49 protein-coding genes, 4 pseudogenes and 1 CRISPR repeat array (2 of these 54 cut by a window edge) are annotated in these 55860 nt (G+C 70.6%); of the genes and pseudogenes, 23 read left to right on the top strand and 30 right to left on the bottom strand.

All coding sequences use genetic code 11. The features are described from left to right. Positions 1–957, top strand: the 3' portion of a protein-coding gene (locus ACSHWO_RS37330; protein WP_438319709.1) for an FkbM family methyltransferase. Its footprint begins 39 nt before the window's first position; 957 of the gene's 996 nt are visible here — the last part of the coding sequence; its start codon lies off the left edge, out of view; the stop codon is at positions 955–957. A gap of 35 nt (positions 958–992) precedes the next feature. Here ACSHWO_RS37330 and ACSHWO_RS37335 read toward each other — a convergent pair whose 3' ends face one another. Both ACSHWO_RS37335 and ACSHWO_RS37340 read right to left on the bottom strand, forming a co-directional pair. Beyond that, positions 993–2333, bottom strand: a complete 1341-nt coding sequence (locus ACSHWO_RS37335; RefSeq protein ID WP_438319710.1) for a lipopolysaccharide biosynthesis protein — start codon at positions 2331–2333, stop codon at positions 993–995. A gap of 311 nt (positions 2334–2644) precedes the next feature. Continuing rightward, positions 2645–4114 carry an O-antigen ligase family protein gene (locus ACSHWO_RS37340; protein ID WP_438319711.1) on the bottom strand — a complete coding sequence of 490 codons (1470 nt, stop codon included), beginning with the start codon at positions 4112–4114 and terminating at the stop codon, positions 2645–2647. Between the two features lie 223 nt (positions 4115–4337). Between ACSHWO_RS37340 and ACSHWO_RS37345 the strand changes: the two genes are divergently transcribed. From ACSHWO_RS37345 to ACSHWO_RS37355, 3 genes are all read left to right on the top strand, one after another. Then, positions 4338–5495 carry a glycosyltransferase family 4 protein gene (locus ACSHWO_RS37345; RefSeq protein ID WP_438319712.1) on the top strand — a complete coding sequence of 386 codons (1158 nt, stop codon included), beginning with the start codon at positions 4338–4340 and terminating at the stop codon, positions 5493–5495. A gap of 101 nt (positions 5496–5596) precedes the next feature. Beyond that, entirely contained in the window at positions 5597–6334 is a 738-nt protein-coding gene (locus ACSHWO_RS37350) for a WecB/TagA/CpsF family glycosyltransferase (protein ID WP_438319713.1), read from the top strand. 601 nt (positions 6335–6935) lie between these two features. Next, positions 6936–7700 (top strand): maleylpyruvate isomerase family mycothiol-dependent enzyme, encoded by a 765-nt coding sequence (locus ACSHWO_RS37355; RefSeq protein WP_438319714.1) that lies wholly within the window; start codon positions 6936–6938, stop codon positions 7698–7700. A gap of 18 nt (positions 7701–7718) precedes the next feature. Here the strand turns inward: ACSHWO_RS37355 and ACSHWO_RS37360 are convergent. Continuing rightward, positions 7719–7908: pseudogene (locus ACSHWO_RS37360) on the bottom strand (IS5/IS1182 family transposase); the annotation flags it as partial. Between the two features lie 193 nt (positions 7909–8101). Here ACSHWO_RS37360 and ACSHWO_RS37365 point away from each other — a divergent pair. Beyond that, complete coding sequence (locus ACSHWO_RS37365; protein WP_385848684.1) at positions 8102–8284, top strand: SDR family oxidoreductase; 183 nt, start codon at positions 8102–8104, stop codon at positions 8282–8284. Here the strand turns inward: ACSHWO_RS37365 and ACSHWO_RS37370 are convergent. Together ACSHWO_RS37370 and ACSHWO_RS37375 are read right to left on the bottom strand one after the other, a co-directional pair. Next, entirely contained in the window at positions 8251–8847 is a 597-nt protein-coding gene (locus ACSHWO_RS37370) for a hypothetical protein (protein ID WP_385848685.1), read from the bottom strand. The two genes, ACSHWO_RS37365 and ACSHWO_RS37370, sit on opposite strands and share 34 nt — an antisense overlap. Further along, on the bottom strand, positions 8844–9128 hold the full coding sequence (locus tag ACSHWO_RS37375) for a hypothetical protein (protein WP_438319715.1): 285 nt from the start codon (positions 9126–9128) through the stop codon (positions 8844–8846). The genes ACSHWO_RS37370 and ACSHWO_RS37375 overlap by 4 nt, the downstream gene beginning before the upstream one ends. 316 nt (positions 9129–9444) lie before the next feature. Here ACSHWO_RS37375 and ACSHWO_RS37380 point away from each other — a divergent pair, with 316 nt between their 5' ends. After that, the gene (locus ACSHWO_RS37380) at positions 9445–10017 is read left to right on the top strand and encodes a hypothetical protein (protein WP_438319716.1); all 573 of its coding nucleotides are present in this window, start codon (positions 9445–9447) and stop codon (positions 10015–10017) included. 318 nt (positions 10018–10335) lie between these two features. Here ACSHWO_RS37380 and ACSHWO_RS37385 read toward each other — a convergent pair whose 3' ends face one another. The 5 genes from ACSHWO_RS37385 to ACSHWO_RS37405 form a co-directional block, all read right to left on the bottom strand. After that, complete coding sequence (locus ACSHWO_RS37385; protein ID WP_361096224.1) at positions 10336–10641, bottom strand: hypothetical protein; 306 nt, start codon at positions 10639–10641, stop codon at positions 10336–10338. A 207-nt stretch (positions 10642–10848) separates the two neighbouring features. After that, the gene (locus ACSHWO_RS37390) at positions 10849–12213 is read right to left on the bottom strand and encodes an alkaline phosphatase (protein WP_438319717.1); all 1365 of its coding nucleotides are present in this window, start codon (positions 12211–12213) and stop codon (positions 10849–10851) included. A gap of 267 nt (positions 12214–12480) precedes the next feature. Next, positions 12481–12621: a hypothetical protein gene (locus ACSHWO_RS37395; protein WP_385848689.1), complete on the bottom strand. Its 141-nt coding sequence runs from the start codon at positions 12619–12621 to the stop codon at positions 12481–12483. Positions 12622–12870: 249 nt separating this feature from the next. Next, positions 12871–13038: a hypothetical protein gene (locus ACSHWO_RS37400; protein ID WP_438319718.1), complete on the bottom strand. Its 168-nt coding sequence runs from the start codon at positions 13036–13038 to the stop codon at positions 12871–12873. Positions 13039–13417: 379 nt separating this feature from the next. Next, entirely contained in the window at positions 13418–14167 is a 750-nt protein-coding gene (locus ACSHWO_RS37405) for a hypothetical protein (RefSeq protein WP_438319719.1), read from the bottom strand. 635 nt (positions 14168–14802) lie between these two features. Between ACSHWO_RS37405 and ACSHWO_RS37410 the strand changes: the two genes are divergently transcribed. Together ACSHWO_RS37410 and ACSHWO_RS37415 are read left to right on the top strand one after the other, a co-directional pair. Then, positions 14803–15240: a hypothetical protein gene (locus ACSHWO_RS37410; RefSeq protein WP_438319720.1), complete on the top strand. Its 438-nt coding sequence runs from the start codon at positions 14803–14805 to the stop codon at positions 15238–15240. Positions 15241–15583: 343 nt separating this feature from the next. Continuing rightward, positions 15584–15979, top strand: coding sequence for a hypothetical protein (locus ACSHWO_RS37415; RefSeq protein ID WP_438319721.1), 396 nt, complete (start codon positions 15584–15586; stop codon positions 15977–15979). A gap of 166 nt (positions 15980–16145) precedes the next feature. On the opposite strand, the gene ACSHWO_RS37420 is transcribed toward ACSHWO_RS37415, so the two are convergent. Further along, a complete protein-coding gene (locus tag ACSHWO_RS37420; protein WP_438319722.1) occupies positions 16146–16571 on the bottom strand; it encodes a winged helix-turn-helix transcriptional regulator in 426 nt (141 codons plus the stop codon). On the opposite strand from ACSHWO_RS37420, the gene ACSHWO_RS37425 reads away from it, so the two are divergent. Further along, the gene (locus tag ACSHWO_RS37425; protein WP_438319723.1) at positions 16478–17338 is read left to right on the top strand and encodes an NADPH-dependent F420 reductase; all 861 of its coding nucleotides are present in this window, start codon (positions 16478–16480) and stop codon (positions 17336–17338) included. The genes ACSHWO_RS37420 and ACSHWO_RS37425 overlap by 94 nt on opposite strands. 174 nt (positions 17339–17512) lie before the next feature. Here ACSHWO_RS37425 and ACSHWO_RS37430 read toward each other — a convergent pair whose 3' ends face one another. Next, on the bottom strand, positions 17513–17656 hold the full coding sequence (locus ACSHWO_RS37430; RefSeq protein WP_438319724.1) for a hypothetical protein: 144 nt from the start codon (positions 17654–17656) through the stop codon (positions 17513–17515). Positions 17657–17714: 58 nt separating this feature from the next. Here ACSHWO_RS37430 and ACSHWO_RS37435 point away from each other — a divergent pair, with 58 nt between their 5' ends. Then, positions 17715–18101: a hypothetical protein gene (locus tag ACSHWO_RS37435; protein ID WP_438319725.1), complete on the top strand. Its 387-nt coding sequence runs from the start codon at positions 17715–17717 to the stop codon at positions 18099–18101. Positions 18102–18184: 83 nt separating this feature from the next. On the opposite strand, the gene ACSHWO_RS37440 is transcribed toward ACSHWO_RS37435, so the two are convergent. Further along, complete coding sequence (locus ACSHWO_RS37440) at positions 18185–18484, bottom strand: hypothetical protein (protein ID WP_404240497.1); 300 nt, start codon at positions 18482–18484, stop codon at positions 18185–18187. A gap of 305 nt (positions 18485–18789) precedes the next feature. Here ACSHWO_RS37440 and ACSHWO_RS37445 point away from each other — a divergent pair, with 305 nt between their 5' ends. Continuing rightward, a complete protein-coding gene (locus ACSHWO_RS37445; RefSeq protein ID WP_438319726.1) occupies positions 18790–20049 on the top strand; it encodes a low temperature requirement protein A in 1260 nt (419 codons plus the stop codon). 124 nt (positions 20050–20173) lie between these two features. On the opposite strand, the gene ACSHWO_RS37450 is transcribed toward ACSHWO_RS37445, so the two are convergent. After that, positions 20174–21130, bottom strand: coding sequence for an ArsR/SmtB family transcription factor (locus tag ACSHWO_RS37450; protein ID WP_438319839.1), 957 nt, complete (start codon positions 21128–21130; stop codon positions 20174–20176). A gap of 85 nt (positions 21131–21215) precedes the next feature. On the opposite strand from ACSHWO_RS37450, the gene ACSHWO_RS37455 reads away from it, so the two are divergent. Next, positions 21216–22289, top strand: a complete 1074-nt coding sequence (locus ACSHWO_RS37455) for an alpha/beta hydrolase family protein (protein WP_438319727.1) — start codon at positions 21216–21218, stop codon at positions 22287–22289. Between the two features lie 104 nt (positions 22290–22393). Here the strand turns inward: ACSHWO_RS37455 and ACSHWO_RS37460 are convergent, their stop codons facing one another. After that, on the bottom strand, positions 22394–23275 hold the full coding sequence (locus ACSHWO_RS37460) for an AraC family transcriptional regulator (RefSeq protein WP_361096445.1): 882 nt from the start codon (positions 23273–23275) through the stop codon (positions 22394–22396). A 365-nt stretch (positions 23276–23640) separates the two neighbouring features. Here ACSHWO_RS37460 and ACSHWO_RS37465 point away from each other — a divergent pair, with 365 nt between their 5' ends. Next, positions 23641–24756 carry a serine hydrolase domain-containing protein gene (locus tag ACSHWO_RS37465; protein WP_438319728.1) on the top strand — a complete coding sequence of 372 codons (1116 nt, stop codon included), beginning with the start codon at positions 23641–23643 and terminating at the stop codon, positions 24754–24756. 42 nt (positions 24757–24798) lie between these two features. Here the strand turns inward: ACSHWO_RS37465 and ACSHWO_RS37470 are convergent, their stop codons facing one another. From ACSHWO_RS37470 to ACSHWO_RS37480, 3 genes are all read right to left on the bottom strand, one after another. Continuing rightward, entirely contained in the window at positions 24799–25551 is a 753-nt protein-coding gene (locus ACSHWO_RS37470) for a hypothetical protein (protein WP_438319729.1), read from the bottom strand. Positions 25552–25623: 72 nt separating this feature from the next. Next, on the bottom strand, positions 25624–27594 hold the full coding sequence (locus ACSHWO_RS37475; RefSeq protein WP_438319730.1) for a WD40 repeat domain-containing protein: 1971 nt from the start codon (positions 27592–27594) through the stop codon (positions 25624–25626). A gap of 232 nt (positions 27595–27826) precedes the next feature. Continuing rightward, positions 27827–28207 carry a hypothetical protein gene (locus ACSHWO_RS37480; RefSeq protein WP_438319731.1) on the bottom strand — a complete coding sequence of 127 codons (381 nt, stop codon included), beginning with the start codon at positions 28205–28207 and terminating at the stop codon, positions 27827–27829. Between the two features lie 138 nt (positions 28208–28345). Between ACSHWO_RS37480 and ACSHWO_RS37485 the strand changes: the two genes are divergently transcribed. Further along, positions 28346–29044: a hypothetical protein gene (locus ACSHWO_RS37485; protein WP_438319732.1), complete on the top strand. Its 699-nt coding sequence runs from the start codon at positions 28346–28348 to the stop codon at positions 29042–29044. A gap of 927 nt (positions 29045–29971) precedes the next feature. On the opposite strand, the gene ACSHWO_RS37490 is transcribed toward ACSHWO_RS37485, so the two are convergent. Then, entirely contained in the window at positions 29972–30931 is a 960-nt protein-coding gene (locus tag ACSHWO_RS37490; RefSeq protein ID WP_438319733.1) for an alpha/beta hydrolase family protein, read from the bottom strand. 159 nt (positions 30932–31090) lie between these two features. On the opposite strand from ACSHWO_RS37490, the gene ACSHWO_RS37495 reads away from it, so the two are divergent. After that, positions 31091–31678 (top strand): TetR/AcrR family transcriptional regulator, encoded by a 588-nt coding sequence (locus tag ACSHWO_RS37495; protein ID WP_438319734.1) that lies wholly within the window; start codon positions 31091–31093, stop codon positions 31676–31678. A gap of 567 nt (positions 31679–32245) precedes the next feature. After that, entirely contained in the window at positions 32246–32653 is a 408-nt protein-coding gene (locus tag ACSHWO_RS37500; protein WP_385843667.1) for an ATP-binding protein, read from the top strand. A 142-nt stretch (positions 32654–32795) separates the two neighbouring features. Here ACSHWO_RS37500 and ACSHWO_RS37505 read toward each other — a convergent pair whose 3' ends face one another. Further along, a complete protein-coding gene (locus ACSHWO_RS37505) occupies positions 32796–33443 on the bottom strand; it encodes an NADPH-dependent F420 reductase (RefSeq protein ID WP_438319735.1) in 648 nt (215 codons plus the stop codon). 57 nt (positions 33444–33500) lie between these two features. After that, complete coding sequence (locus ACSHWO_RS37510) at positions 33501–34313, bottom strand: inositol monophosphatase family protein (RefSeq protein ID WP_438319736.1); 813 nt, start codon at positions 34311–34313, stop codon at positions 33501–33503. A 115-nt stretch (positions 34314–34428) separates the two neighbouring features. Here ACSHWO_RS37510 and ACSHWO_RS37515 point away from each other — a divergent pair, with 115 nt between their 5' ends. Beyond that, a complete protein-coding gene (locus ACSHWO_RS37515; protein WP_438319737.1) occupies positions 34429–35355 on the top strand; it encodes a LysR substrate-binding domain-containing protein in 927 nt (308 codons plus the stop codon). Positions 35356–35530: 175 nt separating this feature from the next. Here the strand turns inward: ACSHWO_RS37515 and ACSHWO_RS37520 are convergent. The 3 genes and pseudogenes from ACSHWO_RS37520 to ACSHWO_RS37530 all read right to left on the bottom strand — a co-directional run. After that, positions 35531–36694 (bottom strand): annotated as a pseudogene (locus tag ACSHWO_RS37520) (PP2C family protein-serine/threonine phosphatase); the annotation flags it as partial. 69 nt (positions 36695–36763) lie between these two features. Then, a pseudogene (locus tag ACSHWO_RS37525) lies at positions 36764–37117 on the bottom strand (STAS domain-containing protein); the annotation flags it as partial. A 91-nt stretch (positions 37118–37208) separates the two neighbouring features. After that, the gene (locus ACSHWO_RS37530) at positions 37209–37571 is read right to left on the bottom strand and encodes a helix-turn-helix transcriptional regulator (protein WP_438319738.1); all 363 of its coding nucleotides are present in this window, start codon (positions 37569–37571) and stop codon (positions 37209–37211) included. Positions 37572–38046: 475 nt separating this feature from the next. On the opposite strand from ACSHWO_RS37530, the gene ACSHWO_RS37535 reads away from it, so the two are divergent. Beyond that, positions 38047–38649: a hypothetical protein gene (locus tag ACSHWO_RS37535; protein WP_438319739.1), complete on the top strand. Its 603-nt coding sequence runs from the start codon at positions 38047–38049 to the stop codon at positions 38647–38649. A 740-nt stretch (positions 38650–39389) separates the two neighbouring features. On the opposite strand, the gene ACSHWO_RS37540 is transcribed toward ACSHWO_RS37535, so the two are convergent. Continuing rightward, positions 39390–41393, bottom strand: a complete 2004-nt coding sequence (locus ACSHWO_RS37540; protein WP_438319840.1) for a multicopper oxidase family protein — start codon at positions 41391–41393, stop codon at positions 39390–39392. A 201-nt stretch (positions 41394–41594) separates the two neighbouring features. On the opposite strand from ACSHWO_RS37540, the pseudogene ACSHWO_RS37545 reads away from it, so the two are divergent. The 3 genes and pseudogenes from ACSHWO_RS37545 to ACSHWO_RS37555 all read left to right on the top strand — a co-directional run. Then, positions 41595–41849: pseudogene (locus tag ACSHWO_RS37545) on the top strand (helix-turn-helix domain-containing protein); the annotation flags it as partial. 224 nt (positions 41850–42073) lie between these two features. Further along, complete coding sequence (locus tag ACSHWO_RS37550) at positions 42074–43720, top strand: IS5 family transposase (protein WP_438319740.1); 1647 nt, start codon at positions 42074–42076, stop codon at positions 43718–43720. A 433-nt stretch (positions 43721–44153) separates the two neighbouring features. After that, positions 44154–44483 (top strand): trypco2 family protein, encoded by a 330-nt coding sequence (locus ACSHWO_RS37555; protein ID WP_438319741.1) that lies wholly within the window; start codon positions 44154–44156, stop codon positions 44481–44483. Between the two features lie 396 nt (positions 44484–44879). Here the strand turns inward: ACSHWO_RS37555 and ACSHWO_RS37560 are convergent, their stop codons facing one another. The 4 genes from ACSHWO_RS37560 to ACSHWO_RS37575 form a co-directional block, all read right to left on the bottom strand. Continuing rightward, a complete protein-coding gene (locus tag ACSHWO_RS37560; RefSeq protein ID WP_438319742.1) occupies positions 44880–45023 on the bottom strand; it encodes a hypothetical protein in 144 nt (47 codons plus the stop codon). Positions 45024–45517: 494 nt separating this feature from the next. Next, positions 45518–45640, bottom strand: coding sequence for a hypothetical protein (locus tag ACSHWO_RS37565; protein WP_438319743.1), 123 nt, complete (start codon positions 45638–45640; stop codon positions 45518–45520). A gap of 242 nt (positions 45641–45882) precedes the next feature. Then, complete coding sequence (locus ACSHWO_RS37570; protein ID WP_438319744.1) at positions 45883–46290, bottom strand: TipAS antibiotic-recognition domain-containing protein; 408 nt, start codon at positions 46288–46290, stop codon at positions 45883–45885. Between the two features lie 168 nt (positions 46291–46458). Next, the gene (locus ACSHWO_RS37575) at positions 46459–46596 is read right to left on the bottom strand and encodes a hypothetical protein (RefSeq protein ID WP_438319745.1); all 138 of its coding nucleotides are present in this window, start codon (positions 46594–46596) and stop codon (positions 46459–46461) included. 659 nt (positions 46597–47255) lie between these two features. Between ACSHWO_RS37575 and ACSHWO_RS37580 the strand changes: the two genes are divergently transcribed. Then, entirely contained in the window at positions 47256–47870 is a 615-nt protein-coding gene (locus tag ACSHWO_RS37580; RefSeq protein WP_438319746.1) for an SMI1/KNR4 family protein, read from the top strand. A gap of 114 nt (positions 47871–47984) precedes the next feature. Here the strand turns inward: ACSHWO_RS37580 and ACSHWO_RS37585 are convergent, their stop codons facing one another. Further along, complete coding sequence (locus ACSHWO_RS37585; protein WP_438319747.1) at positions 47985–52817, bottom strand: sacsin N-terminal ATP-binding-like domain-containing protein; 4833 nt, start codon at positions 52815–52817, stop codon at positions 47985–47987. Between the two features lie 612 nt (positions 52818–53429). After that, positions 53430–53886: direct repeats of the CRISPR family, unit length 29 nt; unit sequence CTGCTCCCCGCACCCGCGGGGATGACCCC. A 369-nt stretch (positions 53887–54255) separates the two neighbouring features. On the opposite strand from ACSHWO_RS37585, the gene acpP reads away from it, so the two are divergent. Next, positions 54256–55860, top strand: the 5' end (the start) of a protein-coding gene (acpP, locus tag ACSHWO_RS37590; protein ID WP_438319748.1) for an acyl carrier protein. 1911 nt of this gene lie beyond the right edge of the window; 1605 of the gene's 3516 nt are visible here — the first part of the coding sequence; it begins with the start codon at positions 54256–54258; its stop codon lies off the right edge, out of view.

Consider the following 55860-nt stretch of genomic DNA (forward strand, 5'->3'; position numbering starts at 1 on the left):
AGCAAGAAGACGGAATACCGTACGGACCGCGCGAGATCGCGCAAGGTGACGGTTCACGGGGGCGCGGGGGTCCGCTTCCAGGCAGCCGCCGTTCAACTGCTGGCCCGCGCCGCCAGGCCGGTCGGCCATCGGGGTGTCCAGCCCCTGACATGGATGTTGTCCAAGCACTTCGACAGGGACAACCGGGTCACCGTCCATATCGGCGAGGGCTCACGACTGTGCGTGTACCTCGATGACGGTTATTGGACGAAACTGATGGATCCCGGTTTCGCCTATGAGCCGGAGATCAGGGACATGCTCGACAGGGTGCTCACACCCGAGACGATCTTCCTGGACTGCGGCGCCAACATCGGCTTCTGGTCGGTGCTGACCCGCCACCGGGCCCGACGCGTCGTGGCGGTGGAGGCCAGCCCGGAGACCTTCCACCGGCTGACGGACAACATCGCCCTGAACGGCGGGGGAGTCGAAGCCGTCCGCGCCGCCCTCTGGGGACAGGACGACGCCTCGCTCTCCATTGTCAGCCACCATCTGTGCCACGCGGCGGCGTCCGTGTGCGAAAGACACGCGGATGCGGGCCGGAACGGCTGGCGGTCGTTCGACGTCGCATCGGTGACCATCGACACGCTCGTACGACGCCACTGCGCCGGATTGACCGGACCCGTCGTGGTCAAGCTGGATGTGGAAGGCGCGGAGATCCCGGCTGTCGAAGGCGCGAAGGAGACCCTCGCCCAACGCGATGTCGTCTTCCTGTTCGAAGACCACGGCTTGGACCCCACCTGCAAGGTCAGCCGTCATCTCCTGGACATGGGGATGGTGGTCATGTCACCGGGCAGAGGCCGCCCGCTGACCATCCGGGAGATCGCCGCGGTGAAGGTCGAACCGACCCGAGGGTACAACTTCGCCGCCTGCCGGCCCGATGCGCCCTTCGTGGAGTTGCTGGGCCGCTCCCGGAACTGAGTGGCCCGACCCGCTCCGGCGCACGGACACCGCGCTCAGTCCTTCCGGCCGTCGACCACGTCCCTGGCCGGCACACCGCCCTGCACCGGCACGGTGTTCCTCGCAGGCCGTGCGCACCGGGACGAGGCCGTCGTGCGGGACAGCGCAATCCACACGGTGAAGACGGCGTAACCTGCCGAGCAGGCGAGGGCGGCTGCCGCAGGCCCAGCCCCGCCGAACAGGGACACGGCGGCGAACTCGGTCGCCGCGGCTGCCACGGCGATCACCGCCAAGCGCCTGCGTCGTCCGGTGTCACGAAGCTCAACGCCCTGGAAGAGGCGCCCCACCGCCAGGACAGCAGTGGCCGGTACCAGGAGGAGGGCCGCGGGCTGCGCGGCCCGGTAGGCCTCACCGTAGAGAAGGGGCAGGGCGAAGTAGGCCAACGGGGTGAAGGCTCCGACGCAGACGGCGAGCAGCACCAGGATCCTGCGCAACTCGACCGGGTGGCCCGGCTTCCCCCGCGAGACGAGCGGAAAGAGCGCCGCGGGGAGATAGCTGACGACCTCGGAGACATTGGTGGCGATGGCGTAGATCCCGAGGGTCCTGTCCGCCCCGACGACGGAGAGCGCCATCTGGTCGGAACGCTGCAGGACGTAGGTGGATCCGTTGAGGACATGGAGATCAACGTTTCCCCGGCACCAGACGAGAGAGATGTTCCGGTGCCACGCCGCCCTCCCCAGTCCGTGCCGGGCGGACGGCAGCAGCGGTCTTCTGGAACACGAGAGGCGGAGGAGGAGGAAGGAGTTCACCACCGCCTGCGCGACGAACGACACCGTGGCCACGTCCAGAGCCGTCGTGTGCCCGAGGGGAACGCAGAGCAGACAGCCGAGGACCGGTCCGCAGTTCCCGAGAGTCCGTGCCGCGATCAACCGATGCAGCCAACCGCTGCTCACCAACATCCCGGTCGTCAGCCTGAACACCAGGCCGCCGTAGACGGCGGCGGTGACACAGACCGGAAGAAGCCACGACGGCTGCAACCAGGGGGGCGTCCAAGGGCCCACCGCGAACGCGGCGGTGGCCACCGACGCGGTGGCCAGGAGCGTCCAGACGAGGTAACCCGCAGCGAAAGACGTCCCTTCCTTCCGCACGTCCGCGAGGCCTCTGAGGACCCCAACCTCACCGCCCATCTCAAGACACGTCAGGGCAAGAGTCGTGAAGACCACGATGGACGCGTAGTGGCCCCGCTCGGTCGGTGCGAGCAGCCGCGCCACCAGGAGTGACCCCAGAAGCGCGGTGATCGCTCCGCCTACCACGCCGAGAAGGGCCAGCGAGGCCTCTCCGCGGAGCGACGCCGGGACGTGCGACGCGGAGACGCCTGCCGACCCCTTCCGCGTCATGGGCCGTCCGGACTCTCGGACCGGACGCGCCGCCGGGCACATGCGTATCCGCGACTGCGGTCCCGGACGACCGCCGAGGACCTCACGTCGCGCCCGCCAGACGGCGCGCACAGGGGGCGGCTCTCCGCTTCCGACGAAAAAGGCGAACGTGACCGGACGGGAAAGGCAGATCCGGCATCCTCGCCCGGCACGGGTCTCCTCCAGAGAGAAGTCTCCGCGGGGCGAGCCGAGTCCCGGCGCGCTCGACGGCGCCCCCGGGCGGACCGGGGGACCGCAAGCCCTGGGTTTGCGTTTCGTGCATCGGATACTCCTCAAGGGCCAAGTGGACGGCGGAGCGCCAGTCCTCCGCGCGCGACGGCGGGTCGGCATTCGGGGCGAGCACCGGTCACCAGTGCCAGGACCGAGGGGCGTTGGCGACCGAAGGCCCGGTGCCGGAGAGCGCCGGAGTATCGGCGACGCCCGGGCTGCTCTGCCGTGTGAGGGGGCGCCGAGCCGGTGTCCCCGGCCGGCACTGCGGCACGCGGAACACCGACGAGGGCGAAGGCACACGCCACGACCAGCCACGACGGCAGACCGATATACGTGGTCTCGAAGGCGACGTTCGTGAAGGCGATACAGCAGACACCGACCGTTGCCCCGAACCAGGCGGACGCGACAGGGTGGGACCGCGCCCGCCACGTGCGCCACAACGTCGCCACGATCAGCAGCGCGAACGCGGTGCCCGCCACCCAGCCCAGGTAGTAGACGTACCCGACGAAGGAGTTGTGGGGGCCCGACGCGGCCTTGTCGAGTTCCTCACCCTGGAACACGACCTCAATCGGGCGGCCCGCTCCGGCGCCGAGGAGTGGCTCGGACCGTGCGACATCAAGTGCCGTGCGCCACATGACGTATCGCAGTTCCACATTGTTGGCCGCCTCGCTGTCGGCATCGTTCTCACTTGCTTGCACCCGGCTCACCAGCCCCCCGACGACCGGCAGGTCCGAGGACTGCCGGTGCGCCAGCGACACGCTGAGCACAGCCACCAGCCCCACGATGAGGAAACTCCAGGTCAGCGTGGGCCATTGGACCGTCCTCCGGCGACACGCCCGGCTGGCCAGCGTGGTCGCGGCAATCGCCGCACCCACCGCGAGCAGGGGTCCGCGTTTGTCGGCTGCCGCCGTGAGGCACGCGGACCCGATCAGCGTCCACAGAAGCAGCCGACTGTCCCCCCTCCTGCGCAGGACCATGCCGAAGGCTCCGGCGATCGCCAGGTACAGCCCCACGGCGGCGGGCATGACCAACCGGCCGAGCACCATCATCAGGAGCGCACCCGTGGTCGGCAGGTACAGGATCCATCTCCTCCGGAGGAACTCCTCGACGGGCTGCGTGAGAAACCATGTCGCGGCGGCCCAGGCGAAAAGGGGATACAGCCCCAGGACGCAACCCTTCAGCGCGCCCGGATAGCCCTGTGCCACACCACGGACTACCGCCTGGGTCGCGGCGATGGCCAGCAGAATGGCACACATGCGGTATCCCCGCAGGCGAGACTCCGAAAGGGCTCGTGAAACCCAGACCGGAGAACCGGCAAGGAGTGCGAGTACGACCAGGACATCCAGAAGGTACACCGGATCGAGACCTACCGTCGCATAGTCCCTGCCGAACAGGAACAAAGGCGCCAGAGCTGCTCCCCAGAGCAACCAGACCGCCACCCTCCGAAATGCGGACAGGAGGAGCAGGACGCCGACAGAGGCGGCGGAAAACAAAAGCCCGAGCAGTGCGGAGTCCACACCCAACGCGCCCATGACGTCTCCTTCTGTCGTCCCGCTCTGTCCTACCACGCGGGCAGTCCCAACTCGGTGGATCACGGGCACGACTCCCGAGCAGATTCGGTCGGTGATTTTTGTGAAAAAATGGACAGTGCGGCAACTCCGTGGCGTCCTGGACTCCTCACGGGACGGGTGATCTCATAGGGAGGTCTTTACCGAAGAACCGCCCTCCGGCGAGGATGACCACGAGGGGCAGAGGGTGAGCGTCATCATTCCGAAACTCCGCGTTTCACCGCAGGCGCCACTGCTGATGCACAGGAGAAGGGCAGTGTTCCCGATCCGCAAGAGAAGTCCTTCCTCGACTTCATGGCCGACGGTCCTGGTTTTGAGGCACAGCGCCAGCTTGGGTGGAATGGGGCGAGCCGCGGAATTCTTCACGCCGGTCTTGGAGTCGTGCTGCCGGGTCGTCGCGGTCGTCTCGCTTTCCGCCAACCGCACCGGATCCATGAAGTTCAAAGCGACTTGGTCGGCCGGGGCGGCCGCGACGGTGGCCGCCGTTGTGCGTTGTGCCCGTGCGCTGACGGTGATGTCACCGAACGCGATCTATCTCCCGATCTCCCAGTGGGGCCTGCCGCTCCTGCGCGACGCCATCATCACCATGCTCGCCAGGGCATTCCGCTGCACCCCCGTGATGCATCTCCACGGTTCTCAGCTTCCCGCGCGACTGCGCTCGAATGCGTTTTTGAGAAGGGCGCTCGGGGGCAGTCATTGGCTGGTACTCAGTGAGGACGTGGCGGAAGATATCAGGGCGTCCGGTTGCCGAGTTGCATCCGTGCATGTGGTGAGAAATCCCGCACCCGCGGGCGCCGCCTCGCCCCCTCCATCGGTTTCCAGTGGACGCTTGCGCGTTGGCTGGTTGGGGACGATGCACAGAAGTAAAGGCTTCGACATCCTCTGCGATGCGGTGGCCGGATTGAAACGAACAGGCGCCCTCGTGGAGTTCTCGGTCGCGGGAATACGCAGTGACGTGCCACCTCATCACATGTCGTGCGTGGACGAGGACCTCGGTGTACTGGCACCGGACGAGGTCCATTCGTTCTGGTCCGGGGTCGATGCCTTCGTCCTGCCCGCTCGATGGGCGGAAGGACTTCCCTTCGTGCTGCTCGAAGGCCTTCAGGCGGGCTGCACCGTGGCCGCGACGAGGTCGCCCGGCAGCGCGGAACTGTTCAGCCGGGGCTGTGTGGAGCAGATCGACAGCACCGTCGAATCGGTCACCGATTTCCTGACGCTGTGCTTGGCCGACATCGACGGTGTCCGGCATCGGCAACAGAAGGCATGGAAAGAACTCCGCCCGCTCTACGATCCGGACACGGTCAGGGACGCGTTCTCACGGATCTGGCGGGACACGAATTTCTGAGTGGTGGTATGGGGGATGAACGGAGAAACATTGTGTCCACACCCGAACCGCTGGAACACGGAGGGTCGACAAGGCCGGCGGGCCCCCGCCCGCGCGTAACAGTGTGCGGACTGCCCGTCCACCCGCTCACCCTGGAAGAGTCGGTGGCGGCCGCCGAGGCACTGATCGCGGACGGCGGCCCCCACCAGCACGTCGTGCTGAACGCCGCCAAGATCGTCCAGGCCCACGACGACCCGGAACTGGCCCGGATCATCCGCTCCTGCTCGCTCGTCAATGCCGACGGGCAGTCGGTCGTCTGGGCGGGCCGCCTCCTCGGCAGCCCGCTGCCCGAGCGGGTGGCGGGCATCGACTTCATGCTGGCTCTGTGGCGCAGCGCCGCGCGCCACGGATACCGCGTGTACCTGCTGGGCGCCGAAACCAGCGTCGTCCAGGAGACCGCGCGTATCGCCGCCGACCAGGGTGTCGACGTCGTCGGGTACCGGGACGGCTACTGGGACGAGACCCAGGAGCCCCAGGTCGTGGCGGCCGTCCGCGAAGCCCGTCCGGACATCCTTTTCCTCGCCGTGCCGAGTCCGCGCAAGGAGTACTTCCTCGCGCGGACGCAGAAGGACCTGGGCTGCGCCCTGGTGGTCGGCGTCGGCGGATCCTTCGACGTGGTGGCTGGACTGCGCAGTAGGGCACCACGGTGGATGCGTCAGGCCGGTCTCGAATGGTTCCACCGGCTGATCCAGGAACCACGCCGCATGTTCCTGCGTTACGCAGTGGGCAACACCCGATTCGTCGCCCTCACCGCTGCCTACAAGGCGCGGTTGTTGACCGGCCCCAGCCGCGACGCGTAGGGCTGACGGCCCGCACCGGCATCGGGTCGGCCGTTCCGGGACGCCAGTGGGGCCGCGGAGCGCGTTGCTGGCGGCGCGAAGGGCCATGAGCCAAGCCGGGGGCGGTATCCGTGGCCGACGGTGGCACCACGGTCCCCGCGGCCGACGCCGTCCCGGTGCCGGACCTGATCCAGCGGGACTTCACCGCCTCCGCGCCGAGTTTGCGGCGGCCAGGCCTTCTCCCTCGTCGCACCAAGCAAGCAGGTCATGCGGCTGCTGGAGATCACCGGCGTGGCGGCCCTGTCCACCAATCGCGCCGGTCCCCGTCCTGCTGCCCCTGCACGGACGGCTCAGTAGGCTCCTGGCTCGCCCGTGCGCGATCATCACTCGGCGTGTCGGGGGTCCACACGGCGGCCCCTGCGGCGGCGCTACTTGATCAGCAGCACGCCGTCCACAGCCGGCTTTTTCCAGGACGCGGATGGAGACGGGGTTGGTCAGTTCCACGCCGGCGGTGACAAACGACGCGGGCACACCCCACCCGAAGCTGCCCAACCGTCACGGCAAACACCGTTGCAGTATTAATCGAATGCGAGAGTCCCGCTCCGGGTGGTACAAGGTCCGCGTGACTGATCATCTCCCCTTCCCCACCCTGCTGCGGATGATTGACGAGCGTTCCGCCGCGTTCCGCGCCGCCGTCGCCGCGGCCCCCAGCCTCGACGCCGACGTCCCGTCCTGCCCGGGCTGGACGCTGTACGACCTGGCGAACCACCTCAGTGAGGGGGACCGCTTCTGGGCCTACATCGTGCTGAACACCGCGCCGGGCGACGAACGGCCGAGCAAGGACGGGCTGGCGGCGCCCAGGGAGCGCGAGGCCCTCATAACCTGGCTGGCCGACTCGACGGAGCAGCTGCTCACTGCTCTGCGCGAGGCCGGCCCGGACCGGGGCTGCTGGGCCTGGTGGGAGCCGCTGGCCTCGCCGCACACGGTGGCCGCCGTGGCCCGCCGCCGCGTCCCGGAATCGCTGATCCACACCTACGACGCCCAGTTGGCCTCCGGTACCCCGCAGGAGCTGCCGACGACCGAGGCGGTCGACGCCATCGAGGAGTTCCTCGCCACCGTCTGCACCGGTACGGTCCCGTGGCCGGGCGAGCCCGCCACCATGGACTACCACGCAGCCGAGGCCGGCTCCTGGCGCCAGACGGTGGACGCCGCCGGTTCCCGCTTCACCCGCCTCACCGCGGCGGAGGCCGCGGAGAGCAAGCCCACCGCCGCCATCTACGGCACGGCGAGCGAGATGGCCCTGCTCATGTACATGCGCATCCCGGCCGGCTCGCTGCGGATCGAGGGCGACGCCGACCTGCTCCAGCAGCTGCAGGACTGGGGCTGAGGCCGACCGGCAGATGGATCACTTGAGGCGTCGGGTGGTGGGGCGGCCGTCCCAGAGGTAGCGGCTCGTCGAGCGCCGAATGAGCATGCGGAGCGGCGAGGTAGAGGTGGAAGTCCACGACGCGTAGCCGGAGCCGTGGACCAGCGCGAGCACGATGTACTCGAAGACGGCCCGGTCCGGGACCGCAGGCACGAGCCCTCCGGGTGATCACAGGGCGTCAAGAACTCCACGATCCCTCAGGCTCGTGCCTGCCCTGCGTTCGGGCCCCCTGGGCTGCCCCACCCACCATTTGCCGGTCGGTCTGAAGCCGCCGCGCACCACTTGGTCCGGTCCCTCGCCGCTGCACTCGCCCCCGCGGCATCCGCGTCAACTCCGTCAGCCCCGGCTGCATCGACACCCCGATGTACCCTGCCGGCGCACTGAGCGCGGCGGAGGCGAAGGCACTGACCGACGGCATCGTCGCAGGCCGCTTCGGACGCCCAGAGGAGGTCGCGGCGGCCGTGGCGTTCCTCGCCTCGACCGCCGCGTCCTACGTCAACGGCCAGGTCCGCTATCGGGTGCTGGGGTCGGTGGGTCGCTTGTAGTACCGCCACGGGAACCATCCTGCGCCTACCGGAATCCAGCCTTCCGATTGCATCCGCCGGTGTCGCGCGAGGGAGGGGAGCGTGACCCGGCAGTGCTCCCAGGGCTGGCCGGAGGCTTCCACCTCGTGGAAGAAGGGGCCGTAGCCGACCATGTGCCAGCCGTCGCGGCCCGCCTCCTCCAGTGCGGCCATTTCGTTGAACGCGGTCAGACCGCTGAGGGTGCGGCGCTTCGGGGCGTTCGGTCCCTGGGCGGGCGGTGCCGACGGGCCCGAGTCGGCGGCCTTGCTCGCGAAGCGTTGCTGCGCGGCCTGGCGGCTCACTCCCAGGACGCGGCCCACGGTGTCCCAGCTGTGACCGGCGGCCCTGGCACCCTGGACGGCCTCGCGCAGCAGCCGGCTCGCCTCCTCGGCACCGACGCGCGAGGCGTCCAGCAGGCGCAGGTACCCGTGGGGGTCGTGTTCGAGCGAGTCGGCCAGCCCGTCGGGGGCGTCGAGGACGGCTGCGGCGATACCTTCCCGGATCCGGTCCATCTCCGCCGGGTGGAGCAGCGGTGCGTCACTCATCGGCGCGCTCCGGCAAGGGGTTCGAGGGCGTCGAGGACCGCCTCTTCGCGGCGCGCCCGTTCGGCGGAGTCGCGGGCCGCCGCGCGGGCGGCGAGGCCGGCCGTGCACGCGATGAGCGCGAGGCCCACGGCGAACAGGGCGACGGTGGCGGACGTGCCGAACCGGTCGCCGAACATCACCGACACGGCCGGCAGGGCCACGGCGAGCGGCAGTGTGGCGGCCGTGGACGCGGTGGCGGGAGAGGGGTCCCGGTGCCGGTCCTTTGTGCGCAAGATCAACATGTGTCAAGGAAACCTTGACACGGCCGACTTGTCAAGAATTCCTTGACGCCCACGTCCGGCGTCCCGCGGGGCCGCAATGCCCCTGGTGTCAGTCGCCTCCGCCGCCCCCGCACGACGAGCCTCCGCCGCAGGGGCCCCATCTCCGCAGGGCCGAGCTGACCTCGACGTCATGCCGCCCCGTGGAACGCCGCCGCCGCTGCGCTGCCCGGCCGCCGAACGCGCTACCGCGCCAGACCTGGAAGAGCCCCCAGGCGGGGCCTGGTTTCGGCGGAGGCGGCCGCGGGGCGGTCGGCGCGCTTCAGTACCGTTCCTCCCCATGGAAGATCAGCGGCATCAGGCTGGGACCGGCGTCCGACTGGACAGCGAGCAGACCGCCGTGCCCGGCGCCACCACGGTCGAGCGGACCGCGCCGGAGACGACCGTGTATGCGTGCGCTGCCTGCGGCGCTGCCCTGACGGTGCCGCTGAAGCGTCTGCCAGCGGTGCCCGAGGCTCCCGACCACGCCTGGTGGGAGGCGGAGGAAACGGGCCCGTCGCCGGCCACTGTGCCGTCCGGCTGCTACGCGATCGAGACGGAGCCGTACGGCCCGCCTCTCGTCGTTGCCGAGGAGCCCGGCCCGGTGATGCCACGTCACGGAACTCGCTACGACGTCGATGGGCGGCCACTGGTCTCTCAGGGACCGCGAGGCAATATCGTCATGAACCCCGACGACTGCCGCGGTTTGACGACGCGGCACGCCTCCGCCGCATGCTGCGGGGCGACTCCCGACGGGGGCCTGAACCAGGTCTGCGCCTGCGGGACACTGGTCGCGACGCTCTGCTCCGACTGCTGCCTGCCCTATGAGCTGCACCTCTCACCCGACCACGTGCAGGCCTTGTCGTCCCCCTGACCCCGCACCGGACGTCGGCCGGACTCTTGCCTCATTCGCCGACCGGGCCCCCGAAGGGGCTCCCGCCCCCAGCCCAGAGCGAGGGAGCGTCCCCGAATCCGGCCCTTGGGTGCACGATCGGCCGGGCGAACCGCGGCGCCGGTCCGGAGCCGAGCTCCGGCGCCGGCGCTGCGGAAATCCAGCGCGATACCAGGTCCAGCCAAAGGTCTCACGAGCGCGAGCACGAGCACGCGCACGCGCACGCGTCACGAGTGCACGGCCCGCGGTCGCCACTGGTCTGCGGTCAATCGCGGGACCCGCTGAGCCCGGGTCGGACGGCTACTTCTTCCAGTCGACCGACGTGGCCATGAGCGCGTACTGGCCGCACTCGCCGCCGAACGCCCAGTGCCCGCGGCCGACCCACTTGCCGTAGATGACCTTGCCGTTGCCGCACTCGGTCGTGGCGCGCGCCTGGCCGGAAGTGACGGTGCAGGAGGCAGTCCACTTGTGGCTGTTCTGCTGCCAGTTCGTGCAGCGGTACCCGGGGCCTGCGGCGCTCGCCATTCCCGGAAGTGCGACGACCATCCCGCCGGCGAGCGCTGCCGTGGCCACGGCGGCGCCGATGCGGCGTACTGCGTGCTTCATTCTTCTCCCCGATGCTGCCCGCTGAAGACGCCCGGTACGGGACACAGCGAGCAAAACTCCCGTACCGGCGGGTAAGGGTACGAGGCGCCTTGATCATTTAACAAGTTCGTGACGTGCGGCGACGCCGGTGAGTGCGCCTTCGCGGACGACCTGCAGAGGGAAGGGGGAGTCCGTGACCGGACTCCCCCTTCCCTCCGTTCGACGTGTTCAGCGCAGGCGGAGCGCCTCGCTGATCGTGGTGAACAGGTCGGTCTGGTTCGTGACGCCGAGGACCCGGTACGCCTGGGGGCCCTGGGCGGCGATGCGGACCTGCACGCCGGTGTGCTCCTGGGACTGGCCCGGGGTGTTGGTCGAGTAGTTGACCTTCAGCTGCTGGCCCTCGTTGGTGACCAGGGTGGAGGAGAGGCCGGGCGGGGTCGCCTCGAGCGGGACGATCTGGCTTGTGTGGCCGTGGTCGGCGGTGGTGACGACGAGGGTGTCGGGGTGCTTGGCGGCGTAGTCGCGGGCGACCTTCACCGCGCGGTCGAAGGCGGCCGTCTCGCCGATCTGGCCGCAGGGGTCGGCGGCGTGGTCCTGCTTGTCGATCGAGGCGCCCTCGATCTGGAGGAAGAAGCCCTGCTTGGAGTGCTTCCGCTTCTGCTTGGCCTCCAGCAGCTCGATCGCCTTCGTGGCGGAGTCGGCGAGGCTCGGGGTCGTCGCCGGACGGCCCGGGTTGGAGGTGCTGCACCGCTGCGGGTCCGTGCCACCGACCGCGGCCGGCTTGCCGGTCCACTCCACCGGCACGTTGCCCGCGGCGAACAGGCCGAGCACCGGCTGGCCGGGCTTCACGCCCTGCAGGCCGGCGTTGTCGGTGACCACCTGGTAGCCGAGCTTCTGCGCCTGCTCGGTGACGGTGAGGCCCTTGTAGGCGCCGTCGGTGACCTTCTGGTCGAACCGCTTCCTGCCCCCGCCGAACAGGACGTCGACCTTGTGGTTGACCGACTGCTCCGCGATGGAGCCGGGGCCGCCGGCCGCGATGGCGTCGGTGGGGCACTTGGCCATGTCGGCCGGGCCCTGGCAGGAGCGGTCCGTGGCGTGGGAGGCCAGGACGGCCGGGGTGGCGTCGGTCAGCTCGGCGGTGGTGACGCTACCGGTGGCGTAGCCCTTCTTCTGGGCCAGCTCCAGAAGAGTCGGGACGGCCTTGTCGGTGCCGGGGGTCTTGGAGATCCGGCCGTTGACCGTCTTCACGCCGGTGGCCCAGCCGCTGCCGCTGGCCGCGGAGTCGGTGACGTAGTCGGGCGTGCCGTCCTCGTGGACCGCGTAGGTGGTGTAGGCGCCGGCCAGCGGGAACCTGTCCATGTTCAGGCGGCCGTTGGCGCCCACCGTGTAGTCGCGGGCGAGGGTGATCTCCGAGTCGCCCATGCCGTCGCCGATGAGCAGGATGACGTTCTTCGCCTTCCCGCTCTGGATCGCCCCGCTCGCCTGCTGCGCGGTGTCGGACGCGCCGGCGGTGGTCGTGACGGCCGCGGCTGCCGCGGTCGCGGCGACCAGGGCAGTGGCGATCGTGAGGTGTCGGCGGGTGGGCCTGCGCATGGATACGACTCCTTGGAGCGTCTGGCGTGGGGAAGCGGTCGTCAACGGAGGACAGACCACCAGCTGACAGCGAATGGCAGGTGAACAGTCGGTCGTACCGGGCTTTCCTGAGCATGCACGCATGGCGGCTACACACGTCGTTCCGTCCGGAATCGGCCCATCGCTCCGGCTCTGCCGCTCTCGTCTCCCCACGCCGGGCCGGCGGCCCCCTGGCGGTCGTCATCAAACGCACCAGGGCCAGGGCGGAGACCGTCGGGCTCAGGTGGCTCAGGAGTGGACGACGCCCTGGGTGGCGTAGCCGTTGCCGTCCCAGTCGCCGACGACCGGGGTGTCGCCGGCGCTGCCGTAGGTGGTGCTGGTGACGCTGCCGGCGTCGTGCCGGAAGTAGAAGGTGCGGTTGCCCGGCATGTAGACACCGATGTTGGTGAGGCCGGTGTGGTCCCAGTCGCCGGTGCCCCGGGATGCTGTTGGCGTTGCCGAACAGGGGGGTGGCTGAGCGGCGTGGCAGCGGCAGGAACGCCCGCGCGGTCCGCCAGGCCCCGAAGAGCTCGCCGGGCACCCACGCCCACTCGGTCGGCAACTCGGCGAGCCAGGCAGGACCCGGTCCGCGGACGCCAACGCCGCCTGGTCTGTGCGCCCCCGGCCGTCACCAGCCTGCTACTTCCCTGAAAGGGCGTCATCGGCAGGGGCCGCGTGGTCACGGTCGACCAGCACCACGATTTCCACCGGTTCCAGCGGGCGGGGTGGCACCATCCGCTCCAGGTGGGTGCGATCGACGTCGGCGGTTGTCAGGTGCTCGGCCTTGAACGGGACCAGGGTGACCACTCAATCAGGCACCGCGGCGAGCGGGACGGGCTGATCAGGTCTATCCGGTCACGCTCGAGGCCGACGGGGCGGGAACGGTGGTGATGCGATGGACCATCCCGCCCCATGACCTGCGTGACGAGGACGAGTGGTGAGGCCCGTGACACGAGCTGCGGGATCAGACGGTTGAGCCGGGCGGGTCGGCGTCCACCACGCCGGCAGTGTAGGCACCGATGACCTGCCGTGCAGCGGTTGCCTCGTGCTGCGCCCTTCGGCGGCCCGTTCGTTGATCTTGCTCGCGCAGAGGAACGCCCGGCACCCGGCCGTACGAACAACCGCGCCCGAGGTGATCAGCGCCTGCTGCGGCGCGGGGGCCAGTGCAGGCCCGAACCGGCATGCCCTACCGGGTGCACGCGGCGCCCGCGGGCGCCCACGCCGAGGAAGCCTGAGTGCCGAGCGCCCGGACCTGGAAGCACTGCGGCTCCCCGGGGTTGAGGTCGGCCCATTGATAGCTCGTGTGGTTGGGCCCCACGCGCCGCCTGTTCTGGTTGCTGGTGTTGCGGATCTCGTATCCCGTTTCGTCGGCAGAGGAGTCCTGCCATTCGACGAGGATATGGCGCAAGCCCGTCATGCGATCCGCCGATTGCCTGGTGGCCGTCACGTCCGAAGGGGCCAGCGGTGGCGTGACGACATGCGTCACGGAGAACCGTGCCACGGCGCGGTCGAACGAGTTCCTGCCGCCCACCGGAATGGTGAAACGATGCGTTTCGTCCTTGGAGATGGCTGCGGGCCCGACGGACACACCCGCTATGCGGTTGGTGCGGTCGCAGGAGCCCGACCGAAACAGCTGCATCCGCATGGTGACGTCGACCTCTTCGTCGTTCATTTTCGGAGCAATGGTCAGCTCGGCCAGTGTCTGGTCACCTGCGCATGCCGACACGACGTAGGGCTCCGGGTCGGCGTGGTGCCTGATTCTGAACACTTTGTGGAACGCGCGCGTGTATGCCTGTGACTGCCGGTTGGAGAACCCGGGATCGTAGTCAACGCGCAGCGACCCCCCGACAACGACGACGTGGGTCGTGAACGCTTCGGCCGGCTCCATCATCCCCAGAAGGGGGACGGGGGCAATCAGAACTGCCGTCGCCATCAAGCGTCCGAGTCTCATGGCAACCTCGCGGTCATCAGGGCCCTGTCACCTGGGCGCCGCATCACCCCGACGACGGGCTTTCCCCCGGTTCCCTCACGACCACCATCGCACCGCGGTGGCACCCGTGCATCCCCGGCACCGGTGGTGGGACTCGGACCTCTGAGCACAGCGGCTGAAATGCGGCTGAAAGGCCTCGGTCGATTCATGGTCGTGGCCCTGGTAAGACCGCCCGTCAGTCCGTCCCTGGCTCCTCGGCATCGCCCGCACCTGGTCAGGAGCCCCTCCCGGGAGCACGCCGCCGGACGAGCCCACGCCGGCGTCCAGCCCACCAGCGTTCCCATCAGCGACGACGGCCGGGCGGAGGTCATCGACTACGCCCCGACCCGCCACCCCGACGCGCGCGGCCAGTGCCCGTCGCGGCGGTCTGGTTGTTGGGGAGTGCTTACGGCGATGCTCCAGCCAGTCGAGCATCAGCCTCAGCGTGAGGTCGTTTCGGCATATCAGCCCGACGACCGTGCGGTTTCGGACGTGTCCAATCCCGGAACCGGACATGCCACAGCACGGTTGGGCCCGTCTTCCCCAACGGTGGTCACGATGGGGCCGCGGACCCGTAGGACCCATGAGAGGGGATGGTACGCGTGCGGACAAGACTTGGAACCACTGTCGCGGCGGTCGTTCTGGTCGTGGCTTCCCTCCTGGGCGGAGCCACAACAGCCACCGCCTCCGTTCGGGGAGCCACCGGCTACAACGTGATCGAGTGCCCGCTTTCGGTATGGCAGGGCGGCGATGACCTCTGCATGATGGCCTATACGGGGTCCAAGTGGTACACGGGTGACTGGGTCGCACTGCACTACACGGGGGGCTACAAGTCCGCCTGGGCGAACGGCTACACCCCTGTCAATGTCGATTTCAACATCACCGTGACGAGCGCAGGGTCATGGGCGTTCAGCCCCTGGAAACGCGGAGGCACAGGGGTAGGGGCCTCCGCAGGGCCGGTCGGTGTCTACTCGGACCCCGTCTGGGCGCGTCTCAGGTACGCGAACGGCTACGAGCTTTGGTTGCAGGGCGTCGGCTGACTCTTGTCGCAGGCGCGGGGCGTCGTAACCCGTCGTGCTGCCTCCACTGCCCGCGCGCGAGAGCGCGGGCAGTGGAGGCAGCCCACGAGCAGCAGCTGAACACGACGGTCGCCCGCTACGGCCCTGACGATCTGCTCTGCAGCGACAAGCTCGGCCACATGCAGCTCGACCGCGCCGGCGCCGAGCTGCTCTCCCGGGTCCTCACCGGGCGTAAGGGGAGAACGGCGTCACCAGCACCTCCAACTGGCCGTTCGGTACAGCGCACACGTTCCGGCAGCCCGTGCCAGTCGGTGCCGAGAGTTCACGGGTTCCGGCAGCAAGACGGATATCGCATGATCGAACGATGCTGGTCGAGCTGGTGAAGATCGCAAAGTTTTCCTGGAGCCCCTGGCTGGCCCGGATACGGACCCCGTTCGGAGGGACCACGGTCCGCTGGTGCGGTGACCAGGCCGCGGAGCCGGGCAAGTACCACGTCGAGTGGACGGTCGACGAGGGCATCGCCAGGGGGCGGAACGCGAAACCGGCTGTCGACTCCGGCCCGGGAGTCCGGGCTGACGGGCACTGTGTCGTCCTGCGTGGACGGCTGAACCTCACAGCGGATGGGGCCGCCGTTCTGGACTTGGACGCCACTGTGATCCTGCTGGATCTCGCTGGACCGATACCCCAAGATGTCACCGATACGTGGGTCGAGCTCTTCATCGAGCGCGAGAAAATCAGTCTCCACCCCTACGAACTCTGACCAGGGATCGGCTTCTGTCCGTCTCCCACTGCGACAACCGGTGCTGCGGATCATCCGCAGAGAGACAGGGAAGTTGCGGCCGGGCGTCGCCCGGCCTTCGTTGTTTTGGTGAGGGTGTGATTGCTGTGGGGCCGGGGTTCCGGCCCGACGGGCCCGGTCCTGCCGGCTAGCTCCGGTGCAGGCGATCTTCCCGGGGCGCGAAGCGGGCCTGGGACGCCAGGACGGCTTCGGTGTAGCGTCCCGCCCACGCGCCCATCGCACGGATCGGTCCCAGCAGCGCGAGGCCCGCCTCGGTGAGGGCGTAGTCGACGCGTGGTGGGGCCTCGGCATACGCCTGGCGTACGACCAGGCCGTTGTACTCAAGGCGGCGCAGGGCTTCGTTGAGGACCTTGGGGCTGATCCCGCCGATGCGAGTGATCAGCGCGCGGGGCCTCATGGGTCCACTCTCGCCGAGTATGTACACGATCACGCTGTCCCAGCGGTTCGACAGTACTTCGAATGCCACCCTCGCCTGGCAGTCCGCAGCGTACTGGCCGCCGCCCAGGTCCTCGCCCAGGCCTTGTTCGTCTGCCTCTACCGCCGCGTCGCTCATCCGATCATCCTGCCCCGCCCGATGCAGACCATGTGGTGTGCATCGGCGCGCCTAGCGTCCTTTCCGTCACACCTCGCACATCCAGCGACACTGACGACAGGAGCAAGCACATGCGCATCGGCATTCTCGGTACGGGGGCGATGGCCACGGCCCTCGGCGCGGCCTGGGTACGCGCCGGCCATCACGTTCGAGTGGGCGGTCGGGACACCGAGGCGGCCTCCCGCACCGCCCGGCTCACCGGCGCCTCCGAGCACGGCGGCCTCGCCGAGGCCGCGGCCCACGGGGAAGTGGTATTGACGGCCTTGCCGGCGGACGTCGCACCGCAGTTGGCCATGGAACTGGCCCCCGTGCTCGCCGGGCGGACGGTGATCGACTGCACCGTTCCCATGTCACCGGGCACGGACGGCCCGGTCCTCACCACGGCCGGCGCCACCTCCGTCGCCCGGCTCATCGCGGACGCCGCCCCCGGCGCCCATGTGGTGAAGGCGTTCGGGGTGTGCCACGAGAGCATCTGGACCCTGGATAGGCCGACCTTCGAAGGGGCTCCGCTGGCGGTGCCGTTCTGCACCGACGAGCCGGGCGCCGCCACGCGGGTGGCGGAGGTCATCACTTCCATGAACTGCTCGCCTCTGCCCTGCGGCGGGCTCGATCGTGCTGCCCTGCTGGAGGCCACCGCCGTCTTTGCCGTCGGCGTCTGGTGGTCGGGCGCCGAGGCCCGCTTCGCGTTCCCGGCCCCGGCGCTGGCTCCGGGGGCCGTTGACGACTAGCCAGGACTTGGCCGGCCGATCCCGCGTGGACGACGGCCGCGCCTCGTCAGCCAGGGCGGGCCGGACGGTCGCGCGGAGGCACTCCGCCCCTGGGGCATCGAGGGGTGCACACGTGCCCGTGCAGGTCAGAAGGAAGTGCCTCTGTCGGGCACATGAGACAGGACGGCGCGTCTCTCAGTGGTCGCCGTACTGGCGGTAGTGCTTGAACACGTCATCCCTTTCCGTCTTCCACGTCCAGTTCGGCACGTCACCCCGGCGAAAGGGCTCCGTCTTGGCGAGCACCTCGAACTGCCGAACGAGGGCCGTCGGACTACTCACGGTGTGGTTGAGTAGGCGCGCTCTACCTCCGGGCGGGGCAGTGGCGGAGTCTTCCCCCATGCGCCTCACACACCTGAAACCCGTTCCGTTCGTCCTGCTGTTCGTCCTGTCGGCTGCGGCATGGGCCGCCTGGCTGGGCTGGGACCAGCACCGGGACGTGCACGCCGACGGCTCGGTCAGCGGCCCGTACGCGGCCTGGCAGGTGATCGGGCTCGTGCTGACGCTGCTGGTACCGGTGTGCTGGGCGGCGTCCCGGCGCCACGTCGCGGCCGGCGTGCTCGCCACCACGGCCGGCCTGACCACCGCCGCGGGCTGTGACTGGTCGGACGACGGCAGCGGCCTCTTCGTCATCGGCGTGGGCATGGTCCTGGCCGGAAGTCTGGTGGTGACCACCGCGGTCTCCGCCCTGATCGGCGCTCTCACGCGCGACAGCCGCAGCAGGTGACCAACGGGCTGGCCGCCCCCGGCCGGCACCGGCATACCAGGCGGCCGGTGCCGCCGCGCCCAGCTGCGGTCCCCCGCTCCGTCTCATGCCCGGAGGGTGTCGTGCGTGGAGCGTGCGGCCAGTTGACCCTGGACGTACGGGTCGGCCTCCGGGGCGTACGGGCCGCCGTGTGTCGTGAGGTGTTCCTCGATGCGCTCCCACTCGGCCAGAACGGCCGGGGCCGCGCCCTCCTCGCGGGCCGCGCGCAACGCGTCCTCGGCCTGGTGGTGACGCATGCCGGTGGCCTCGGCCCGAACCCGGTCGCGGACCGCCCGCTCGCCCGGGGCGGGATCGTGCGGCTCGTGTGCCGCCTCGACGGCAGCGTCGTCCGGATGCCCGATCACGGTGCTGCTCCCCTCTCTCGGTACGACCAATGCCCTTTCTCCTGCCCGGCCGTGGCACGATCACACGACGCGGACGGCGCGAACGGTACGGCCCGGCGCGCCGGCCGGCGACAACCGCGGCCGAGCCCCTGGCGCGCGGGCTCGTACGCCGCCGAGACGGTCCCCGAGGCGAACGATCCGCCTCCCCCGATGCCCGGATGGTGGACCGACTTGCCGGACTACGGGGGCGACTTCACAACAAAGCCCCCGCGCTTCTGGCGACGGGAAGTGGACAGGGCCCCGGCGGCGCTGCTGGGGTGGCCGTCATGCCGCTGCAGCAGTTCACCGGAGCCGAGGAAGAGGCGGACCGCCGGGTCACCACCCTCGAGCTCTTCTTCGACCTCGTATTCGTCTTCACCCTCACCCAGTTGACTGTGCTCCTCGCACACGACCTGACCTTCGCGACCGCCGGCCGGGTCGCCCTGATCTTCGTCGTGCTGTTCTGGATGTACGGCGCCTACGCCTACCTCACCAACCAGGTCCCACCCGACCGGCCCGCGCGCCGCCTGCTCCTCCTGCTCGGCATGGGCGGCTTCCTGGTGTGCGCCCTCGCCGTCCCGCGGGCTTTCGGGGACGCGGCCGCCGGCACGGTCTTCGGACTCGGCTACCTGCTCGTGGTCCTGGTACACAGCGCCCTGTACACGCGCAGCCACGGCCGCGACGTCATCTGGTACGCCATACCCAACTCCGCCGCGGCCCTGTCCATCACCGCCGCCGGACCGGCCGAGGGGATCGCCGCCGAAGGCCTGTGGGTGCTGGCTCTCGTGCTCCAGTTCGTCACCCCCTACATCTCCCAGTACCGACCCGGCCGCCGCGACGGCCGCACCCCCGACGACCTGCGCGTCCAGCTCGGCGGCATAGACGCGGCGCACTTCGTCGAACGCCACGGCCTGCTGCTCATCGTCGCCTTCGGCGAGTCCGTCATCGCCATCGCCATCGGCATCGGCATCGGCGACCTCCCCCTGACCCCCGGCATCTTCGGGGGCACCTTCCTCGCGCTCGCCCTCGCGGCCGCGCTCTGGTGGACGTACTTCGTACGCGACGAGCACGCCGCCGAGGCGGTCTTCCGCCGGACCGCACCCCCCGACCGGTTCCGGCTGGCGATGAACGCCTTCTACTACTGCTTCCTGCCCATGCTGCTCGGCATCGCCGCCCTGGCCGCCGGCATCAAGAAGGTCCTCGGACACCTCGGCGAGCCCCTGGCCACAGCCCCCACCGTCGCCCTCGCGGGAGGCGTCGCCCTCTTCCTCGCGGGCGAGACGGCCTTCCGCGCCGCCCTCAAGCTGGCCCCGCTGCGCTTCCGGGCCGTGACGGCGCTGCTCGCGGTCGCGACCGTACCGGTCGGACTGCGGCACTCCGGACTGGCCCAGCTGATCGCCCTGGTGGTCCTGGTCGTCGCGATGCTGGTGGTCGAGCACCGCAGCCTCCCCAAGGCCGCCCACCCCGAGAGCGACAGCCGGGCTCCGGACGGCGACGGCAGCGCGGACGGCGTCCCGGCGGCTCCGTCCGGGCGAAAAGGCGGCTAACCCGGCCGCGAACCCGGCCCGCCGCGGGCCTGCTGCGCGGCCCGCGTAGGTGAGGTCCACACATGGCCCCCGTCGCACGACACCGCCTTCGAGCACGGGGAACAGGGAGCCTCCGTCCCGTGGGTCAGCTGCCCGCAATCAGCGTGCCGAGGGCCGTGCGCTGGTGGGTGACCGAGCGGCCCGTGCGGGTCGTCCTCACCATGCCTGCCGATCTGAGCGCCGCCGCGTGGGACGACGCCGTCGCGTTGCTGACGTGGAGGGCGCGGGCCAGGGACGTCGTGGTGTGAGGCTCGGCGAGGAGGCGCAGGGCTTCGAGCCGGGTGCGGCCCAGGACGGCGGCCAGGGTCTCGGCGGGGACGGCCGGGCGCCCCGCAGTGGGCGGGAGCCCGGGACCGGCTGGGTACGTCAGGACTGCGGGACGGCCCGGGGTGTCCTGAAGGAGTGGGCCCGCCGGGTGGTGGAAGGTGGGCAGCAGGACCAGGCCGCGCCCGTCGAGGCGGACGTCGTGGTCGGGCGCTGCGCCGGGCCACTCCCACACACCCTCGTGGAGTCGGCTACCCGGGGCCAGCCCGGTCAGCGTGGCGGCCACGCCGTGCTCGGCGACGGTCAGGGCGTAGCGTGCGAACTCCTCGCGGTGCAGGTCCTGTACGACGGACCAGACCGGGGCGAGGACCCTCCCGTACGCGGCCTGCTGGGCGCGGTGCAGGGTGCGCCAGGCCGTCTCGTCGCCCGCGTGCAGCCCGCGGATCCAGCCGGGCGCGGGCACCGCCCCGTAGACCCGCTCCAGCTCGGAGCGGACGAGACCGGGGCTGGTGGCGCGGATCTGTTCGAAGCCGTCGGCCATGGTGTCGCCGAGGACGTCGAGGAAGGAGGGCGGGCGGCCCGCCGGAACCAGGTCGGCGAGCGGGTCGGCTGCGGCCGGGAGGGAGCGCAGGACGCGGCCGCGCCACGGCGCGAGCAGGGGCCCACCGCGTCGGGTCACGGCCGTCGTCAGGGCGGCGTGCAGTTCCTGGAGCGGGGCCGGGCGGGGTGCGAAGCGGATCCGGGCGAAGTCCTCGGCGGTGAAGTGGATTCGCAGCACGCTCACAGCTCCTCGTCCTGGGCCAGCCTTTCGGCCTGGGCCTGAACCTTCGCATCGTGACGGCCCCCGCCCCGAGGATGTTCGCATGACGTCTCGACGCACTCTTCTGAAAGGCACCCTGTTCGGGAGCGCCGCCGCCCTGCTGCCCACGGCCGCGTCCGCCTCCGGTGGCGGCTCGGTCCTCCGGCTGCCCGCGCCCACCGGCCCGTACCCGGTAGGCATGCAGACGGTCCATCTGACGGATCCGGCCCGTACCGACCCGTGGGTGGGCGGCGTGCGGGAGGTGATGCTGACCGTCCTGTACCCGGCCCGGTCGGTACGCGGCTTCTCCCGCGCGCCCCAGCTCACCCCGGCCGAGGCCGGGGTGTTCGCCCAGTACGCGCCGGGTCGCCACCCGGGGCTGCCGGGGCCGGGGGCGGTGGACTGGGGCGCGGTCCTCACCCACGGGTACGCGGGCGCGCCGCCGCTGCCCGGGCGGCGGCCGGTGCTGGTGTACTCACCGGGCGGCGGTGACTCCCGCACGCTCGGCACGACCCTCGCCGAGGACCTGGCGAGCCACGGCCGAGCGGTCATCCTCGTCGACCACCCCGGTGACGCTTCTCAGGTGGAGCTGCCCACCGGGATGCGGACGACCGTCCTGATCGGACCGCCGGACCCGGCGACCTTCCGCACGATGGTGGAGACCCGGATCGCGGACCTCCGCCTGGTCCTGGACAGGCTCGGCGACCTGCCGCTCGCACCGGTCATGGATTCCTGCCGGATCGGGTTGTACGGGCACTCCGCAGGCGGCACGGCGGCGGTGTACGCGGCCCGCCACGACCGCCGGGTCGGTGCGGTGGCGAACCTGGAAGGCTATCTCGACCTGTACCCGCCGCCGGTCGGCCTCGACCGGCCGCTGCTGCTGTTCCGCACCGACGGATTCGAGGGCGCCGCCCGCATCGAGTCCTCCTGGGCCGACCTGCCCGGCCGACGCGCGCTGCTCACCGATGCCAACCACTGGGCGTTCACCGACTACGGCTCGCTCGTCGCGCCGCTCCGGACCGCCGGCCTTGTGACGGCGACGACGCGGGCCGCGCTCGTCGGCACCGGCGACCCGGTGGTGACCCTCACGGAGGTACGACGCCGGGTGGGGACCTTCTTCGCCCACCACCTGTCGTAGCGGGACCACGAGGAGGCGGGCAGCGGTGCTGTGAGCTGCGTCAGGTCTTCGTCGGTAGACGGTCGGCGGATTCCGCGCGGAGGGCACCGTCCAGGGGTCCGCGCTCACGCCCCGGCGCTCCCGCCGACCCGCTCGACCGGGATCCACAGCTGGGAGTCGGTCTCTGCACCGATCTCCACCGGCCGCGTCCGCAGGAGCTCCGGACCTGCCCGGCTCGTGTACGGGTTCGAGGGGAACCACTGTGTGAACACGTCTCGCCACAGCCCCTGGAGGCCGCTCGGAAAGGGCCCGTGGTCGTCGAAGACCGCCCACGTCCCGGCCCGCACGTCGAGGGCGTCGAGGCCCTCGGCCGCCACCCCGGGACCGGTCACCACGCCGATCCAGTAGTCCGCCTCGGCGCCCTCTTCCCGGCTGTCGGTCAGATACACCACCGCCGACAGGATCCCGTCCGGCTCCTGGCCGGCCAGCTCCTTCATCCGTACGATGTCCTGCTCGTCGAGGCTCTCCAGGTGCGCCGCGGCGGCCGCGTTGACCCCCTCGTGTACGAGCGGGAGCCGGGCCTTCCTGCCGACGACGCGAAACGACTCCTTCTCCACGATCCGGTAGCGCATGGTCGTGCTCCCTTCGACGACGACACGGAAGGACATGCGCGGCTGCGCGGTGAGCACCGCACCCGTGCGCCGGGCCTCGCCCGGCCCGATACCGTGCACCGATCGGAACGCCCGGGCGAACGCCTCGCCCGAGCCGTACCCGTACCGGACCGCGATATCGAGCAGCGTCAGGTCCCGGGCCAGCACCTCGGCCCCGGCGAGCGTCATGCGTCGCCGACGCACGTAGACCGGGAGCGGTATCCCGGCGAGCGCGGAGAACAACCGCCGGAAGTGGTACTCCGACACCGCGGCGATCCGGGCCACCTCGGCCATGTCGAGCTCCCCGTCGAGGCAGGCCTCCAGGTGGTCCAGCGCCTGATTCAGCCGCTCCAGCACGCGTGTCCGTCCTTCCTTCTTGCGTCCCCGGCAGGAACGCTCGCCCTGCCGAACAGCCGCACGCAGCCGCACCCAGCCGCAGGAGCCACAGCGGCCGACACCCGAACCCGAAGCCGGAGCCGCTCGCCGCGCGCGGCGCCTTGGCGGCGGTCATCGGCGCTGCGGTCCCGGGCGCCGACCGGGCCATCGACCGGCCCCCGGGGCGGCGACGCGAGCGGTCGACCGAGAGGTCCGGCTCCGGCGGCCCGACCGCGCGGCATCAGGCCGCCTTGCTGGAGTAGAGAAGACCTGATCGCGCCCCACCCGACGAAACCAGTGCGGGAATTGTCGGGCAGGAAGCCCAGGCGTGACCTGAGGCTTACGCCATGAACGATGTTAAGGGGTTCTGCGATCCGCGGTTCGAAGCAGTCCGGGCGGCCCTCGCAGCTTTGCTCCGCCAGGACGACGTGGGCGCCTCAGCGGCCGTCTACATCGGCGGCGAGCCAGTGGTCGACATGTGGGGCGGGTACGCCGATGCAGACCGTTCCGTCAGCTGGGAGCGCGACACCATCGTCGGCGTGAACTCGACCAGTAAGAACATGACCGCCCTGTGCGCGCTGATCCTGGCCGACCGGGGCGAGCTCGACCTGTCTGCGCCGGTCGCCGCCTACTGGCCCGAGTTCGCCGCGGCCGGCAAGCAGAACGTGCTGGTGCGGCACGTGCTGTCCCACACCGCAGGGCTGCCGGACCTGTCCGGGCCGAGGGCGGTCGAGGAGCTGTACGACTGGGAGAGCGTGACGGCGGCACTGGCCGCGCAAGCGCCCGAATGGGAGCCGGGAACCGCCGCCGGCTATCACGCCCTCACCTTCGGGTTCCTCGTGGGTGAGATCGTCCGCCGCATAACCGGCCGCAGTCTCGGCGAGTTCTTCGCCGAAGAGGTGGCCGGGCCGCTGGGCGCGGACTTCCACATCGGGCTCTCCACCGAACATGACCACCGCGTCGCACCGCTCATCCCCCCGCCGTCACTGACCGACGAGTACGCTGCCAGCGCACCGCCCGGACCGGATGGCACCCGCCGGGACAACGCTTGTGTGGCGATCCGGGTCAAGGACGCCAACTCCGTGGCGTGGCGCCGTGCGCAGATCCCTGCGGTCAATGGCTTCGGTAACGCCCGCTCCGTCGCGCTGGCTCAGTCGGTACTGGCGAACCGGGGTTCGGCCGGCGGGGTGCGGCTGCTGTCCCCCCGGGGTTGCGAGCCCGCGCGGCAGGAGGTGTTCCGCGGCGAGGACCGGGTGCTGGGGGCACCGATGTGCTGGACGGCGGGTTTCGGCAAGTTCGGCAACACCTTCGGCTGGGGCGGCTGGGGCGGCTCGCTGGTGGCGAGCGATCCCGACTCGCGTATGACGGTGGCCTATGTCATGAACCAGATGATCGACCGGGACCAGCAGGAGGACAACCGCGGGATGGAGATCATCATGGCCGCCTACAGCGGACTGCACTGACAGGCCACGGGCGGTCCGGACCCGCGCAGGCCGCCCGCCAGGTCACCCGTGGAAACGCACCCTGATCAGGTAGCAGTCGTCGGGAAGACCGAGCAGGTACTCGTCGGCGAACTCGACGTACGAGTCCCCGTAGGTTTCCGGCCGTTCGGTGAAGACGTCCGCGCCGGCCTCGAGCCACTGCCCGTCCAGGGTGAGGAGGTGGTCCGTCGTGTTCACCAGGGAGCGCGCCCGGCGGACATGGGCATCCTCCGGATCCGCGAACTGCGCGACCGGATCCCACATTCCAGCAGCGAGGGCGAGGACGTGAGGCTGGCCCTCGACGGCCCGGATGACTTCCTGTTCCTCGAACCGTCCACGGAAACGGGCGTCCGGGCCCGGCCCGTGTGCGGCGTTGAATTCCCGACGGAGTTCCTCCATCGTGCGTGCTGGAGGGAAGGCCCGGGCGAACTCGTGCCATGTCCTCCACTCGTCCCGTGCCTTCGCCGCCGCCAGGCCGCGACGTGTGTCGAGGTCGAGCAGCCGCCGCGGCCCTCCGTCGCAGAGCGACGGAGGAAGCGGCTGGCGGCGGGAGTGAGCGGGTGCGTTGTCCTCGACCCGGATCAGGCGGGGGTCGGTCTCCGCCCCGGGCCGGACCGCGAACGGCTTACCGCGGCCGAGGCCCCACGCGTCCCACTGCCCCTGCCAGGGGTCGTGGTCCCCGTTCATGTCGAACGGGGCCATCGCTCGCGCGACCTCGTCGTGGATCGCTTCCACGTCCGTGGGCGGGAGGCAGACCGTGATCACCTCGTGGGCCATTCAGAACTCTTTCTCGGACGGGCAGGCCCGATGGGGACACCGGGCCCGCCCAGCCGGCTGGAGCCGGCTCGCCTACTCCTCTCCCGGCCGCAGTGCACAGTGCTTCTCCAGCTCCGCGGCCGCCCACTTGATCGACGGCAGCGGATCGTCGTGCAGATGGCGCAGGGCGGGCAGCACGGCCCGCACCGCGGCCCGGTTCTCCGCGCTGTCACAGTCGGCGATGTCCGCGATGAGCAGCAGCAGGGTGGGACGGGCCCGGTTGTCGGGGTCGGTCATCAGCTCCGCCAGGAACGGCACCGCGGGTGCCGCCGCGGTCAGCCCCGAGCTCTTGGAGACCAACAGCCGGTAGAGGTCGTGGACCGCGTCCATGGCGGTCTTCTTGTGGTCGGACGCCACCTTGCCGATCAGGCCGGGCACCGCGTGGGCAGGACCGCGTGCGGACCAGTACGAACCCCAGTCCACGTCGTCCAGACGCAGCTGGAGTTCGCGGTGCGGCCAGAGCCTTGCCGTATCGAGGCGCAGCGCCACCGGGCGGCCGGACTGTCCGGTGACGTAGAGCGTGCCGTCGCTCTCCAGGACCATGTCCGTGATACCGGTGCCGAGCGGGAGCCGGGCCACGGCGCCGGAGCCCAGGTCCCAGATGCGGACCAGCCCGTCCGCCCAGGCACAGGCCACGGCGGGGCCGGTGGCCAGGCATGAGGCCGTGAGCGCGGTGACCGCGGTGCGCCGTCGGTCGAACGGGAGCGGCCGCGGGTCGCGGTCCGTGCGCCAGTAGCGCAGCACACCGTGGGCGTCGCCGCTGACCACGGCCCGGTGGGCGTCGTCGGGCCGGACGCAGGCGAGGGCGGTCACCGGGGCACGGTGCAGCGGCTTGCTGACGGCTGCGGAGGGCCCGTCTGCGACCACCTCGGCGGTGGACTCCCACACGTGGACGCGGCCTTCGGCGTCGCCCGCGGCGGCCAGGGTGCCGTCCTCGTCGAGGGCGGTGGCAGTGGTGGTGGCGGTGCGGTCAGGCAGGGCGTGGAGCGCGGCGGGGGCGGTGGCGGCGGCCGGGGAGATGCCGGTGGATTCCACCCGCCAGCGCCCGCGGTCGTCGGTGTCGCCGTCTGCGAGCGCGAACGGCCCGAGCACCTCCAGGGGTTCGGGGACCTCGCTGGGCGGGTTGACGTCCTCCTCGGTCCAGGCGATCCCCAGCGTCTCGACGACCTGGAGCAGCGCCTCGCGGGTCCGGCCGTGGATCACCAGCGCGAAGCCGGCGCCCGGTCCGCGGCCGTGGGCGATGAGCGCGTCCGGCCCGCCGTACATCAGCGCGTCGCAGCCCAGCTCCTGCCACGGCAGCAGTCCCAGCTCCCGGTAGGAGGCCGTCAACCGTTCCACGACCGCCGGTGCGGCCTCGACGTCGGCGCGGCGCACCTTGAGGGTCCAGCCGTAGGTGCCGGGCAGCCGTTCCAGGGCCAGTTGGAGGAAGAACTCCGACAGCGACCGGCTCTGCAGCTGCCAGCCGCCGCCCGTGCTGACCAGCACCCGGGGATCGGGGTGGGCGGCTTCGGCGGCGAGGTAGCCCCACTGGTTGCAGTACTGGTACTCGGACATGAAGACGCATATCCGCCGGTCGGGGGCGTCCGGCGGCAGCAACGGGCTGTCCTTGGGCAGCCCGTCGGCCCGCGCCGGGTCCAAGATCGTGTCGTCCTCGGCGTCTTCGTCGTAGGCGTCTTCGTAGGGGTCCTCGGCGGAGTCCCGCTCGCCGTACTCGTCGACCCAGATGCTCGGCGGCCACTGGGTGTGCGTCCAGTACAGCCGTGGCCGGAACGAGAAGGAGTTGACGGGGGAGTCCCACCATTCGGCGAGCGCCGCGGGGATGGGCAGGCTCTCGTCGATGCCGTAGCCGGAGTTCTCCCCGCCCCACCGGGAAGCGACCGGCTCGCCTCCCGGGTCCTCGTACCCCCACTCGCGCTGTACTGCGTCGAGCAGCTCCCATCGGGGGCGACCCTGTTGCTGCCGGAGGCGCTCCGCGAACTGTCCGTAGTCGATGATCTGTGCCACGCGGGCATCGTACGGGTGTTCCGGTGGGGCGGGCGCTCGTGAACGCCCGGGCGCCGCTGGCGACGGAGGCCGTGTGATCGGTGCGGGACGCGGCCTTCGCCGCTCGGGGGCCGCGCCCTGCTGCGGTTGCGTGTGGAGACGCCGGTGCCGAACCCGGCGCGTTGCGCGACGAGGTCGACCGGCCAGTCGGGGGTCTCCGGGTAGTGGCGTGCCAGGTCGACACGCTGGCGGATCAGCCATCGGCCGGGGGATGGCGCCGGTCTCGTCGCGGAAGCGGCGCGTGAAGATGGCAAGGGGCGCTGGACGTACGGGGCCTGCCCGCCGTCGCGCCAGGGTGGCGCCACGCACAACCGGGCGACGTCGTTGCGATCCCGCTGGCGTGGTCGCGGCGGACGAGGCGCAGGCAGAGATCGAGCCCGGCGGCGACGCCGGAGGAGGTGAGGACGTCACCGTCGTCGACGAACAGCACGTCGGGGTCGCTGCGGGTGGTGGCCAGGGCGTCGGGCGGCGAGGCGGGCAGGCGGCCCTCTTCGCGGATGGGGCCGAGTGCGGGGGAGGGCGGGAGGACGCCGGTGTCGACTCCGGCCAGCAACTCGGAGCGGTCGTCCCCCACATAGGCACGCCGGTTCTGGGGGGAACATGTCCCAGCGGGCGTTCACGACCGGACGGTACTCCTGGGTGGCCCGGGGATACCGCGGCCAGGCAAAGACCCGCGCAGTAGGGATCGTCCCTGGACGAGGCACCTAGTGCTGTGACCGGAAAGGTTCACCGCCTCGCGACGCCCGGCACGGCACCTCGCCGCGTTGTCGGACCGCGCAAGTACGTCCAGTACGAGCCGCGGCCCTCCGCCTTGCGATGCACCGCACCGGACGCCGCGAGCCGGCAAACCTTTCCGGCCACAGCACTAGACCGTCTCTTCGGATCACGGACCGGCATACTGGGCGTCATCCAACGGCTGGAAGCAGACATCGTGCAATTCGACATATTTCGCATCGGCGCATGCCTCGCGACTGCCACCGTGACGGCATTCGCCCCGTCCGCTTGCGGGACAGCCGAACCTGCCCCCACTCCGAAGGCCGTCACTCATGCCGAACTGGTCGGCCGGTGGGACGGGGAGGGGGAATGCGGATCGCCGATCATCCGGCTACGCGACGACTACACCTTCTCCAGCAAGGACTTCCCGGTCCAGTGGGACGGTCCCGGGCCGGACTCGCAGGTGACACGTCGTTCAAGCGACGGGAAATGGCACGGGGTCAACAACGACCCGGGCCTGAGGCCTTATCTCGTGCTCAGTTTCAAGAATCACAACGACCACCAATTTCTGGCGTTCTACCTTGAGCACGGAAAGCTGTGGATGGACGGGACTGTCCACGCCGACGGCGGGGACCCCTATCCCTACACCTGCCACTACCAACGCACTTCCGCCGACCCTGAGGCGGATGACCGGTGACCGACACCCCGCCCAAGACCGGGAGGACACCGTGGGCCGACGTCACCCGAGCAGTTGACCGAGATCACCGCCTCGGCACTCGGGCCAGGTGAGCAGCCGCGGCTGCGGCTCCGCGGCATCGACGCCGCCGTACTCGCCGTGTCCCACGGGGCGCGCGCCTCTTCCCGGAGCGCGGTGACGGAAGCGCCGGGCAGGGCCTCGGGCAGACTTCCACGAAGGCCTGCACCACACCGAAGTCGTACAGGGCGCCGCTCCGGGCCGCGCGGGGAGGCACCTGCGTAGTGCCCCCCCTGTTCTCGGCCATCGCGCGGCTGCCACGCGCCGATGCCCGGGCAGATGCGTGGGCAGGCGGTGATGCCGACACGGATTTCCGCGTCTACGACCACATGGTCGAGCTGGCGCCGGGCCGTCGCGACCTGGTGCTCTTCCTGGACTGGCACGGCGACGGGCACGACTTCCAGCGCCACGACTACACCGCTCTCTCCGACCGTGCATTGCTGCCTTCGGTCAGTCGCCGGTGCTGGGCCGGTTGTTCTGGCCGTGGGCCAGGACTGTCCCTCTCGGATGCCCACTGCGGCGGCGGGTGCCCGCCGCCACGGACACGTCGAGGCGTTCGACGTGCCGAGCTCGTGCGCCAGCTCGAGGAGGTGGGCCAGGTCATCGACCGCGAGGACCTGGCCCACCTCTCGTCGTACCCGACCGAGCACATCCGCCGCTTCGGCCAGTGCCCCACCCACGAACTCGGCCTTGAGCCCGAGGCCTACGACCCGCACCCGGACGTCGCCTTCAGCAGGCTCCGCGGCGACGATTCGCCCGCCTGGACGGCTACGGCCAAGCGGCCTCAAGGCGAAGCTGGGGCGACAGCCTGCCCGAGAACTCACGGGGGACCAGCGAATGGGGCATCCCGTGGAGCTGGCCTGCGCGGACCTATTTGGATTCGACCCGTCCGAACGGGTTGGGGCCGGTCGTCACCGCGTCGCGGGCTGCCTGCCATGCGGAGTCCCCGGGGTAGAGCTGGCTGCGCAGGTAGGCCCAGGCGAGCGTGGCGAGGGCGGCGACCCGCTCGGGGTTCTCATCCGTGGTTTCGGCGACGTCGTATCCGGAGACCCCTCCGAGCCCGTGCCCCGCGTCGAACAGGGTGAGCAGGGACTTGGGGCCCGGGGAGAGGACGTAGGGGTCGGTGTGCCAGTCCGGGCCGTTGACCGTGAGGAAGGCGGAGTCGTCCTTGTCTCCGGCGACCACGAGCGCGGGCGTCGTCATCGTGGAGAAGTCGGTGGTCAGGAAGAAGGAGTAGTTCTCGACGGTGAACTCGGTGAGGGCGTCGCCGCCCCGGCCGGGCGCGGCGAGCAAGACGCCCGCCTTGATCCTGGGATCGGCCAGGTTCACGGTCGTTCCGTCGTGGGGATCGGTGAGCCGGGCGCCGAGCAGCAGGCTCGCGGTGTGCCCGCCCATGGAGTGCCCGGCGACGGCGACCCGGCTCCGGTCGAGGCGGCCGGCGAGCTGGGGGACGGCATCCTCGATCTCGTCGAGCCGGTCGAGGATGCGCGTCATGTCCTCGGCCCGGGTGCGCCAGTGTGCGACGGCCCCGGGGGCGTCGGGTTCCAGGCTCAGCGTCCTGGAGTCCAGGTGGGTGGGCTGGATCACGGCGAAGCCGCGCGCGGCCCAGAAGTTCGCGAGCGGGGCGTAGCCGTTCAGCGAGGAGAGGTTGTGGGAGAAGCCGAGACCGTGCGAGAGGAGGATGACGGGCAGCTCGCTCCCGGTCATCGGCGCGGAGATACGCATCTGGAGGTCGACGGCGCGGCCGGGGGCCGGCAGCACCACCGGGCTGACCGAAAGGACAGGGGTGGGCGGGTGGAGGGTGTCGGTGGTGTAAGCAGATTCGCTCATGAGGGGTACGCCCTTCGGTGGCCCCCGCCGTCGTCTGCGTACGGCGGCGTCGGGTATGGCGGAGTGCCCGCAGTCAGTTAACCTGAAAGCGGATCGTTGTTCCATTTAAAATATGGAACGCTGATCCGCTTCGTCAACCGTCGCAGGAAGGAGAGCGTGGTGCCCGCAGCAGGCCCGGCCAAAGGAGCGTCCGCCCGCAGCAAGCGAGCAGACGCGGTACGCAACCAGCAGACGCTGCTCGACGCCGCCGCGGAGGTGTTCGTGACCTCGGGGATCGACGCACCGATCCGCCAGATCGCCGCCCGGGCGGGTGTCGGGCTGGGGACGCTCTACCGCCACTTCCCCACCCGGGCGGACCTGGTCACCGCCGTCTACCACCATCAGATCGAGGCCTGCGCCGAAGCGGGCCCGAAGCTGCTGGCCGATGCCACCTCCCCGTTCGACGCGCTGCGCCAGTGGGTCGACCTCTTCACGGACTTCCTGGTCACCAAGCACGGACTCGCCGACGCCCTCCAGTCCGACAGCGGCCGCTTCGCCACGCTGCACACCCAGTTCCTGGACCGGCTGATGCCCGTCTGCGCCCAGCTGCTCGACGCAGCCGTCGCCGCCGACGAGATCAGGTCCGGCATACAGCCTTACGAACTCATGCGCGGCATCGGCAACCTCTGCATCGGACGCGACAGCGACCCCCGCTACGATCCTCGAAGGCTGATCGAACTGCTCCTTCAAGGGTTGCGGCTCTCGTAGAGAGAACTGGTTCTGCGAACGAATCCGGCAACAGCATCTCCGAGACGGACCAGGCGGATCTGGAGGAGACCTACGCGGCCCTGGTGGCCGGTCTCTCCCCCTTGGAGCTGGCCCATCTGCCGACCTGCGCCCGCCGCCTGGCGGCCGGCGGCCCGACTCCCCGGACCTGCGCCGCATGCACGTCGGGCGCTACCGGGTCATGTACGAGATCACCGAGGCCACCCGTCACCATCTTGGTCAGCCATGCAGGCCGCCCCGGTTGAGGGCCGACGTCGGCCCGGCATGTCGCCGTCCCCCGTCGGGCGGCCGGCATGCCGCCCGGGGCTGCGGCTGAATGCGCGCGCTGGTTCGACACGGGGCGCGGGACCTTCGGCTGGGTGAGGGTGGGCCCGGCGAGCCAGGCGGGGGAACCATCCCGGGCGCGGCGGCGGTCGCTGTCCCCAGCGTGGCGGCATCGCGCGCTCCCGGCCAGACGCCCTGGAGCACCCGGGCTGTGGGACGGCATGCCCCCTACGAGGAGGGGCAGGCGCGTTGTGTGAGCAGAGAGGGGCACTGTCAGGAGGAGTGATGGACGGCCCTGAGCGCAGACACCGTGAATTCGCGGGCGGCAACGTGGCGGCGGCCCTCGCCCGTGAGGAACTCCGCCAGTTCATGGGCGACGCTCTGGTCTGCGGACACCTCGTGCCAGCTGCCCTGTGGGACGCGGCGCTGCTGGTGACCAGCGAGCTGGTCACCAACGCCGTTCGACACACCCCTGGCCCCTGCTCGCTCGACGCCTCCTGGTCGCAGGACGGTATCGACATCTCCGTCACCGATCCCAGCCCCGAAGCACCCCACTCGCGGCCGACCGCCCTGATGGAGGGCACCGGCGGCTATGGATGGCCGCTCATCCACCGGCTGGCCTCAGAGGTGGACATCCACTCCACTCCCCGGGGCGGCAAGACCATCCACGTCCACCTCCCTGGCCCCGCATAAGGGCAGGACGCAGGGCCTGCCTTAGATGGGCTCGATGGTTTCGGGCGTCACTTGCGGCCCGGTGGGCGTTGTCCGTGGCTGCGCCCAGCTGCCGTGCACGGGCCCGCCGGCTCGCTTCGGTCCGAACGCGGTCTCGGCGGGGTCAGCGGGCGAGGGAGACGGCGAAGGGCTCGAAGCCGCGGCGGCGCAGGACGGGGGGCACCACCAGGATCATGGCCTCGGTGGCGCGGGCTGTGGTGATGTCGCCGAGGTCCTCGATCCATGCGGGCTGCCAGCCCAGGTCGCGGAGCAGGCCGGTGACGGTCTTCTTCGCGTGCTCGTCGTTGCCCGAGAGATAGGCGGTCGGTGGGGTGGCCAGGGTTTCGGGAGCGGTCATGACCATGAACAGCATGGTGTTGAGGGTCTTGACCACATGGGTGTCGGGGAGGGCGGCCTGGAGCTTCTCGGCGAGGCTGCTGCCGGGATAGCACAGGGCGCCGGGCAGGCCGTCTGCGGCGTCGAGGGTGGCGTTGGAGACGTCGACGAGGATCTTTCCGGCGAGTTCGGTTCGCAGGCTGGCCAGGCGGTCAAGGGCGCTGTCGCCGGGCGTCGCGTTGATCACGATCTCCGCGGTGCGGGCGGTGGTGCGCTGGTCGGCGAAGGAGACGCGGGGGCCCGTGCCTCCGGTAGCCGCTGTGGTGTCTTCCGTCGGGCTCCGGCGGCCGAGGATGACGTGGTGTCCGGCCTCGGAGAGCTTCCTGGCGAGGTTGGTGCCGACGCGGCCGGCGCCCAGGATGCCGATCGTTGTCATGCGGTGATGCTCCTTGCGGTCGGGGTGGGTAAGAGCGGAGATGGCGGGGATGTCCGGTCAGGCGATCGGCGAGAGGACCTTGAGGGCGGCGCCGTGGATGCCGGGGGCCGCGGCCAGGAAGTCGCGGCTGCCGGTGTTCCAGGGTTCGCCCGCCAGGTCGGTGACAGTGCCTCCGGCCTCGGAGACCAGCAGGGCGCCGGCGACCAGGCCGGAGCGGACGTCGGAGAACTGCCAGAAGGCGTCCATGCGTCCAGCGGCGACGTGGATGAGCTGCATCGTGGCGGGCACGGACACGCGCACGACCAGGCCGTTGACGAGCATGGCGGTGACGGAGTCCCCGATCCGCTGGAAGGTGCGCTCGTCCTCGCCGGGCTTGGCCTGGCCGGTGCCGATGAGCGCGGCGCCCAGGTCGGTCTTGGCGGACACCTTCAGGGGCCGGTCGTTGAGACGGGCACCGCCGCCGGCGACGGCGGTGTAGGTGTCGCCGGTCAGCGGCAGGTGGACGACGGTGAGTACCGGCTGGTTGTCGCGGACCAGGGTGGCGGTGACGGCCCAGTCCTCCATGCCGTGGACGTGGTTGATGTTGCCCTCGGCCGGGTCGACGACCCACCACTCCCCGGGCGGGAGCGCGCCGCCGGCCAGCTCGTCCTCGGCCCACAGCGACCCCGGTCGGGCCCGCAGCAGCGGTTCCCGCAGCACGTCCAGCACCGCGTCGTCGTTGGCGTGGATCTCGGCGACGACCTCGTCCAGACTCACGCCCCGGGCCTGCGTGGTGTAGCGGTCGCGCAGCGTGGCGCCGGCGGCCTCCACCGCAGCGGTCACGTCGGACAGGAGCGTCGTACCGGCGTCGAAAGGCATGGCTGTGCTCATGGTGGGCTCCTTGGGATCGGTCGAAGCGGGGCGGCTACCTCGCCCCCGCACTCCGAAGGTAGGCCGCCCGGCCATTAACAACAAGTGCATGCTTGTCACTTGTAGAGTTACTCCCATGCAACTGGATCTGAACCTGCTCACCGCGCTGGACGCCCTGCTGGAAGAGGGCAGTGTCACCGGCGCGGCAGCACGCCTCCACGTCACCGCACCGGCGATGAGCCGCTCCCTGGGCCGCATCCGCAAGGCCACCGGCGACCAGATCCTGGTCCGCACCGGCCGCAGCATGGTCCCCACCACCCGCGCGCTGGCCATGCGCGCCCAGGTCCACGCCCTCGTGCAGCAGGCCCACCAACTTCTCTCCGCGCAGCAGGAACTCGACCTGGCAACTCTGGACCGGGTGTTCACCGTGCGCTGGCACGACGCCCTGACCGCAGCCTGCGGCGCCGCCTTGACCACGGCCGTCCACCATCAGGCCCCCGGCGTCCGGCTGCGCCTGTCCGCCGAACCCGGTTCTGACGACGCCGAGCTGCGCCGGGGCGAGGTCGACCTCGAATCAAGCTCCAGTGCTCCGACGCTCCCCGACATCCGCCACCGCCTCGTCGGCAGCGACCGGCTGGTCGTCGCCGTCCGCCCGGGCCACCCGCTCACCGAAGGCCCGCCGAGCCTCAAGCGGTACGCAGCCGCCGAACACCTCACCGTCTCGCGGCGCGGAAGCCTGCGCGACCCGATCGACGACGCCCTGACCTCACGCGGCCTCGAACGACACGTCGTCGCCGCCGGGCCCACCACCGCCTTCGCCCTGCAACTCGCCCTCGACACCGACCTGGTCGTCACCCTCCCCGACGCGGTCACCCGCACGGCCCGGGAACGACTCGGCCTGGCCACGCTGCCGCCGCCACTCCCGCTGCCCGACGTCCCCCTGTACCTGCTGTGGCACCAGCGCTACGACGACGACCACGCCCACACCTGGCTGCGAGACCTGGCCACCGAAACCGTCCAGGCACTCTTCACACCACCGACCCCGCCTGTCGAGTACGGGTGAACACCGCGTTGTGCTGAATGCCCGTACCGCCTTCGCCGCGGCCGGCCAGAACCGCTCCTGGTCGATCCCGGGCCGTCGCCGTTCCGGGGAACGGGAACGCCCAGCCGACGGTCGCGGCCTCAGCCCCGGCTCTTCGGCAGGTCTGCCGGTGCGACTTGGCTCGGGGCAGAGGAGGGGGCCCGTGCCAGTCCAGACACAGGACGGTGGCGTCGTCCTTCGGCGGGCGGCCGCCGTAGACGGCGGTGACCGCGCCGACCAGGGTGCGCACGACGTCGCGGGGATGCTCGGCTTCCGTCTTGCGCAGGAGGGCCGGCAGGTCGACTGCCGCGGCGTTGCGTTCCTGCATCCCGTCGGTGTGCAGCAGGAGGCGGTCGCCGGGGCGCAGGTCGAGGTCTTGGACCTGGTAGGCGCCTTGCGCGGGGATCCCGAAGGGCATGTTCACGGCCAGTTGCAGTTCGGTGACCGCGCCGTCGCGCAGGAGGTAGGGCCAGGGGTGGCCGGCGTTGACGAGTTGGGTGCTGGTTCCGTCCAGGGCGATGCGCAGGAGTTGTCCGGTGGCGATGCTGTGGTGGCCGTGGTCGAGGAGGGCTCGGTGGGTCTGGCGTGCTTGCTCCGCGAGGCTTTCTCCGGCGCGGCGGGCGCCGCGGGAGGCGTTGACCAGGAGGGTGGCCATCAGGGAGGCGCTGACATCGTGGCCCATGGCGTCGGTGATCGACAGGTGCAGGGTGTGGGTGTCGAGGCTGTAGTCGTAGGTGTCGCCGGCGATGTCGGAGGCCGGGACCAGAGCGCCGGCCAGGGTGAACTCGGGGGCCTGGCAGCAGAAGGCCGAGGGCAGGAGCTGGCGCTGGATCTCCGCGGAGAGGCTGACCGGGCCGGTGCGGTTGCCCCAGTGGTAGAGGTCGGTGAAGCGGCGGTCGGTGACGATGATGTACGCCAGCGCGTGCGCGGCCTCCTGGATCTCAGCGCGTACCTCCGGGGTGGCTCGGGTGAGGAACAGTTCCAGGACGCCGATCGTGTCGCCGCGGTTGGTGACCGGGGCCAACACCCGCTGCCCGTCCTGGCCGTCGTCGGCCACCACCATCTCCTGGCTGCGCAGCACGCCGTCGTAGACGCTGCTGCCCGCCAGCGGGACCTGCTCGGCAGGCTGCCGCCCCGGCTCGGCCGCCGTGTCGTGAACCCGCAGCAGGCGCCGGCCGACGACGTCGACGAACAGGAACGACACGTACCGGGCATCGAACCGGTCCCGCACACTGCGCGCCACCACATCCAGCGAGCGCACCGGCGCGGCGCTCTCAGCTGCAGCCAGCACCTCGCCCAGCCCGAGCCGATCACGGGGCACAGCAGCCTGCCGGAACACGGACTCGCTTCCCTGCCGGACAGCCCTGGGCCAGGCGCGGACGGTCAGCACGTGCTGCACCCCGCTGAGGTGCAGCAGGCGCGCGACCGGTCGGCTGAGGGCTGTCAGCACCAGCGATTTCCCGACCTCCAGGGCCAGCCGGTTCAGGTCGAGCAGAATGTGCAGACCCGTGGTGTCGCAGAAGGTGACGCCGGACAGGTCCACGTCGAGGCCGTCGTGGCTGGATTCCAGAGCCGCGACGAGCTCCCCGCGCAGTCCATCGCCATCGTCCATGTCGATCTCGCCGCGCACGCGGGCCAGCACCCGCTGGGGCCCGGGCGCGAAGGCCACACCGACGACGGAAGGATGCACGGTACCGCTGTGCTCCGCCGCAGTGACGGGCAGTCCGTCGGGAAGAGAGGTCATGGCCTGCTCCCTTCAAACCCCGATACCTCAAGAACGAGGCTCGGCAGGGGGCGGCGGCACGGTAGGCCCGAGCCCCGCACCGATGTGCGGGTCAGCCGTGTGGTTCGCGCTCACGGTAGTCACCGTTCGTGGAAGCGCGGCCCCTCGCCCTGGGCTGCGGGCCGAGGTCGACCAGCAAGTGCAGGAGATTCGCGATCTCGTGGTGACCCTCGGCCGGATGGCGGAAGACGGTCCCGGGCGTGACGTGGTAGTGATTGCGGCGGCCGTGGCGTACCCGGGTGAGGTACCCGCCGTTCTCCAGATCACCGACGATGGCCCCGGCCGCCCGCTCCGTGAGCCCGCACCCTGCGGCCAGGTCACGCAGCCGGACCTCCGGATCACGAAGGATCATGGCGAGGATCCGGGCGTGGTTCGTGACGAACGTCCAGCTGGTCCGAGGCTCGACCTGCTCCATGTCCGAAATTATACGACTTGTGATTCCGGTTTCGCCAGACCGGAACCCGCAATCCTGCGACGCCACCTCGACAGGGCGCCGCGTCCGTCGCCACACCGCGCAGAAGGGCAGCACCCCACCTTTGACGGGACCGGAACTACGAAGTCCTGTCGACCTCACGAAAACCCTGCGCGCCCGTGTCGAGCGGGCAGGGGGCCCGCAGCCCGAAGGGCACCGGCGGGACGGCCAGCACGAAGAGGCGTGCCACCCACACTTCCGACTTCCAGTCGCTCCGGTCCCTGACCAAGGCGGAGCTGCCACGAGAAGGCGACCAAGGCCGCCCGGAGATCCGTCCGGCGGCCGCGAAGCGGGGTAGGGCCCTGCCCGGCGCACCCGCGTGCGGTTGCGGTGGCTCGGCATGCTCGGGTGGACCGCATTCGACCCGTACGGGCGCGACGGGCTCGCCACAGGCGCCCGGCCCCCGCATCGTGGGGGCATGGTGCGTGCTTCCGGCCCAGCCCACCAGCGGCTGGAAGGCCTGGCGCGAACGGTGGCCCTGGTCGGTGGGCTGGTGGCCATCCTCGGGACGGTCCTCGGAGCCGTCGTGGCCTGGCCGGACGATTGGTGGCCACGCCGCCTTCCCGAACCGAAGCTCTACATGAAGGACGTGGAGTACGGCAGCAGCTTCGGCGTCCCTGTCGCCGCCGACGCACTCAACCACCCGCCGCCCGACGTGCGATTCGCTTGCGCGGACCGCACGAGCGCATGGCTCCGCTCCCTTGGCGGGGTCCCGTACTGGGTGTCCGTCGAGTTCGTGCTGACTACCGAGCGCCCCGAGTCGGTCGTCGTCCTCGGCCTGACGCCGCACGTCCGCAGAATCACGAGCCCGCCCCTACGGACGGACGTGCAGGGCTGCGGCGTGCCGACCGCGTTGATCCAGGAGCGTTCCGCGGAATTCGTCGTGGACTCCCAGCCGCCCAAGCTCGAGATGACTGACGAGAGAGGCCGATCCGTCGACCGTATGGGGCTGAACCTGGGCAAGGGCGAAGCGGCCGACTTCAAGCTCGAGGCCTACGCCGAGCAGACCGGCGGGGTGTAGGAGTGGACCGTCGACCTCGTTGATGCCGCTGCCGTCTGCGACCTGCCACATCTCCTGAGCCTTCATGGCCGCGAGGTAGTCCGGCGGGTCGGTGTCGGCTGCCGCCGGCATCACCGTGCCCGCACTGACCGCCACGGCTGCAACGATGACACTCGCTACCCTCCGCCATGACCCATGCCGATGTATAACGCCCCGCAATTTCGCCCCTCTTGTGTCCATGCGCTGCAAACCTGCGCAGACCCACCCCATCACACTGCCCAGCCAGGGGGGGGACCTGTCCTTCTGTAAGAAGCCGTATTCATACCGATCATCGAGTGTGGTGATCGAACGGGTTTCCTGATCGGGTGATCTCGGGATGGTCAGCGCATGAGGGCAGGGCCTCTTGGCAGCTCGGAGGTGTTAAGTCCAACCGAGTGCCCAGGAGACCCTGCTGTACAGGTGCACGCGCTCCTGGCTGTGTCGTTCAACTTGCCAGCCGTGTCGTGCGATTGCCTCGCCCATGTGTACGGGAAAGCGGCGGACCAGCCGACTGTCAGCGGGTGTACCCGTCCGACATGACGGACATGGAATGGGCGGCGGTGCGGTCGCAGCTGCCGGTGCCAGCCTGCTGGGCGGTAAGCCGAGGGCCACTGCCACCGGCCGATGATTCGGCGCCCTTCGCTAGCACGGGCCGGAGCTGTTTGCGGTAGACCGCGTCCGTGGTGGCCTGACTGCTGTGGGCGACCACGGACGCTGACCCGTCAGTCATCCTGCTTGCGCCTGCCTCCGATTTGGTACGGCCGCATCATCTCGTTGTCCTCGTGCTCGACGATGTGGCAGTGCCAGACGAAGCGGCCAGGGTGGTCGAACCGGGCCTTCACCCGGGTGATTTCTCCTGGATAGGCGATCACGGTGTCTTTGAAGCCGCGTTCCCAACTCTCTGGCGGAATGGGTGACCCGTTGAACGGTTGCCGGTCCACCACCTCGAACGCCACCTCGTGGATGTGGATCGGGTGGGCGTCCACAGTGAAGTTGTGCAGCTCCCATGTTTCGGTCGCGTTCAGCCTTGGGTTCTCCGTGACCGGGTCGGCCCAGGCGAGTGCCACCGGATTGCCGGCCGCGTCGAGCGTCCCGAGCAAGTTCTGGACAGGTGTTCCCGGTGGCACCAGGGGGCTGCTGGAATTCGCCTCGGTGAGAGAGAGCCGACGGGTCACGCTCGCCGAGCCGAGTGGCCTGATCTCGGGCAGCCTGAGCCGGTCCGGCGGGACGCTGGTGTCCTTGCTCGCCAGCGGGCCGATCACGAATTTCATCACCTGCCCAGTGGTGGCCGGATCTGCCACGGGGAAGGCCACGCCCGGTTCGCCCCGGCCGAAGGGTTCGTCCGCGCCCTCGTTGATGAGGTACAGCTCGGTCCCTTCCGGGATCCCGGTGAAGTCGACGATGACGTCGGCCCGCTCCGCGTTGGCCAACAGCAGCCGCTCCAGTTGCACCGGTGCGGGCAGGAACCCGCCTTCGTTGCCGATCTGCCAGAACGGTACGGCCGACTGAGCTGGCCGGGCTGTCGGGCTGTTCGCGATCTTCAGGATGAGGAACCGTGCATTGCATCCGTTGAGGAAGCGCAACCTGTAGCGACGCGGCTCGACTTCGAGCTTCGGCCATGTCCGGCCGTTGACCACCATGGTGTTGGCGAAGAATTCGGGGTTCCAGATGGGGGACACATCGGTGGTGGGAATGTACGGACCCGCGAACCCGTCGAAGAACTCCCTGCTCGTGGGGTAGAACAGCGAGCCGTCCGAGTTGAACGAGCGGTCCTGGATGGCCAGGGGGATCTCGTGGTACCGCGTGTCCGGCGGATCGCCGAAGGCGGGCGCCGGTCCGGGCAGCTTCCCCTTGGGCAGGTCGGACTCACCGCCGCGGAGCAGATAGAAGCCGGCGGGTCCGGCGTAGACGTTGAGCCGGGTCAGACCCAGGGTGTGGTCGTGGAACCAGAGGGTCGATGCCCGCTGGTCGTTGGCGTACTGGAAGGTCGCGGTACCCGGGTCCCACTTCAGGCGGTGCGCATCGGCGAACTTGTCCCGGAACTCGTTGTAGAACGAGCCCACGGTGGCGAATCCAGCAGGGATGTTGTTCGCGCGTGGCAGGTACCACGCTTCGGTGTAGCCGTCGCTCTCCTCGGTGGAATGCCCACCGTGCAGGTGAGTGACGATCGGTACGGGCCCCGTGTACGGACCTGGCGTCGAGGTGAACGTCGGCCGGGAATCACGCCCGCTCGTTCCGCCCGGCGGGTTCGCCCAGTGCAGGGTCGGGTCGACCGCCAGCAAGTGCGGGAGGAAACGGCCCTGGCTGTCGACGAGATCGTTCACCCAGGTCACCCGGACAGGCCGGTCGGTCTTGGCCTCGATGGTGAACGACGGGTAGTTGAACGTGCTGTCGTCCCCGAGCGAGCCGTATCCCCACACGGTGGTGGCGGGCAGAGTGGACGGCAGTACCTGCTGGCTGAATTGCCGGACCCCGATGACGTACGTGTCAAGGCCGTGGCGCTGCGCGTGTCGGGCCTTCGGCATCACCGGCGGGATCACCAGGTCGGTGACGTACTTCGGAATGGTCGTGGGGTCCAGGGTGGGGACCGGGAACGTGCCGACAGCCCCGGCCCCTGGGGCCGCCCCGGTCCCCTTCGGGAGTGCCACGGCTCCACTGGGTCCTGGAAGAACCAGTGACGCCCCGCCAGCGGCTCCGGCTACGAGCACGTCTCTTCGCGCGATCATTTCTCTCGCCTTCTGCAGCCCGAGGGCGCGGATCATTTCCGCACCAGATGTTATGGCTCACGCACAGTGAGTAATGGGACGGCGTCTGGCGTGTCGTCGGACCGGCGGTACCGGGCGGTGTGCGGGCTGTAGTCGGCGTGGTGACGGCCCGAATCCGCTACCGCGATTTTCGGACCTGGCATAGGGTAATGACGGATTGTGATCGCTGAATGCCGGTGGCATGCGGGATCCAGAGGACGGGGCGTGGCTGCTGAGCGCCGGGCGTTTCGTGAAGGGATCCGGCTGAAGGCCGGTGGGCTGTTCGCGGCGGGTGAGAAGACCGCGGTGATCGCGAAGGAATTGCGGGTGAGTGTGCGGTCGGTGGAACGCCAGCGGCGTGCCTGGCGCGAGGGCGGGCTGGGTCACCGCCTACGGCGCACCGGTCGCACCCTGGAGCCGGCCACCACTCCAGCCAGGAACCCGGACCAGATGTCCGCTGGTTCGAAGTCGTATCCCAACCGATCCGCCTGGTAGCTCGGTGGTGCAAACCGATCCGAGCACTTCCGGGAGGCCCTGTTGTCGTTGTTGTACTCGCCCGCGCCTGTCCAGTTCAACTCGGCCGCGGTGTGTGCGATTGTCTCGCACATGCGTACGGGAGCGCGGCTGGGCATCCGGAGCGGGTACGGCGGTATCCCTCGGATATGACGGACGCGGAGTGGACGGCCGTGCGCCCGCTGTTGCCGGTCCCGGTCTGGCTGGAGGGTCGGGGCGGGCAGCCCGAGGGCTACTGCCACCGTCAGATGCTGGACGCGATCCGCTACCTCGTCGCGGGCGGGATCTCCTGGCGGTCGATGCCGGTGGACTTCCCCGCCTGGGCCCGGGTCTATGCCTTCTTCCGCCGCTGGCGCGAGAACGAGCTGATCGCCGAGTTCCACGACCGGCTGCGGGAGAACGCTCGAAAGCGGGAAGGTCGCGAGGCGGAACCCAGCGCGGGGATCATCGACGCGCAGTCGGTGAAGGCGGCCGCCTCGGTGCCCGCCGCCTCACGCGGCTACGACGGAGGCAAGCAGGTCAACGGGCGGAAGCGCCACGTGATCACAGATTGTCTCGGTCTGATCCTGGTCGTCGCGGTGACCGCCGCGAACATTGGCGACCGCGAGGCAGCCCTCCCCCTGCTGGCCCGGCTGCGGAACCTGCACCGGGACATCACCCTGGTCTGGGCCGACGGCGGCTACACCGGCGGCCTGATCGACTGGTGCCGCGAGAAGCTCGCGCTCACCCTCGAGATCGTCAAACGTACCGACGACATGGAGGGGTTCGTGGTGCTACCGCGACGGTGGGTGGTGGAGAGAACGCTGAGCTGGTTGATGCATTCGAGGCGTCTGGCCAGGGACTACGAGACCCTGCCCGCGACCAGCGAGGCGATGATCCTGTTCTCGATGATCACGCGGATGGGGCGCGGGCTGGCCCGGCCACGAGCCGCCGTCCGGACTGAACATCCCCGATGCCTCCAGGAGCAGCCAGCCACGCTCGCCCAGGCGTTTCGCCTTCGAGCGCACCCCTTCGACCTTCGCCGGCACCGTCGCATCGATCCCCAGCGCCTCCGCGATGTCCTTGGCCCGCACCGGCTCCGGGCCCGGCCGGTCCTGGAGCACATTCAAGATCCGCTGATTGTCCGGCGAGAGGACCGACACCGACAGCCCCTCCCGCCACGCAGGCACCACGGCCCCCGGCACCGACGCGGCCATGGGCTCAGGGCCGGGCTCGTGCGGCGCGACCTTCTCCTCGCCGTCCTCGGTGACGACGGCGGTCTCGGACGCGGACACGGCCAGGGCATCAACGAGTTCCTCACGCGCGATCACCCGCCGCTCCAGCTCGACCTCGGCGGCCTCCAGCGCCGCAGCCGCCAACGCCGCGGCCTCCCGAAGCTCTTCGGCCCGCACACGAGCAGCCGCCTCGCGCTCCTCCAGCAAACCCAGAACCGACGCCACCGCGCGCACCTCGACGATCAGACGGAAACAGACACGGGATCTCTCCCTCATCCCACCGAAACCATTCCTGACCAGCGAAGACTCAACGATCATGCTCGGTTGAGATACGGCTTAAGCCCCGCGCAGCCCTCCGACTCTTCAGCGCCGCCACGGTCTCGGGAACAAGCGCACCGGAGTCGGGAAGTGGGGTCATGGTGTGGGTGCCTCAGCGTTGAGCCGACGAATCCTCGGTCCGCTCGACTGCCTGGAAAATGGAGAAGGCGGCTTGGGGGGATGCCTACTCTTCGGGGTGCCGCGCAGCGCGTGCGAGGCTCTTTGCCCTTTTGGGTTCTTTGTCGGATTCTGCGGAAGTGGTGAAAACGAGGCTTCGGCCGAGCTAAAGTCGCAGGTCAGCAAGTCTGCTCCGCGCACCCGTGGGGATGACACCCGTGAGACCCGACCAGCTCGACGACGAGAGCTGCTTCCCCGTCAAGATCTCTCCGTTGGGACGGCACAGCGATGGGGCGGCCGGATCCTGCTTCCCTCCCGGTACCCCGGGGGTGTGGTTCCGCCCGTAGCAGAGCGTTGGCCCAAAGTTGGTGTGTGGCCGGTCGGCGGCGGGTCGTTGAGACGGTGCTCGGCGGCCGATACCCCGCCTCGCCCTGCCCTCGTGGCCGGCAGCCGGTATGGACGCGACAGTGTCGGCAGTCGGCCGTGGCGCATCACCGGCGCGGGGCGTGGGAGTAGAGGCGGGCGGCAGGGGTATGCAGGACAGCGTCCGTGGCGGGAATCTGATGATAAGAGGGCGCAGATGGACATTGAACTCGCAGACGCAGTCGAAGTGATCCGGAACGAACTCCTGGCGGCTTCCGCTCGTGGCGCGGGCAGCGGGGTCAAGTTCCTGGTGGGGCCCATCGAGATGGAGTTCGCTCTGGAGCTGCGTGCGGATGCCACCGCGCGCGCCGGGTTCAAGGCCTGGGTGGTGAGCGCCGAGGCGGGCGGTGGCGTGGCCAGGACGAGTACTCAGCGGGTCAAGTTCAGCGTGACCCCGCAGTCGTCCGGTGGCGGGGACCTGTTGATCTCCGGCTCCGCAGAGCGGCCGCGCGGCGCCGGGCGGGTCGAGGGTTACGTGGAGCCCTGACCGGCGGCGGGTGAAGGGCGGGGGGATCCGGGCGGCAGGGGGAGAGTCCATGGAGCGGGGGCGTGTCGTCGGGGTGCGGGCGTCAGGGGACGGGGGGCCGGGATCCGGGTACGTGATCGGGCCGGATCTCGTCCTCACCTCGGCGCACGTCGTCGGGGCGGTCGGGGAGGAGGCGTCGTTGTTCTTTCCCGGTCGTGATGTCGACTTCGCCGCCCGGGTCGTGTGGCGCGGCACCCCGGGGGGCCGTGACGACGCGGCCTTGGTGAAGGCGGACGCAGAGGGCTGGACTGCGCCTGCCGGCCGGCCGGTGCGCTGGGGCTACCTGGCGACGGACACGCAGAGTGCGCCGTGTCGTAGCTGGGGTCTGCCCGAGGCGGTGCAGCAGCGGGAGGACTGTCAGGTGGCGCCCTCTTCAGCGGCGATCTGCTCATCAGGGTGATCGCCGTGCACCCGGCCGAGCACCGGCGTCGCCAGCTGGAGGCCGTTCCGGTCTGGTACCCGATGCGCGACGAGGGGTTCCGGGCGGTGCTGGATGCCCATGTGGGGTTGCCCCTGGGCCGCCGGTTCAGGGGCTGGTCGGAGCGGCTTTCGGCGGTGGAGTGGCAGGGGTTCGCCGACCGTGGCGACCTCGCGACCGCGGGAGGCCGCCCCTCGCGTTCGCCCGCCGCCCTGCTCCTCGCGCGGCGTGCCGTCGTGCCCTTACGGGGCCGCGCAGAACTGGTGGAGCAGCTGACGGCATGGGCCCGGCAGCCGGGATTCGACGCGGTTCTGGTGCACGGGCCGGGTGGCCAGGGCAAGACGCGTCTCGCGCACCACCTGGGGTCCGCACTGGAGGTGGACGGGCACGTCGTGCTGTGGCCGGCCGCGCGGGCGCGCCCGGAGGACTTGGAGACGCCAGTCTTCGGCCGAGCTAAAGTCGCAGGCCAGAAGCTGCTCTTCGCACCCGCGGGGATGACCCCTCCTCCATGGGCGGTCGCTCCCCGGTGGCGAGCTGCTCCCCGCATCCGCGGGGATGACCCCAGCCCGCCGGTCTTCTACCTGCAGCCCGGCGACTGCTCCCCGCCCACGGGGATCGCCCGGGCCTTCGCCTCGCGGCACAGCCGCTCGAAGTCGGCGACGAAGAGCGACTCCTGGTGCAACTCGGTGACCTGCAGCACCAGCGTGTCCAGACTCGCGGCGCCGGTACGGATGGCCAGGACGGCCGTGCCCGCGACCGCGAGGTCCCTGGCCCCCGCCCCACAGCAGCGCGCCCAGGCCCCCGCACGTGAGGAGGGTGGCGATACCGCCGGCCCCCTCGGCGACGAGCCCGATCTGCGCGGCCCGTCGGGCCAGTCGGCTCTGCTTGCGGACCCCGGTCCGGGCGCACCCGCCCATGCATGTCCGGGCCCGTGTCGCCCGACTACGCCGAAGCCTCGGCCCCTGCGCTGGGGGCGAACCCGCTCCCCTGCTCGGCGAACACCTTGATCGCGGCGCCCAGGAACTCCACCATCCCGGGGTGGTAGGAATCGTGGAACGCCCTCATGGCCTCGTCCTCGGCGTAGAAGAGCGACATGCCTATGTAAGCCTCCCTGGAGGGGGTGTAGAACCGGCAGGCGATGTCGAAGTGCCTGCGGATGAGATCCTGGATCTGCTGGTCCCCGGGCAGGGAGCCGCCGTCCAGCAAAGCCGTGATCTCCCGGTACAGGACGTCCCAGTCCTGGTGGACCCGCTCCCTGTCCACGTGTTCCCAGTCGTTGGTCGCAGCAAGGCTCTTCGCCTGCTCCTCGGCCAACGACCGGCGACACTTGTCCTCGTAACTGTTCTCCACGGCACCGGTTCCCATCGTTTCGTCGCCTCTCCGGTGGATCCCCGAGAGGCCGCCGACATGTCGACATCGACCGGACGCCGATGATCAACTGCCGGTCCAGGCGGTACGGTGACACACCGCCACCGGGTCGGCAAACCATTTCTTGGATCCTCCGGCGCTCCGTCCCGGTCAGTCGGCGGCGGAAAGGCGCAGCTCGAACGGCGAGCCGTCGGAGCGGGGCGTCCAGCCGCTCGACCGCGCGGCCCGGATTCCCGCGGCGACCTCGCGCGGCAGGACGAGCTCGGCCGGTACCGGGTCCGGTCCCATGACGTCACGCTGGGTCGTGTGGTTCAACGTGCCCGTCAGGTTTTCGAGCACCTGTATTTCGGTCGGGCGTCGAACCTTGGGATGTGGCCAGTGCCGGAATGTGGGGTATGCGCCGACCCGCTTGTTGCAACGGGTTTGGCTGTGCGGCGTGTCGGCCCGAACGCCGATACCCGTTCTGCGGAGCTCCCGTGCGCCCGAGGGGCGGGCGCCTGAGGCGATACGGACCCCCGGTGCACGGCCTGCATTCCCTTTCTCCGGGGAGGCGTAAGACGTACTGGGGGCTGCGTCAGGTGCATTGATCCTGAAATGCCGGAGTCGGTGAAGGTGCGCGAATCTGCCCTTCGGCTCGCCCAAAGTGGCACGTCAGTAAGCCTGCTCCCCGCACCTGCGGGGATGGCCCAGGCCCCCGGCACGGATCGACTCCAGAGCTGCCTGCTCCCTGCACCTGCGGGGATGAATCCGCCGCGGCTGGCTCGCGCTGGTCAGGGACATGATCTGCAGCGATCCCGAGGAGGGTGGGCCTACGTTGGGTCTCGTTGGTCAGCACAAGACCTGCTGCTGACCCACGAGATGCCTGTCTTGCAGCCCCCGAAAAGCCAGACCACTCAAGGGGTGACCGATGATTGGGGCCTTGCATCCTTCCACCAGTCTGAGGCGCCATGACCGACTACTTGCGTGCCGTCATCGACATGATCGGCCCGTCGGATGACCGCCGTACCGACGCTGCCGCCTGGCTGCGACTGGAAGGTGAGCTGGGGCGGTCGCTGCCCGCGGACTACAAGGCGATCGCCGATAGGTACGGGGCCTGTCAGATCAACCACCACCTCTACCTGGACCGCCCGGCGGTTGGTTGGCGGGATCTCGGGACGTGGATGCGGGGTATCTCCCAACTGTGGTCACAGGAGGAGGTAGTGAGACAGGGCGTGGAACCCGACCTCGACCCTCGCGTCATCTGCGGCCTTCCGGACATCACCTTCGGCACGGCCCAGGGCCTCATTCCCCTCGCCAGCACCGATCAGGGACACATCGTCTTCTTGGCGCCACAGGTCCGCGGCGTCCCTGACGGAATCGCCGTCCTGAACAGGGAAATCGAGTGGACCGGCTACGCGCTGCCCTTCGCCGAATGGCTGTACCGCTACCTGATCGGTGAGGAGAGTGCGGCTGGAACAGCGCGGTGCTCTATCCCGGTCCCGTGCGTTTGGAGCACCTCCCCACGGCACCGGGACAACAGACGCGTATCGTCCACGGTCCACCCCGAGATATGTGGGGCTTGAGGGTCGCAACCTCGCCAGACCAGCGCTCAGGTTCATCGGATCAGTGCAAGTCATAGGTTCCCCGGGTGCCGCTCGCTCGCCTCGGCCCGCGTGACCCGTGGGGCCCCGGGGGAGCTATTCCTCGGTGGGCCAGTCGTACACGGTGGACTCCACCGCCTGGTTTCGTACGTCCTTCAGTCGCACGTCCGTCGGGGGCTCGACGGGGAAGCGGTGCACGGGGTCGTTCACCAGGCGGAGGGTCGGTGTGCCCGAGCCCTTCGCCAGATGTGAGGCGATGACCAGGGTGTAGTTCTCGCCCTCCGACCAGGCGCGCACGAACTCGGCGCGGGTCAGGGTGCACTCCGCCGGGACTTCCTTCCCGTGTGCCTTGATCTCGTAGAAGCGGCCCGTCGAGTCCACGGCGTCCGCGCCCAGGCCGGAGACGCCGCGCTGGTCCGAGAGCTCGATGCCCTGTTCCTGGAGGATGCGGGCGAGGGCGTGGAGTACGAGTTCTTCCTTGTCGTGGTGCGCGTAGTCGGCCGGTGCCGCCTGGTTGTTGGGCGGGGCGTGTCCGGGCCGGGGGTGGGGGAGCGGGGTCGCAGGGCGGCGACGTCCTGCGGATGCGGATCCGGGAGTGCGGGCAAGGGTGCCGCCGGGAGCGTGTGGCGGGGTGTTGGTGGTGACCGTCTTGCGGGGGCTGCGGTCGAGGTCGGCCGCGTCGACCAGGGGGCGTGGGGCCGGCTTGTTCCGCGGTGTCGGGCCGCCGGGCGGTGTGGTCCGCGTCTGGGGAGGTGTGCTGGGCCGGGGGACCGTGCTGCCCGGCGCCGCGCCGGCGGATGTCGTGCGGGCGGATGCAGCGCCCGTTCCGCGCTGTGCGGGCGGGCGTACACCCGGCCCGGGTGCCGGCGGTGTGTGCTGTGCCCGCCGGAGCAGTTCCTCGGCGAGCCGCTGGAGTTCCTCGCGGTCCTGGCGCCCCGCCGAGGTCAGTGTGCCCGCGGGGTCCGCCTGGGCCAGGCCGTCTTCCCACACGTCGCGCCAGCCGTGCCCGACCCGGGACCGTGCCCGGGAGAAGTGGGCGGCGACGGCCGCCCCCGCTCCTGCCCTGGTGCGAAGTGCTTCGGCGCAGCGCAGGAACAGCGTGCCGCGGTCACGGTCGATGTGGGCCTGCGCCGGGAGCTCCACGGGCTCGTGACCGCCGCCCGGATGCATGCGGATCCGCAGGTCGGGGCGGATCCGGACGTCGAGGCCGGCCAGCCAGGCCCAGCCGGTGAACGCGTCCGCCGTCTCGGGCTCGTCGCGGACGAGGAGGTCCTGGAGCGCGGCGACAGCACGGCGGAAGTCCTCCGTGAGCGTCGCGTCGGCAGCGGTGTCCTCGGTGGCGCGGGCCGGGACGTCGGCCACTTCTGCGTCCGCCACTTCCAGACGGGTGACGTGGAGCAGCCTGAGCAGCGGGCCGAACTGATGCACCGTACCGCCCGGCTTCCAGAGCGGGAGCCGACCCTCCAGTGCTCGTTCGACGCCGGCGTCGTCCACGGCGAACACCGGCCGCTCCCTGGTCCAGCCGGCAGTGGTCCACAGCGGCAGCCGGCGCAGCTTGTTCCGCAGTCCTAGTGGCACGGGCTCGTCACCGGGGGAGGACGTCAGGTCCCGGAGACGGCGCAGGGCGTCGAGCACGGTCCGCTGGCAGTCCGCGTCCGGAGCGGTGTCGCTCTGCGCCGCGATCTCCCTGAGTACGTCCACGAGGTCGTCGGGCTGCGGCTCGGCGAGCCCCAGCACCCGCCACAAGGGTTCCAGATCGGCGCCCGGCAGTGCGAAGGGGCGGAATCCGCGCAGGATCGCCGGTCCCCGGAAGCACTGCGCCGATGCGCGCCAGCCCTGGTCGGTCAGTACGAGTTCCTCGCCCAGGAACTCGTATCGGATCTGCTTCACCACCGCCGCCCGCGACGTGTCGGCGCCGCCCGCTGCGGGGCCGGCCAGGCGGCGCGCCAGCGCACGGTAGACCAGGAGCGCCTCGGCCCGCAGACCGTCCGGGACGGCGGCGGATCCGCCGGCCCGACCGGCGCTGCTGGTGACGTCGCCGGCAGCATCGTCCGCACCGTCGCCGTCGCCGTCGCCGTCACAGCCGCCGCTGCGCTCGCTGAGCTCGCGGAGCCGCTCGGCCAGGCGCGGCACGTCCGGGTCGCCGGAGACACCGAGGGCGGTGAGGACGTCGGTGCGGTTGCCGAGGGCTTCGTGGATGGCCGGATGGAGGTAGCCGGGGTCCTCCGCGCCGTACAGTGCCGCGGTGTCCGGCGTGCGCAAGGTCAGTTGGGCCGGCGGGCAGAGCCGGCCACGGCTGTCCTCCAACCAGCGGGTCTCCCGGGCGTGCCACAGCCAGGCGGCCGCGGTCTCGCCTCTGACGATCCATCGGCGTTGGCCCTCGGCCATGGAGACGCGTGCGTGCTCCGGGCTCGTGGCGGGTCCGGCGAGCGTGCGCAACAGCGCGGTGCTGCGGCGCCGCCGCTCCTCGACGTCCTTCTCGGCGGCGATGTGCGCGATGACGGCGTTCAAGTGGCCGCTGACGTGGTCGTCGAGTGTGTGGGTGGCGTATGCGCGGCGCATCTCGCTCTGTCGGCCGCTGGCGGACCAGAGGTTGGTCCGTGCCAACCCGATGCGTGCATCGGCTGCGTATGTCTTGGTGTGGTGTGGGTGGAGGACGGCACTGCCGTGCACCGGCGTGAGCCGCGGAGTGTCCGCGGCTCCGAGCAGCCGCAGGAATGCCGTGCGGCTCAGCCCGCCCGCTTCACTGGCCGAGAGCAGTGATCTCGCATAGGAGCGGTGCACCCATACGAGATCGGGGGTCTTCCGCGCGGCCACGGCGAACCGGTCTCCGTCGGCGGACTGGAGCACCTGCGGCAGATAGGCGGCACGGGGCTCCACCCGGTGAGGCCGTTCGATCCCCTCCCGGTCGTAGCTGAAGCCGTTGAGGCGTACGGCCCGCCCGATCCCCGGCCCGAGGGACTCCCGGACCTGCTTGGACTGTTCGCCCAGCGCCCGCTGAAGGGCGGTCAGCCGCACCGTCTCCGTCGCCTCGTCCGCTTCGGGCAGGCAGCCGCCGGAGTGGCCCAACCGGGACACGAGCCGCAGGACGGCGGCGGTGTCGCCGCGGCGCACCAGGCAGCTCTGGCGTCGCAGCCACGCCACGACGGTCTCGGCCGAGGGGTTGCCGGCCTCCCGGTAGACGGGGTGCAGGTCCACGACGACCTCCAGCACGTCCAGTGGACCGCCCCCTGCCGCTCCGCCCACCACACCGGCGACGTCGAGCTCATCGCCCGTGCCGTCCCGGTCCGGTGCCTCGACGGTGCCGACCGGGTCCGCGAACGCGTACGCGTTCGCCCGCGGCCGCATCCGGCGCCCGTCGGCGGTGACCACGCACGGCCGCCGCCCCAGCTCCAGCTCGTGGCCGCTCTCCAGGGCGACCGCGGCGAGGCGTAGGAGCAGTGGGACGTCCTGCCGCTCGTCTGCGAAGAGCCCGAGCGCGTCCGTGACCCGTACTTCCTCCCGCACGTTCGCTTCCCCGGCAGCGCGCCAGTCCGCGAGCACACGACGCCACCGCCCGCCGCGATCGCGTACGGCGCCGGGGAGCGCGTACGGGGCCCCGCCCAGCCGTGCGATGTCGGCTTCGCCCAGCACGCCGGACAGTGCGGCCTCCTCGACCGCGAGATCGGCCAGCGGGGCGGTCACCCGCCCCTCCTCGGCGACCGGCAGGACGAGCAGGCGGGCGAGCGCGTGCCGGGCGCTCGACAGCAGCTCGGCCCTGATCCGCTCCTGGAGCCGGTCCGATGCGGCCGCGCCCGCCGGCCGGGGCAGCGGGACCAGATGCCATGCCGTGGGGTCCACCCGCTCCAGGACGTCCCGGACGCCTGCCGTCCACAGGTCCGCGATCAGCGGAACGAGCTGGGCGTTCAGCCGGCTGCCGGCGAAGCCCTCGCGGCTGGCGACGGGGTCGAACTGACTGTGGACGCGGGCCGCAACGTCCAGCGGGACGACGGGCAGCCCGGCGTGCACACTGCCGCGCCCCTCCGCCTTCGGCCCGCCCGTACGCTGCAACGGCAGCGCCACCCCCACGGGCACGGTCGCCCCGAGCGCCTTGTGGCTGCGCTCCCAGTCCGGACGCGCCGGGACCTGCGCCGTGTACACCCGCCACACCTCTCCGCCGCCAGCGGTGGCGTGCCGCACCGTGACGTCCAGCTCCGCACCGTCGACCGCGGTACGCAACCGTGCCGCGTCCTGCCACGACAGGCCCAGGGCGAGGCTGCGATCGCGGGCCCGCACCTCGATCCGGCGCAGGTGGCGCAGAAAGAGCAAGGAGGCGTCGCTCCAGTCCTGGAACCAGTCGAGGAGATCGTCCGGGGCCAGGGCGCCCGGCTCCAGCGGGATGCGGAAGACGGTCCAGCCCGGTCCGGCGATCTCGTCCGGGAGCTCGGGCGGCTCGACCGGCCGGAGCGTCAGGTCGGCGAAGCGGACGTGGAACGGATGGCAGTGCACCTCCCACTCCGTGGCCAGGGCCCGCAGCGTGGCCAGCCCGATGCCGAAGCGCCCGGTGCTCCGTGCATCGGCGGCCTTGCCGCTGATCCAGGGCAGACCGAGCAGCAGGACATCGCCGAGCCCGACGCCCGTGCCGTCATGGGCGATGAGCAACGCATCCCGGCGCCACAAGAACCGCAGCCTGCCCGCTCCCGCGTCGTCAGCGTTCTGCACGAACTCGGAGAGCACCTGCAACGGATCACTCGACAGCGTCTTGGCGCCGCGCTGCGCCCCCTCGGCCATCAGACGGAAGACACCCCACCCTTCCTGCAAGCCCTGATGGAAGAGACGCACGGCCCGCGCGGCTTCCTGCGTGGTCGACACGACCGCTTCCGTGCGCGCACGCGGATCGTGCAGAAGCGTCCGTACCGCCGTGGCGAGCGCGTCGTCGTCCATGCCCATGCGCGTCCTCTTCCTCCCCCTCGGTCCAGTGAGAACGCGGACCAGCCTCGGGCACGGCTCTGCCCGCCCGATCACCGGCAGGCGCGTTCCGGCCAACTCCTGCGAAAGCGCAGGAGAGCTGGTCGCCCCTGACCGACCGTCTGCCGTTCCTGGCCAACCGGGGCGGGAGGGGACGCCGCAACCAGCGCACTGCATGAGGATGGAACCCCGAACAGGGCGGAAACCGACTGCCGCCGGCGCCTGATTGTCATACCTACCTGGTATCGCCCCACCGGCATGACGACAACGCGGGCAGCCGGCGCAGGAGGAAGCTGAGGCACGACCGGTGGGCGCCGAATGCCCGACCTGCCGGACTCCGCGAACGCGCCCACGGAGAAGCTCCCGGCGCCATACCGTCGCAGGCCACAGAGCCTGCGCCGCACCCGGAGTCATGACCCCTACGGCCTGCCGCCCGTCAGCAGAGGAAGGCGGGTCAGCAGACCCCGTTGCCCACTCTTCGATGTACCTGCCAGCGCGACGCGAGGCGGCATTGCCGCTTTGGGTGCTTTGCCGGATTCTGCGGAAGTGGTGAAAACAAGGCTTCGACCGAGATAAAGTCCCAGGTCAGCAAGACTGCTCCCCGCACCCGCGGGGATGACCCCAGACAGAGTTCCGCGCGTGGCTGGAGGCCGCCCTGCTCCCCGCACCCGCGGGGATGACCCCGATCAAGTAGCGGTACGGAGCCAGCACGGTCCCTGCTCCCCGCACCCGCGGGGATGACCCCTTGCCGTTCCCGCCGCCCGGGTGGCCGGTGACCTGCTCCCCGCACCCGCGGGGATGACCCCGAACTCCGTGACGGGTGGCTGGGCACCGTCCACTGCTCCCCGCACCCGCGGGGATGACCCCCGGGGTGGCGACGTTTACCGCGGCCAACGGCTGCTGCTCCCCGCACCCGCGGGGATGACCCCGCCGAGGAGGGCCGCAAGGCGCACGCGGCGAGCTGCTCCCGGCACCCGCGGGGATGACCCCACCCGCCGGGCCGCCGCGACGTACGGCATGGTCTGCTCCCCGTACCCGCGGGGATTACCGTCCGGGACCACACGGCCCCGACCGTAATAGGCGAACCCTTTCTTCGCTGGCCCGTACAGCGAGGCCTCGCGCGGTACGGGGGGTGTGCTGATCCCCGCCCTCGCCGCGGAGCGCCGGGTCGCCGGCGCGCGGAAGGCGGCTGCAGGGTCGTGGGCGGTCTCGGGAGAGACGAAGCCGGGGCCCTGCAGGCCGGACGCATTGGTTCATGTTCGTGACGTTGAGGAGCGCGCATGGTGGGGAGCTTCTGGTCAGTGGTCCGTTGAGTCCTTCTGCAGGGCCAACGTGACACCAGTCGGCGTATGACGCACTGACGGATGCCTCGGGCGAGCGACGGATGTCGGTCGGCATCCGAAATGGGGGAGGGGAGTCGGTGGACAAAGCGAGGCTTGTGGCGGTCACCGGGCCCGGCGGGCCGGGGTCGGGGTACTCGGTGGGGCCGCGGCTGGTACTCACCTCGGCGCACGTAGCGGCCGGCGAGGGCGGTGAGGTGGAGGTTTTCCGGCCGGGCGGCGGCCGGGAGTTCGTGGGCAGGACGGTGTGGCGCGGGACGCCGGGTGGCCGCGACGACGCCGCTCTGGTCCTGGTCACCGACGACGGCTGGCAGCCGCCGCTCGGGGCGGGGGTTCGGTGGGGGCGCCTGGTGACGTCCCGGCCCGGCCAGGAGTGCGAGACGTGGGGCGTACCCGATCTCGTGCAGCGGCACAGGACCGCTGTCGAGGCCAGTCAGCAGCGCGGCCACGTGAACCCGGGCAGCGGCTTCGTCCACGCCCAGTACGTCATGGACCTCACGGCTCACCCGCCGAGCTGGCCGTACGGCAACTCCTCGCCCTGGGGCGGCCTGTCGGGCGCCGCGATGTTCTGCGACCGGCTGCTGACCGGTGTGGTCCGCGCGGAGTCGGCGGACTCCGGACATGCCGCGCTGAAGGTCGTTCCCGCCTACCTACTGCACCATGATGCGTCGTTCCGTGCAGCCCTGGCCGCCCACGAGGCGGGCCCACGGCCCCTTGAGGCGGTGGAGTTCCAGGATCTGGCCGCGGTGGAGACCGCACCCGCCCGAAGCCTGCGGTCGCCCGCGGCCCTGCTCACGGCGGACCGGCAGACGGTGCCCTTCCGCGGCCGCGGGGAGCTCATGGACCGGCTGGAGGCGTGGTGCGGCCTGGGCGGGTTCGGCGCCTGGCTCCTGCACGGGCCCGGCGGGCAGGGCAAGACCCGGCTCGCCCGCCACCTTGCCGGCATCCTCGCGGCCGAGGGCTGGGCCGTGCTGTGGCCGCACGCCGAAGCCACCGCCTCCCAGGTACGGGCCCTGCGGCACGCGGCCAAGCCCATGCTGGTCGTCGTCGACTACGCCGAGGCACGCACCGGGCAGCTCGCCGGACTGGTGGAAGCCGCCGCCGAGCACGGCGGCGGCACCCCGTTCAAGATCCTTCTCCTGGCCCGGACGGCCGGCGACTGGTGGATCCGGGCGCAGACCCTCAGCAACATCATGGAGGACTCGCTGGAGGGCACCCCGGTGATCGCCCTTCCCCCGCTCGATCCCGATCCGCCGGACCGCTTCGACGCCTACCAAGGGGCAGTGAAGGCGTTCGCCGCTGCACTTCCGCAGGTCGATGGCTATGGGCATCACGACTGGCCGGGCCTGTCCCAGGCACTCCCCACTCCCCGCCTCACCCGGGAAGGCCTGGGCAATGCGCTGACCCTGCAGATGACGGCGCTCGCCGACCTGCTCGACCAGGCCGAAGCGCCGGCCGCCGCGGTCACCCCGGCGGCGCCGCGCGAGAGCGTGGAGAAACGACTGCTCGGCCACGAGAGCCGGTACTGGGCTCGGATGGCCGAAGTCGGAGGCATCACGCACACACTGACCGAGGCCACCCGTCACGACGCGATCACCGCCGCCCTGCTCGTCGGTGCCGCCGACCGCGAACAGGCCGACGGGACCCTGCAACGCGTGGCGACGCTGACGGATCAGCCGCGCGAC

The sequence above is a fragment of the Streptomyces pallidus (ex Mingjun et al. 2026) genome, from assembly GCF_051550185.1.
In the GTDB taxonomy this organism is placed as follows: Bacteria; Actinomycetota; Actinomycetes; order Streptomycetales; family Streptomycetaceae; genus Streptomyces.

What these genes read in the sequence shown, in the direction of transcription:
- ACSHWO_RS37585 (WP_438319747.1), bottom strand. Translation starts at nt 52,817, where the DNA reads ATGGGCATGGACGACGACGCGCTCGCCACGGCGGTACGGACGCTTCTG.
- ACSHWO_RS37340 (WP_438319711.1), bottom strand. Translation starts at nt 4,114, where the DNA reads ATGGGCGCGTTGGGTGTGGACTCCGCACTGCTCGGGCTTTTGTTTTCC.
- ACSHWO_RS37555 (WP_438319741.1), top strand. Translation starts at nt 44,154, where the DNA reads ATGGACATTGAACTCGCAGACGCAGTCGAAGTGATCCGGAACGAACTC.
- ACSHWO_RS37500 (WP_385843667.1), top strand. Translation starts at nt 32,246, where the DNA reads ATGGACGGCCCTGAGCGCAGACACCGTGAATTCGCGGGCGGCAACGTG.
- ACSHWO_RS37390 (WP_438319717.1), bottom strand. Translation starts at nt 12,213, where the DNA reads ATGCGCAGGCCCACCCGCCGACACCTCACGATCGCCACTGCCCTGGTC.
- ACSHWO_RS37375 (WP_438319715.1), bottom strand. Translation starts at nt 9,128, where the DNA reads ATGTTGATCTTGCGCACAAAGGACCGGCACCGGGACCCCTCTCCCGCC.
- ACSHWO_RS37560 (WP_438319742.1), bottom strand. Translation starts at nt 45,023, where the DNA reads ATGGGCATCCAGCACCGCCCGGAACCCCTCGTCGCGCATCGGGTACCA.
- ACSHWO_RS37540 (WP_438319840.1), bottom strand. Translation starts at nt 41,393, where the DNA reads ATGATCGCGCGAAGAGACGTGCTCGTAGCCGGAGCCGCTGGCGGGGCG.
- ACSHWO_RS37380 (WP_438319716.1), top strand. Translation starts at nt 9,445, where the DNA reads ATGGAAGATCAGCGGCATCAGGCTGGGACCGGCGTCCGACTGGACAGC.
- ACSHWO_RS37470 (WP_438319729.1), bottom strand. Translation starts at nt 25,551, where the DNA reads ATGGCCCACGAGGTGATCACGGTCTGCCTCCCGCCCACGGACGTGGAA.
- ACSHWO_RS37550 (WP_438319740.1), top strand. Translation starts at nt 42,074, where the DNA reads ATGACGGACGCGGAGTGGACGGCCGTGCGCCCGCTGTTGCCGGTCCCG.
- ACSHWO_RS37490 (WP_438319733.1), bottom strand. Translation starts at nt 30,931, where the DNA reads ATGAGCGAATCTGCTTACACCACCGACACCCTCCACCCGCCCACCCCT.
- ACSHWO_RS37515 (WP_438319737.1), top strand. Translation starts at nt 34,429, where the DNA reads ATGCAACTGGATCTGAACCTGCTCACCGCGCTGGACGCCCTGCTGGAA.
- ACSHWO_RS37365 (WP_385848684.1), top strand. Translation starts at nt 8,102, where the DNA reads ATGTACCCTGCCGGCGCACTGAGCGCGGCGGAGGCGAAGGCACTGACC.
- ACSHWO_RS37580 (WP_438319746.1), top strand. Translation starts at nt 47,256, where the DNA reads ATGACCGACTACTTGCGTGCCGTCATCGACATGATCGGCCCGTCGGAT.
- ACSHWO_RS37510 (WP_438319736.1), bottom strand. Translation starts at nt 34,313, where the DNA reads ATGAGCACAGCCATGCCTTTCGACGCCGGTACGACGCTCCTGTCCGAC.
- ACSHWO_RS37530 (WP_438319738.1), bottom strand. Translation starts at nt 37,571, where the DNA reads ATGGAGCAGGTCGAGCCTCGGACCAGCTGGACGTTCGTCACGAACCAC.
- ACSHWO_RS37465 (WP_438319728.1), top strand. Translation starts at nt 23,641, where the DNA reads ATGAACGATGTTAAGGGGTTCTGCGATCCGCGGTTCGAAGCAGTCCGG.
- ACSHWO_RS37420 (WP_438319722.1), bottom strand. Translation starts at nt 16,571, where the DNA reads ATGAGCGACGCGGCGGTAGAGGCAGACGAACAAGGCCTGGGCGAGGAC.
- ACSHWO_RS37535 (WP_438319739.1), top strand. Translation starts at nt 38,047, where the DNA reads ATGGTGCGTGCTTCCGGCCCAGCCCACCAGCGGCTGGAAGGCCTGGCG.
- ACSHWO_RS37455 (WP_438319727.1), top strand. Translation starts at nt 21,216, where the DNA reads ATGACGTCTCGACGCACTCTTCTGAAAGGCACCCTGTTCGGGAGCGCC.
- ACSHWO_RS37435 (WP_438319725.1), top strand. Translation starts at nt 17,715, where the DNA reads ATGCGCCTCACACACCTGAAACCCGTTCCGTTCGTCCTGCTGTTCGTC.
- ACSHWO_RS37395 (WP_385848689.1), bottom strand. Translation starts at nt 12,621, where the DNA reads ATGCCGGGCAACCGCACCTTCTACTTCCGGCACGACGCCGGCAGCGTC.
- ACSHWO_RS37425 (WP_438319723.1), top strand. Translation starts at nt 16,478, where the DNA reads ATGCCACCCTCGCCTGGCAGTCCGCAGCGTACTGGCCGCCGCCCAGGT.
- ACSHWO_RS37370 (WP_385848685.1), bottom strand. Translation starts at nt 8,847, where the DNA reads ATGAGTGACGCACCGCTGCTCCACCCGGCGGAGATGGACCGGATCCGG.
- ACSHWO_RS37575 (WP_438319745.1), bottom strand. Translation starts at nt 46,596, where the DNA reads ATGGGACCGGACCCGGTACCGGCCGAGCTCGTCCTGCCGCGCGAGGTC.
- ACSHWO_RS37445 (WP_438319726.1), top strand. Translation starts at nt 18,790, where the DNA reads ATGCCGCTGCAGCAGTTCACCGGAGCCGAGGAAGAGGCGGACCGCCGG.
- ACSHWO_RS37385 (WP_361096224.1), bottom strand. Translation starts at nt 10,641, where the DNA reads ATGAAGCACGCAGTACGCCGCATCGGCGCCGCCGTGGCCACGGCAGCG.
- ACSHWO_RS37505 (WP_438319735.1), bottom strand. Translation starts at nt 33,443, where the DNA reads ATGACAACGATCGGCATCCTGGGCGCCGGCCGCGTCGGCACCAACCTC.
- ACSHWO_RS37335 (WP_438319710.1), bottom strand. Translation starts at nt 2,333, where the DNA reads ATGACGCGGAAGGGGTCGGCAGGCGTCTCCGCGTCGCACGTCCCGGCG.
- ACSHWO_RS37415 (WP_438319721.1), top strand. Translation starts at nt 15,584, where the DNA reads ATGCTGGTCGAGCTGGTGAAGATCGCAAAGTTTTCCTGGAGCCCCTGG.